Consider the following 55,858-nt stretch of genomic DNA (forward strand, 5'->3'; position numbering starts at 1 on the left):
GGGGGGGGAGGGGGGGGTGGGTGGCGGGCCGGGCGCCCGGGGGGGGGGGGCCCCCCCCGCCGGGGGGGGGGGGGGGGGGGGCCCCCCGGGGGGCGGGGGGGGGCCCCGGATCCGTGTTCGGCGGGGACGCGCCTCGTGGGATTACCCCCCGGGGGTACAGTGGAACGAGGGGGAGTTCGGTGCGGGGGGCGCCCTCGCGCCGGGCGGGAGGGGTCGGTGTGGTGGCCGAGGTTTGACAATCACATACCCCCTGGGGGTATATTGAGCCCTGTTGGAGCGGTTCGCCACGGAGACCGCCACACCACACACGCCACAGGAGGCGAAATGGCTGCCACCACCACCGCTGTTTACACGGTCGAGGGCATGACCTGCGGGCACTGCGTCAGCTCCGTCACCGAGGAGGTCGGCGGGGTCGGCGGGGTCACCGGCGTCAAGGTCGACCTCGACGACAAGAAGGTGACCGTCACCAGCGACGGTCCGGTCGACGACGCGGCGATCCGCGCCGCCATCGACGAGGCGGGTTACGAGGTGCGTGACTGACATGAACGTGACCGCGAAGCTCGGGCTCTACGCCCTGGGACTCGTGGCCGTGTTCGCCGCGGCGTTCGGGGTCGGCGGCCTGGCCGGCCCCGTTCTGCCGCAGGAGGCCCCCGGGCACGCGCCCAGCGCGGAGACCGGGGAGGAAGCCACCACGGGCGGACGGGACCACCCGGAGGACGCGTCGGACGGGCACGACGAGGAGCGCAGGGAGTCGGGGAGGGACCATGGGTAGCGGAGGAACCACGGCGGATCCGGTCGGCGCCGCGGCGGTCGAACTGGCCATCGGCGGCATGACCTGCGCCGCGTGCGCGAACCGGGTCGAGAAGCGGCTCAACCGGCTGGAGGGCGTCACCGCCACCGTCAACTTCGCCACCGAGAAGGCCCGGGTGTCCTTCGAGGGGGCGCCCACCCCCGTGGAGGACCTGGTCGCCCAGGTGGAGAAGGCGGGCTACACCGCCACCGTCCCCCGGCCCGACCCCGGACCCTCCGCGGCGGAGCCCGCCGACCCCGCCGCGGTCCTGTGGAACCGGGCCCTGGTCTCCCTCGTGCTCTCGGTGCCCGTCATCGCCATGGCGATGGTCCCCGCGCTCCAGTTCACGTACTGGCAGTGGGCCTCCCTCGCCCTGGCGGCGCCCGTCGTCGTCTGGGGGGCACTGCCCTTCCACGTGGCCGCGTGGAAGAACCTCAGGCTCGCCACCGCCACCATGGACACGCTGGTCTCCCTCGGCGTCTCCGCCGCGTTCCTGTGGTCGCTGTACGCGCTCTTCCTCGGCACCGCCGGGACACCGGGCATGACCCACCCGTTCGAGCTCACCATCGCGCGGACCGACGGCTCCGCCAACGTCTACCTGGAGGTCGCGGCCGGGGTCACGACCTTCATCCTCCTCGGCAAGTACTTCGAGGCGCGCTCCAAGCGGCGCGCCGGGGCCGCCCTGCGCTCCCTCCTCGAACTCGGGGCCAAGGAGGTCACCGTCCTGCGGGGCGAGGGGCCCTCCGCACGCGAGGAGCCGGTGCCCGTGGCGGAACTCGTCGTCGGCGACCGGTTCCTGGTCCGGCCCGGGGAGAAGATCGCCACCGACGGCACGGTCGAGGAGGGCACCTCCGCCGTCGACATGAGCATGCTCACCGGCGAGTCCGTCCCCGTGGAGGTCTCACCGGGCGCCGCCGTCGTCGGCGCGACCGTCAACGCCGGGGGCCGCCTCGTCGTGCGGGCCACCCGGGTCGGCTCCGACACCCAGCTCGCCCAGATGGCGCGGCTGGTGGAGGACGCCCAGAACGGCAAGGCGGCCGTCCAGCGCCTCGCCGACCGGGTCTCGGGGGTGTTCGTCCCGGTCGCCATCATGATCGCGGTCGCCGCGCTCGGCTTCTGGCTCGGCACGGGCGAACCCGCGAGCGCCGCCTTCACCGCGGCCGTCGCGGTCCTGATCATCGCCTGCCCCTGCGCCCTCGGCCTGGCCACGCCCATGGCCCTGATGGTGGGCACCGGACGCGGCGCCCAGCTCGGGATCCTCATCAAGGGCCCGGAGGTCCTGGAGAACACCCGCCGCGTGGACACCGTCGTCCTGGACAAGACCGGCACCGTCACCACGGGGCGGATGGCGCTGACCGGCGTGGCCGTCGCGGACGGCGAGGACGAGGAGGAGGTCCTGCGCCTGGCCGGGGCCCTGGAGAACGCCTCGGAGCACCCCGTCGCGAGGGCCGTCGCCGCCGGCGCGGCCTCCCGGGTGGGCGCGCTGCCCGCCCCCGAGGACTTCGCCAACGTCGAGGGGATGGGCGTGCAGGGGGTCGTGGACGGCCGCGCCGTCCTGGTCGGCCGCCCCGCGCTCCTGGAGGAGTGGTCCCAGGAGCTGCCCGCCGAGCTGACCCTGGCGCTGGAGGAGGCCAGGGGGGAGGGGCGCACGGCCGTCGCCGTCGGCTGGGACGGCCGCGCCCGCGGCGTGCTCGTGGTGGCCGACACCGTCAAGCCCACCAGCGCCGAGGCGGTCCGCCAGTTCCGCGAGCTCGGCCTCACGCCGATCCTGCTGACCGGGGACCACGAGGCGGTGGCCCGCTCGGTGGCCGCCGAGGTCGGCATCGAGGAGGTCTTCTCCGAGGTGATGCCGGAGGACAAGGTCGACGTCGTGACGCGCCTCCAGGCCGAGGGGCGCACCGTGGCCATGGTCGGCGACGGGGTCAACGACGCCGCCGCGCTCGCCCAGGCCGACCTGGGGCTGTCCATGGGCACCGGCACCGACGTGGCCATCGAGGCCAGCGACCTGACCCTGGTGCGCGGCGACCTGCGGGCGGCGGCGGACGCGGTCCGGCTCTCGCGCCGCACGCTCACCACCATCAAGGGCAACCTGTTCTGGGCCTTCGCCTACAACGCGGCGGCGCTGCCGCTGGCGGCGGCCGGGCTGCTCAACCCGATGCTCGCGGGGGCGGCGATGGCCGTGTCCAGCGTGTTCGTGGTGACCAACAGTCAGAGGCTGCGCAGGTTCCGGCCCCTGTCGGACCACATGGGGACCGCCGCCGACCGGTCCTGAGCAGGGGCGGCCGGGAGCCCCGTCCGGAGCAGCGGCTCCGGACGGGGCTCCGCCGTGTGCGCCGGGGCGACCCGCGCGGACCGTCCCTCCGCACGCGCGCGGAGGAGGGGTGACCTTCTCCATCTCCGCCCGCTCGACGACCCGTCCCTCCGCACGCGCGCGGAGGCGGGGGCCAAGCTGAGGATGAGAGGCAGGGGCTTATACGTCCCGGCGCACGCGCGCGGAGGCGGGGGAGGGAACGGCGTCGGCATCACGGCGGATGACCACCGCTGCCCGCCGTCGCACGGGGGATCCGCTCTCGCGTCCCCCGGGACGGGCCGCTAGGGTGTGCGCCCAGTGGCGCCGGCCGCGGGCCCCCGCACGCGCGGCCGCGGCGGTCCCGCCGTGCCCGACAGCTCCGAGGAGGCGCAGGACGGAACCCGGCCCCTAGCCGACCGACACCCCCGAGGTACCCGTGTCTTCTGGTTGTCCCCACGCCGCGCTGTACCGGAGCGAACCGCACCCCGACCCCTACGCCGTGTACGCCGGCATGCGGGCCGACCACGGTCCCGTGGTCCCGGTCGAACTCGAACCGGGTGTGCGCGGGTGGCTCGTGACGGACTACTCCACCCTCATCTCCTGGTCGCGGGACACCACCGCCTTCAGCCACGACCCCAGGCTGTGGCGGGACCTCGCCGAGGGCAGGGTCCGCCCGGACTCCCCGCTCCTGCCCGCGATGGCCCCGCGGTCCAACGCCCGGTTCGTGGACGGGACGGAGCACCAGCGCTACCGCGGGGCGATCACGGACGTCCTCGGGGGCGTCGGCGCGGAGCACCTCGGCCGGATCACCGCCGGGCACGCCGACCGGCTCGTCGACGGGTTCTGCGGGCGTGGCGCCGCGGACGTCCTCGACGAGTACGCCCGCCCGCTGCCCCTCCTCGTCCTGAACGACCTCTTCGGGTTCGACGGGGAGCAGGGCCTGCGCTTCGCCACCGCCATGCGCGACCTGCGGCTGGGCGCGGACGCCGAGGGGGCCGGCGCCGAGGCCGTCCGCGTCCTGTCCGAGGCGGTGTCCGACAAGCACCGCGCACCCGGCGACGACCTCACCTCCGGGCTGATCCGGCACCGTGCCGGGCTCAGCGACGAGGAGGTGGCCATGCAGCTCCTCCTCGTCGCCGCCGCGGCCGGCGAGCCGACCTCCGACCTCATCGGCGCGGCGGTCCGCGCGGTCCTGGCCGACCCCGCGGTCAGCGGGGACGACGCCGTCTCCCTCTCGGACGCCGCCCTCGGCGACCTCGTCGACCGCGTCCTGTGGGCGGACCCCCCGATCACCGCCCACCCGGCCGTCTACCCCCGCGTCGACATCCCCCTCGACGGGGGGCGGGTCATCGAGGCGGGGTCGCCGGTCCTCCTGGGCTTCGCCGCGGCGAACCACTTCTTCCTGCGGGAGAACGCCGAGCTGATGGAGGAGACCCCCAACCGCGCCCACCTCGCCTGGGGCGCCGGCCCGCACCGCTGCCCCGCCCGCGACGAGGCCGCGAGCATCGCGATCATCGCCACGCGCACCCTCCTGACCCGGCTCCCCGGGCTCCGGGCGGCGGTCCCGGCCGAGGACCTGCGCTGGCGCCTGGCCGGGCCGTCGTGGACCCCCGTCGAACTCCCCGTCCTCTTCACCCCGCAGCAGCCCTCGGCACCCGCGCCCGTGGAGGGAGACCCCGGGGGCCCGTCGCACCCGCCCCCGGAAACCTCCGCGCACGAGCGGCCCGCCTCCGGCGGATCGCCCCTGTCGTCCCTGTCGAGCTTCCTGGAGAGGTTGCGGCGCGGGTCGTGACCACGCACGCCGGGGCCGCCGAGTCCCCGGCCGACCCGCGGGTCCGGAAGGACAGGAGGCACGGGAGGGCGTTCAACGCCGGCGAGGTCCCGGCGGACCGGCCCCGGATCCCCTGGACCGCCGCCGAGGACAGGCCGGCCAGCGACGGCGAACAGCGCACCCGCCTGCGCGGGCCGGTCTCCCAGGGGTTCGCCCCGAGCCGGGTCGACCGCATGCGGGGGAGGGCGGTCGCGGTCACCGGCTCCCTGCCGGACGGGGTGGAGGCCCTCCCCGTGCGCCCCCGCTGAACGGTTTCCGGGTGTGACACTCCCGGTGATTCGGTCCCGCCGGATGGACGCCCCCAGGTGTTCCCGGCGGGATCGTCGCATTTCAGAGAGGTTCCACGGGCACTCGGCCGACACGGGACACAGACATGCCGCCCCGGGGAAGAGCGGCAGGAGTCGCCCCGGGCTCCTAGAATCGTGGCGTCCCCGGACCTTCCCCTCCGCGTCCCGGAACCCTCACACACCGCCTTCCCCCCACAGAGGAATCGCGCCTTGACGAACAGCTCGGAAGCCGACCCCGGCCGTGTCCTGGCCAACCGGTACCGCCTGGACGAGGTCATCGGAGCAGGCGGCATGGGGCGCGTCTGGCGGGGCACCGACACCCTCCTCGACCGCCCCGTCGCGGTCAAGGAACTGACCACTCCCCCCAACCTCCCCGCGCACGAGGTCGACGTGCTGCGCACCCGGATGCTCCGCGAGGCGCGCAGCGCGGCGCAGCTCAGCCACCCCTCGATCATCACCGTGTTCGACGTGGCGGAGGAGGACGGCCGCCCGTGGATCGTGATGGAACTCGTCCTGGGCCCCTCCCTGGGCGACCTCATCCGCTCCGACGGGGCACTGTCGGCGAAGAGGGTCGCCGACATCGGCGAGCAGATGGCGGCCGGGCTGGCCGAGGCGCACGCGCGGGGCATCGTGCACCGCGACATCAAGCCGGGCAACGTGCTCATCGCCGGCAACGACCGCGCGGTCCTGACCGACTTCGGCATCGCCCACCTGGACGGTTCCACCCACCTCACCAGCACCGGCCTGCTGATCGGGTCGCCGAGCTACCTGGCGCCGGAGATCGCGCACGGGCACTCCGCCACCCCGGCCTCGGACATGTGGGCCCTGGGCATCACCCTCTACCAGGCGTCCGAGGGCACGCTCCCGTTCGACCGGCCGACCCCCATGGCGACGCTGACCGCCATCGTCACCCAGGACCTGCCCGAGCCGGTCAACGCCGGGCCGCTGCGCCCGGTCCTGGAGGCGCTGTGCGAGAAGCGGCCCGAGGACCGGCCGTCCGTGAGCGAGGTCCGGACGTGGCTCCGCGAGATCCGCGACGCCTCCGACACCCCCGTCACGGCGGTGGCGCCGGCGCCGACCATGACGGGGCCCGCGGAGGCGCCGGCCGGGGCCGGGGCGCGGGCCGAGTCCGCCGCGCCGGCCCCCGCGCCGCCCGCGCCCCGTCCCTCCGGCGGCGGCTCCGGCCGTCGGCGGGGGCCCCTCCTGCTTCTCACCCTCGTGCTCGTCCTGCTGGTCGCGGGCGCGACCACCGGAGTCCTGGTGGCCGTGAACCGGGCCGGCGACCCCGGCGCCGGACTCGTCGGCGACTCCGATCAGGCCGCCGTCGAGCCGTCCGCGGAGGCCGGGGACGGAGCGTCGGAGGAGGAGGCCGAGCCCTCCGCGGACCCCGGTTCCGAACCGGAGTCCGGGTCGGAGGAGGCGGACACGGAGGAGGAGCAGGAGGACGAGGAGGACGACAGGTGGGACCACCTCGTCCGCCACGAGGACGAGAACGGTTTCGCCGTGGACGTCCCCGAGGACTGGGAGATCGAACGGTCGGGGGTCCAGGTCTACTTCCGCAACCCCGACGGCGGGTACCTGCTCGTGGAGTACACGGACAGCCCCAACCCCGACGCCGGTGACGACTGGCGCGCCGCCGAGCCCGGCGTGCGCGGCAACTTCTCCGGCTACGAACTCGTCGGCATCGAGGACGTCGACGCCGACTGGGCGGACGACTACGTCAGCGCGGCCGACTGGGAGTTCACCTTCGACGGCAGGAGCGGCCGGATGCACGCCGTCAACCGGGGCTTCCACACCGAGGACAGGGGCTACGCCCTGTTCCTCGTGGCCAGCAACGAGCACCCCGACCTCAACCGGGAGATGCTGGACCACATGGCGCAGACCTTCGACCCGGACGCCTGACCCGGCCGGGTCAGGCGCGCGGCGCGGGCCGGTAGACGAGTTCCTGGACGCGGCCGTCCAGCGTCCGGTGGTCGACCAGGTCGAGGTCGAAGTCGGCCGCGCCCCGGAAGAGCGGGGCCGTCCCGGTGCGGCCGGTGATCACGGGGAAGATCGTCACCTGGACGAAATCGACCAGGTCGGCGGCCATCAGGGAGCGGTTCACCGACAGGCTGCCGTGCGAGCGCAGCGGGACCGCGGACTCCTCCTTGAGCCGGGCGACGGCGTCGACGGCGCCGCCGCGGGCGACGGTCGCGTCGCCCGGCCAGTCGAGGGGTTCCTCCAGGGTGGTCGAGACCACGCTCAGGGGCAGGGCCCTCATCCGGGCGACCCAGGGGTCGCCCGCGCCGGGGTCCGGCCCCAGCATCCGCGCGAACTCCCGGTAGGTGGTCGCTCCGAGGACCATCCGCTGCTCCGCGCCGTACAGGGCGAGGCGGTGGCCGAGGAGCTCCGGGCCCTGCTTGCCCCAGTAGCCTCCCCAGTCGCCGTCCCCGCCGTAGGAGCCGAAGCCGTCGAGGCTGGAGAAGACGTCGAAGGTGTAGGTGGCGGTCATGGCGTTCTCCTCGGAAGGCGCGTGGTCGGGTGTTCACCGGTACGGACCCGGCGGCGCGGCGGAACTCATCGCCTCCGGGCTCCCCGGACCGGGCGCTCCGGCGCGCCCCCCGCGCGCCGCTCAGAACACCGAGCAGCCGGTGACGTCGGTGAAGGCCTCCAGCGCCAGGGCCGCCGTCACCGAGTTGCCCTTGGCGTCCAGCCCGGGCCCCCAGGCCGCCACCGTGCACCGCCCCGGGACGACCGCGAGGATGCCGCCCCCCACACCGCTCTTGCAGGGGATCCCGACGCGGTAGGCGAACTCCCCGGCGGCGTCGTACGTGCCGCAGGTCAGCATCACCGCCAGGATCCGGCGTGTGTCCGAGACGCTGAGCAGCTCCGAGCCGTCCGCCCGCCGGCCGCGCCGGGCCAGGAACAGGCCGGCCCTGGCCAGCTCCTCGCAGCTGACGGTGATGGAGCACTGCCGGAAGTAGTGGTCCAGCACCTCAGGAACCGGGTTCCGGATGTTGCCGAAGCTCGCCATGAGGTAGGCCAGCGCGCGGTTGCGGTCGCCGCTCCTGGACTCGGACTCCGCGACCAGGTTGTCCGTGTGCAGGTCGGGGTCGCCGGTCTCCTCGCACAGCAGCCTCCGCAGCTCCCCGACCGCGTCCCCGGTGTCGGACAGGAGCTGGTCGGTGACGATGAGCGCCCCCGGGTTGATCATGGGGTTGCGCGGGACGCCGTTCTCGAACTCCAGCTGGTGGAGGGAGTTGAAGGCGTTGCCGGACGGCTCCCGGTGCACCCGCTTCCACACGTCGGACCCCGCGTGGCCCCGCATGACCAGGGCCAGGGTGAACACCTTGGTGATGCTCTGCATGGAGAAGCGGGTGCGAGCCTGGTCGCCGGTGCTGTACATGCCGCCGTCCACGGTGGCGATCGAGAACCCGAACTCGTCCGGGTCCACGTCGGCCAGCTCGGGGATGTAGTCGGCGACCCGCCCCTCGCCGATGTGGCTCCGGACCCGTTCCATGACGGCGTCGAGCACGCCGGGGTAGTAGTCGCTGTCGTCCACCTGGTCCTCCCTTCCCGTGGAGCGGTCCTCGCGGGGGGTCCCCGTGACGGCCCTGCCCGACGGGGGACGGCGTAATCCGCTCCGGGACCGTTGGGAACGCCGCGCCGACGCCGACGGCCGTGGTGGACCCCGGCGCCGCCGCGGCCGGGCGCCCGACGGCGCCGTTCACCGGCTCCCCCGCCCGCCGGTGCCCGGGTCGCCGGACCTGGCGCCGTGGTTGAAGCCCCCCGCCTCGTCCTGGGTGAGCGGCGGGGCGGGAGGGTGGGAGCGCAGGTGGTCGATGCTGCGTTCCAGGTCGTCCAGGAGCAGGTCGGACATGTCGTGGCTGAAGCCGTGCCGGACCAGGGCGCGCTGGACGACCTCCTCCTGGCGTTCGGCCGGCAGCGGGTAGGCGGGCACGAGCCACCCCCGGGTGCGGAGCCGGTCGGCCAGGTCGTAGAGGGTGAAGGGCTCGTCGCCGACCATCCGCCAGGCCACGGCGCTGATGCCCCGGTCCGGATCGCCGCCGTGGACGATCTCGAACGGGCCCATCGAGGCGATGCGTCCGGCCAGGTGCCGGGCGGTCTCGTACTTCGCGGCGTGGATCCGCCGGTAGCCCTCGCGGCCGAGGCGGACGAAGTCGTAGTACTGGGCGATGACCTGACCGCCGGGCCGGGAGAAGTTCAGGTTGAAGGTGGCTTCGTCCCCGCCCAGGTAGTTGACCTGGAAGACGAGGTCCCGGGGGAGGTCCGCGGCCGAGCGCCACACCACCCAGCCGGAGCCGAGCGGGGCCAGGCCGCCCTTGTGGCCGGAGGCGTTGATCGAGCGGACCCGCGGCAGGCGGAAATCCCAGAGCAGGTCGGGGCTGACGAAGGGGGCGAGGAAACCGCCGCTGGCCCCGTCGACGTGGAGCCGGATGTCGTGGCCGGTGCGCTGCTCGAAGCGGTCCAGCGCCTCGGAGATCCCATGGACGTCCTCGAACAGCCCCGTGAAGGTCTGCCCGAAGTTGCAGACCACCATGATGGTGTTCTCGTCGCAGTACCGGTCGACGTCGTCCGGCGTCATGACGTACTCGTCCCCGTGCAGCGGGACCCGGCGGATCTCCACGTCGAAGTACCGGGCGAACTTCTCCCAGCACACCTGGACGGGGCCGCAGACGAAGTTGGGGCGGTCGGTGCTCCTGCCCCCGGCCCTCCTGCGCTCGCGCCAGGCGAACTTGGCGGCGAGCCCGCCGAGCATGGCGGCCTCGCTGGAGCCGGTGGTGGAGGTCCCGACGGTCGCCGCGGGGTCGGGTGAGTGCCACAGGTCCGCGAGCATGCGCACGCAGCGCCTCTCCAGCTCCGCGGTCTGCGGGTACTCGTCCTTGTCGATCATGTTCTTGTCGAGCGCCTCGTCCATGAGCCGGTGCACCTCGGGCTCGGACCAGGTGGTGCAGAAGGTGGCGAGGTTCATCCGCGAGACCCCGTCGAGCATCAGTTCGTCGTGGACCAGCTGGTAGGCCGCACGCGCCTCGGTCCCCCGGGCGGGAAAGCCCGACTTGGGCGCGCCGTGGCGCATCAGGCGCTCGGCGTAGACGTCGTCGGTGGTCGCGTCCCCGTGCCCGCTCATCGGAAGCCCCCGCGCTCAGAGTGGATGAACCGTCACGGAGAGTATCCGCGCTGGAGCGTGTCCGGACCGGAAGGCCGCGCCCGGGGGAGGCGTGTCCCCGGGCTCAGCCGCCGTCGAGGAGCTGCGCGTCGTGGACCAGGAGCGCGACCTGTACCCGGTTGTTCAGCCCCAGCTTGGTCAGGATGCTCGACACGTGCGTCTTGACCGTCGGCACGCTGAGGAAGAGGCGCGAGGCGATGTCGGCGTTGGACCGGCCCTCGCCGACCGCCACCGCCACCTCCAGCTCACGGCCGTTCAGCGCCGCCAGCCGCTCGCGCGCCCGGCCCGCCCGTGCCCCGTGGTCGCCCGCGCCCACCCGGTCGACCAGGCGCCGCGTCACGGCGGGGGAGAGCACCGACATGCCCCGCGAGACCTGCCGCACCGACTCCACGATCTCCGCCGGAGGGGTGTCCTTGAGCAGGAACCCGGCCGCGCCCGCCCGCAGCGCGCGCAGCACGTGCTCGTCGGCGTCGAACGTGGTCAGCACCAGCACCTCGGGCGGGTCCTCCAGGGAGCGCAGCCGCTCCGTCGCGGTCAGGCCGTCCACCGTCGGCATGCGGATGTCCATCAGGACCACGTCGGGGGAGTACCGCTCGACCAGTCCGACGACCGACCCGCCGTCCTCGGCCTCGGCCAGCACCCGGATGTCGGGCGCGCCGCCCATCATCATCACCAGGCCGACCCGGACCAGCGCGTCGTCGTCGACGATCACCACCCCGATCTCCCTGGCTCCCCGCTCTGTTCGACTCATACGGGCCACGGTAGCCAGGCGGACAGGCGCCAGCCACCACCGGCGGCCGGCCCGTGCTCCAGGCGCCCCGACGCGAGGGAGACCCGCTCCGCCAGGCCGACCAGGCCCTGGCCCGAGCCCCCGCCGGGGTTCGGGGGAGGCGGCTCGGGGGAGGGGCCGTTGAGCACCTCCACCACGAGGCCCTCGCCGGGGGCGCCCCTCACCCGTACCCGGGTGTCGGCGCCGGGGGAGTGCTTGCGCACGTTCGTCAGGCCCTCCTGGACGATCCTGTAGGCGGTGCGGCCGGTCCGCTCCGGGACCGTCCCCGTGTACTCCTCCGCGAACTCCACGCGGGCGCCGACCTCGTCGGCCTCCTCCACGAGCTGCTGGAGGTCGGCCATGGTCGGCTGGGGGAGCTCCCCGACGGGCGCGCGCAGGACGCCGATCACCTCCCGCAGGTCCTGGAGGGCCTGGTGGGCGCTCTCCCGGATCACCTTCGCCGAGCGCGCGACCTCCTCGGACGGGGCGTCGGGCCGGTACTCCAGGGCTCCTGCGTGCACGCTGAGCAGCGACAGCCGGTGTCCGAGCACGTCGTGGATCTCCCGGGCCATCGCCTCCCTGACCTGGTGCTGGGCGTGCTCGGCCCGCAGCTGGGCCTCGGTCTCCGCGTGCACGGCCCGGTCGCGCAGAGACTCGACGAGCTCGCGCCGGTGGTGGACGGTCAGCCCCCAGCCGATGACGGCGCCCTGGATGGCCACGCTCAGCAGCACGGTGACCAGCATCGGCAGGTGCGGGTCCGGCCACAGGACCGCGTGCAGGTAGGCGGTGGCCGCGCCCACCCCGAACACGACCAGGCTCGTGCGCGGCGACCGGTGCACGGCCAGGGAGAACAGCGCGATGAGCATCGCGCCCATGGCCAGGGGGAAGACCACGGCGACCAGCACCAGGGCGACGGCGAGCTGGACCGGCCAGCGGCGGCGCCACCAGAGGGACAGGCAGGCCAGGAAGGCGGCCAGGCGCCCCGCGCCCTCGAACCAGGCGGACGGCGGCCCCGGGGGCACCAGCTCCGGGCCGAACTCGACGCCGGGGGGAGAGGTCCCGGGCAGTTCGAGGGAGGTCATCACCGCGTAGGCGAGGGCGAGCAGGAACATGGACAGGTCCACGATCCAGTCACGCGCACTGCACCGCTGCGCACCGGTCACCGTGGAAGCGTTCATCGCTGCGAAGTCTACGTTCGGCGCCCGGCCCCGGGCAGGCGCCCGGCGGGACGCCCTACCGATGGCGGCCAGGTCCATACTTTGGTCGTCGGGGCAGGTGGCGGGGCGCGGCCGGCCGGTCCGGGCAGGTCCGGCGCAGGGGCGCCCACGGCCCGGGGCCGACCCCGGGCGGGGCCGGCCGGGCCCGCCCGCGTGTCCCTCCCCGCCCCTGGGCGCGCCCGAAATCGCGGCCCCGTTGGCGGTTCGTGTCCGGTCGGCCGCGCGCCCTCGGTACGGTGGTTCCAATGAGCACACTGGTCACCGGAGCCACCGGAATGGTGGGCCGTCGCGTCCTCACCGAGCTGACGCGGCGCGGGCTGCCCGCGACGGGGGCGTCCCGTTCCTCTCAGACGCGCCTGGACTGGACCGACACCTCCAACTGGGACGACGTCCTCAAGGGCGTGAGCAGCATCTTCGTGGTGACGCCGGTCGGCAGCGCCTTGGGGAACCGGGTCGCCGGGTTCCTGGAGAAGGCGGCCGACGCCGGGGTCGGGAGGGCGGTGGTCATGTCCGCCATGGGCACCGAGCACGCCCCCTCCGACTCGGACCAGCGCGCCGCCGAACTGCGGGCCAAGGACCTGTTCCACACGTGGACCGTCCTGCGGCCCAACTGGCTGTTCCAGGACTTCACGGAGGGCACGTTCGCGAGCCTGGCGCGCTCCCGCAACGGCCGCCTCGAACTCCCCGTCAAGCGCCGGACCGCGGTCAGCTTCGTGGACGCCCGCGACGTCGCGGACACCGCCGTCGCCGCCCTGCTGGGCGACCACCGGGGTCGGGAGTACACGCTGACGGGCCCGCAGGCCCTCACCTTCCGCGAGGTGGTCAAGCGGACGAAGGGCACCGAGAGCCCCGTGTGGCGGTTCAAGACCGTGGACGAGGCGGGCTTCTACTTCCGCGCCACCAACCGCGGCTGGGGCGAGAGGTACATCGACACGCTCAACGAGCGCTTCGCCGCCGCCGTCTCGGGCCGGGCCGCCGAGGTCACCGAGGGGGTGCGCGCGGCCCTGAACCGCGACCCCATCCCGCTGGCCCGCTTCATGCGGGAGTCCGTGCTCTGACCCCGGCCGGGGCGCCGTGGGGGGACGTCCGCGCCGGGCGCGGACGTCCCTTCCCGAGGGGCGGTCGCCCGCGCGAGAGGCCCCGTAGAGGTGGGCCGGTCGATAGGATTCCGGCGTGTCCGGGACAGATCATGCGCAGGAGTTCGCGGGGGCCGCGGGGCGTCACTTCGACGACGCGGAACTGCTCCGATCCAACGGTCGGCTTCCCAACGCCGACTACCACTACGGTTTCGCGGTGGAGTGTGCTCTCAAGAGCCTCCTGCTCAGATACCTCGGAGCGACGATGAACAACAACAAGCCCGTCCACGGTTCGGACAAGCTGGGTCACCTGCCCGGTGTCTGGAAGGATGCCGCCGTGCACGCCCGTGGTCGTTCCGCGACCAGACTCGTCTCGGCGATGGGCGCGACCAATCCCTTCGCCGGATACCGCGTGGAGCATCGCTATCGTGGCAATCCACAGGTGGATGCTGAGGTCCTCACCGAGCGCAGGAATGCTGCGCATAGGTTGCTCACACTCCACCAACAGGCTCTCGTGGTCGGAGGACTGCGGTGAATCCCCATGTCGTCCGTTTCGACGAAGCCGCTCCGCGTGCTCGTGCGACAGCCCAGGCAATCGCTGAAACCGCTGTCACGGTCGTGGTGGTCCGTGACTTCGTGGGCCGGTTCACGCTGCTGCTCGACGATCGCGGTGCGGCGCAGGACCCCGAACAGGTGGAGGGGTGGCGAACACGGCTCCGGCAGGATCTCGGCAACTACGCCTCCGAGGACCCGCTGCTTCTGGCGTCGGACCTTTTCGCGCCGGAGTCCCTTCTGGAGTCCCCGCGCCGGATCCTCTCGTCGGCCTCCTCCGACAGCGCGGGGGACGTGTATCTCCTGGACAACACGGTCGTGGGTGAGGAATGGTCCAAGGTCACGACCCCTTCGGCCGATACGGGGTCGGATGGCGGGCGTACCGCGCGCACGACCCTGTACGGCTTCAAGGGAGGTGTGGGACGGTCCACCGCGACCTATCTGCTCGGCAGGCACCTCGCGGGCCAGGGGCGCTGTGTGCTCATCGTCGACCTGGACCTCGAATCCCCCGGGGCCGGACCGCTGCTGTTGGACGAGGACCACCTCCCGGCCTTCGGCGTGGTGGACCATCTCGTGGAGGCTGCGGTCGGTAACGCCGACGACCTGGATCTCGTGGTCCGGGCCTCACACCTGTCCGTGGAGGGCAACGGGGAACTCTGGGTCGCCCCCGCACGAGGAGGTGGATTCAGGGGTCCTCAAGCCGCCCCTTACTCCTACGTGGACAAACTCAACCGGGTCTACGCGGACGTCCCCGGAGCGGGGGAGGAACCCCTGAGCTTCGCCGACCGCCTCGAGGGGGCGGTGGCCGCCTGCGAACGACGGGTGGCGGGACTCAGCAGGCGGCCGGACGTCGTCCTGCTCGACAGCAGGGCGGGCATCCACGACATCGCCGCCGTGGCGATCTCCCGGCTGTGTGACTACGCCCTGCTCTTCGGAGCGGACAACGGACAGACCTGGCGGGGTTACAAGGACCTGTTCCAGGAATGGCAGGACTCGGGCCAGGCACAGAAGATCAGGGAGAAACTCAGGGTCGTCGCCTCCATGGTCCCGGCCAACAGGCGCGGCGAGTACCTGGAGTCCTTCAGGGACCATGCGATGGATACCTTCTCCCTGCTTTACGACGACGTGCCTGCTAGACGCGAGGGCGAAGCGTTCGATGCGGACTTGGAGGCTTTCAACCCTGTTCTGGAGGACGAGACCGCCCCCCACGCCCCGATCCCCATCCTTTTCACCGCTGACCTGGTCGGGCTCGACAGCGCACGGACGCCCGGCTGGTGCGACCAGCCCTTCGTTCAAGCGGCCTACGGAGAGTTCCTGCGGTTTGCCGGTCGACTCGTAGTGAACGAGGACACACCATGAGCCGAGGAATGAGCCCCATCGACCTGCGCGCGCTGTTGGACGAGTCGCTGCCCCTCGCGACAGACGCCGATACGGAGACGCCGAGCCCCCATTCTCTCTTCACACCGACCAACCACCGCCTTGCCCTGGACCCCGAGGTGACCGTGGTCCGGGGCGGACGCGGGGTCGGCAAGACCTTCTGGTTCCGCTCCTTGCTCGACGACGATCTTCGCCGAATAGCGGCGGAGGAGTACGAGATCGGTCGCTTGACGAGGATCTCCGCCACCGCGGGATACGGAGCTGCGCTGAAGCCGAAGCTCTATCCCGGACCTTCTGCCATGCACCAGCTCCTGGAATCGGGTGCTCATCCGGCCGACCTGTGGAACAGCGTGCTGCTCGTGGCCCTCGACGTGCCCGAACTTCGCGAGCTCCCGACGTGGGAGGAGCGCGTCCAATGGACCCGCGAGAACCCCGACGCCCGCGACGCCGCGGTCGCACATGCGGACGAGGCGGCGAGGAAAGACGGCGTGACCCGCCTTGTGCTCTTCGACGCGCTGGACCACCTGCACCGGGAACGCGCGCAGGCGGACCGGCTCGTGAGCGGTCTGTTGCGGCTGGCGTTGGAGATGCGGCTGAGCACAAGAAACCTGCGCTTCAAGGTGTTCATCCGTCCGGACATGTTCGAGAGCGGCGGCAGACATTTCCCCGACGCCTCGAAGCTCAGCACCAACGCGGCCGACCTGACCTGGTCGACGACCAATCTCTACGGTCTGTTCTTCCACTACTTGGGGAACCGGGGATCGGCGGATCGGTCAGCCGACTTCCGGGCCCAGCGTGCCGGCTGGCGCAACGAGACGGCAGACCGGTACCTGCCTCCTGCTGGACTCCTGGTGGACGCGGAGATCCAGAAGGGGGAGTTCACCAGGATCGCCGGGCCCTACATGGGAGCGAACTTCCGCAAGGGGCACACCTACACCTGGCTTCCGAACCATCTGATGGACGGCACTGAACAGGTGAGTCCGCGGAGTTTCCTCAGCGCGCTGCGCAGAGCCGTGAACGTCACCAACGACGAGTACGCGAACCACGACCACGCCGTGCACTACGAGGGCATCCGGCAAGGGGTACAGGCGGCCTCGCAGACACGGGTCCTGGAGATCAGGGAGGACCTCCCCTGGGTGCGGACCGCTGTTGCGCCTCTGGAAGGGCAGCAGGTCCCCATCGAGCAGTCCGACGTGATCGCGCACTGGGAGGCCGGGGAGCTCTCGCAGAAGCTGGAACGGGAGGCCCGGCGCGGCGATGTCGATGACAAGAGGGTCCGTACGGGTCCGCGCAACCCCGACGACTATCCGGACCTGATCGGTGAGCTCATCGAACTCGGTGTCATGCGCAGGCGCAAGGACGGTCGGCTGGACCTTCCGGACGTGTACCGGATCGCCTTCTCCATCGGCCGCAAGGGTGGGGTGCCCAAGGTCAAGGCGCCGTAGGGCCCTTTGCCGGCGGGACGGCGCGCCCCCGGCCACGCGCGTTCGACGACCGGTTCCGCTGCGGGCGGCCGAACGGGGCACGGACGGAGCGGACCCCCGGGAACGCGGTGACCGGGGGTCCGCCGCCGTCACCCCACGGCCGGGCCGTGAAGGCGCGAACCGAGGCCTGCGGCCTACTTCTTGAGGAGCTGGCGGGCCATGACCATGCGCTGGATCTGGTTGGTGCCCTCGTAGATCTGGGTGATCTTGGCGTCGCGCATCATGCGCTCCAGCGGGAAGTCCTTGACGTAGCCCGCGCCGCCGAGCAGCTGCACCGCGTCGGTGGTGATCTCCATGGCGGCGTCGGAGGCGTAGCACTTGGCGGCGGCGCCGTAGAAGGCCAGGTCGTCGTCGCCGCGCTCGGACTTGGCGGCGGCCACGTAGACCATCTGTCGGGCGGTCTCCAGCTTCATCGCCATGTCGGCGAGCATGAACTGGATCCCCTGGAAGTCCGCGATCGCCTTGCCGAACTGCTTGCGCTCCTTGACGTAGGCCACGGCGTGGTCCAGGGCGCCCTGGGCGATGCCGACGGCCTGCGCGCCGATGGTGACGCGGGTGTGGTCCAGGGTGCGCAGGGCGATCTTGAGGCCCTCGCCCGGGGCGCCGACGATGCGGTCGCCGGGGATGCGCACGCTGTCGAAGAACAGCTCGCGGGTGGGGGAGCCCTTGATGCCGAGCTTGCGCTCGGGCTCGCCCAGGGTGAAGCCCTCGTCGTCGGCGTGGAGCACGAACGCCGAGATGTTGCGGCCGCGGGCGCCCTCGGGGTCGGTCACGGCGAGGACCGTGTAGTACTCGCTGACGCCGGCGTTGGTGATCCAGGACTTCTGTCCGTTGAGGATCCAGTCGTCGCCGTCGGCCACGGCCTGGCTGCGCATGCTCGCGGTGTCGGAGCCGGCCTCGCGCTCGGACAGGCCGTAGGAGAACATCGCCTCGCCGCGGGCCACCTCGGGCAGGTACCGCTGCTTGACGTCCTCGGAGGCGCCCAGGATCAGCGGCATGGTGCCGAGCTTGTTGACGGCGGGGATGAGGGAGGAGGAGGCGCATACGCGGGCGACCTCCTCGATGACGATGCAGGTGGCCAGGGCGTCGGCGCCGACGCCGTCGTACCGCTCGGCGATGTGCGGTGCGTGGAAGTCGGTGGCCACCAGGGCCTCCAGGGCGTCCTGCGGGAAGGCGCTCCTCTCGTCGACCTCGGCCGCGTGGGGCGCGATCTTGTCCTCGGCGACGGCGCGCACGGCCGCGCGCAGCTCCTCGTGCTCCTCGGTGGTCTTGAACAGGTCGAAGTCACTCATCCGATTCCCTTCCCCGGCACCGCGTGCCTTTCTGTGGCATCCGGTGCCAGAATAGGGGGTGGAAAGGGCGAAGTACACAGTCGTATAGCTTCTTGGCAGCTTCCGTACGTCGAAGGGGTGCGCCATGGCGCGGGAACGGTCGGGTGGGCGCGTGGCCACCCGGGAGGTGGTGCTGGCCTCCGTGCGGTTGTTCACCGAGAACGGGTTCGACGCCACCACGATGGACGGGATCGCCGCCGCCACGGGGGTGAGCCGCCGCAGCCTGTTCCGGCGCTTCGGGTCGAAGGAGGACATCCTCTTCGCCGAGCACGACGAGCTGTTCTCGACCGTGGTCCGCTACCTGGAGGCCTCCCCCGACGACCCGCTGAGCTCGGTGTTCGCCGCCGCGCGCCTGGTGCTCCAGGGGTACCTGGGGGACCCGGAGATCACCGTGCCGCGCTATCGGCTGGTGCGCGCGCACCCGCGCCTGCGGGACCGCGAGGTCGCGATGACCGCCCGCTACCAGGCGGCGTTCAGCCGCTTCCTGGCCGATCGGGAGGGCGGGGACGGCGGCGGGGAGCGGTCCCTGGCCGCCGGGGTGGCCGCGGCCTCGCTCATCTCGGCGCACAACCACGTCCTCCGCTCGTGGCTGCGCAGCCCGGAGCAGGACCGGCGCGAGGTGTGGGCGAGCTTCGACGCCGCCATGGAGTTCGTCCGCCGGGCCGCCGAACCGATGCTGCGCGCGGAGGAGGGCTCCGCGCGGGAGCGCGTGCTGGTCGCCGTCTACCCCGGCGGCATCGGCCGGGACGAGCTGATCCGCCGTGTCACCGCCGCCGTGGAGGGGGCCGGGGACGCCTGAGGCCCCGTGTCCGGTGCCGCCGGCCTCCCGGACTGCGGGGCCCCGCCCTCCCCGTGCCGCGGGGCCCGGCCGCCCCTGGACCGCGGCGCGCGGCGGGGGGACACTGGCGGGGTGGCGCGGTACTTCAGGATCCACGCGGACTACGTCGGCCGCCTCGGCGCGGGGGTCGGCCTCTTCGTCGCGGTCGACCACCTGCGCCGGGCCGGGTGGCTGTCGGAGGACGAGGAGGAGCTCTACTTCGACGTCGACGACTGGTTCCGGGAGGCGCTGCCGACCCCTCCGTTCTACGCCGACGGGAACACGGTCGGCGCGGTGACCTGGTTCAGGACGGAGGCGTGCGCGCACTTCACCGGCCGTCTCGACGCCCTGCGGGGTCTGCTCCGCGCCCACGGCGTGGAGCACCGCAGGAGCGAGTCCGACGACCCCGGCCGGATCGTCTACGAGGACGCCTGCCAGGTCGGGGCCGTCCCCCGCACGCGGCGGACGCCCACGCCCCTCCCCCTCGGGACGGTCCTCGGACCCACCACCCCCGGGTCGAAGCGCCACCTCGGCAGGCGCGCAGCGCGCGGGCCCGGGGGCTGAACCCGGGTCGGGCACGGCGGAGGGGCCGGGCGCCGGCGCAGCGCGCGGGCCCGGGGACGGGGCCGCACCGGCGGCGGGGGCCCGGGGGCCGGGTTCCTGTCGCCCGCACGCCCCGGCGAGCGTAGGCTGGACAGGGCCCACGGGCCGGTCGGACGACAGCACACGAGGCGGGGCGGACAGCGGGAATGAGTGTGGACACGGCGGGCGTGACCAAGCAGGAGTCAGAGGTCGCCCACGAGGCGGGGCGCCGGAGGACCTTCGCGGTCATCTCCCACCCCGACGCCGGAAAGTCGACCCTCACCGAGGCCCTGGCCCTGCACGCCGCGGCCATCTCCTCCGCCGGCGCCGTCCACGGCAAGGGCGACCGCAAGGGCGTCACCTCCGACTGGATGGACATGGAGCAGGACCGGGGGATCTCCATCACCTCGGCGGCGCTGCGCATCGACTACGACGGCCGCGTCCTGAACCTGCTCGACACCCCGGGCCACGCCGACTTCTCCGAGGACACCTACCGCGTCCTGTCCGCCGTGGACTGCGCGATCATGCTGCTGGACTCGGCCAAGGGCCTGGAGCCGCAGACCCTCAAGCTCTTCGACGTGTGCCGGGCGCGCAAGATGCCCGTGATCACGTTCGTCAACAAGTGGGACCGCCCCGGCCGCGAGCCGCTGGAGCTGCTGGACGAGATCGAGCAGCGCATCGGGCTGCGCCCCACCCCGATGAACTGGCCGGTGGGCATCGCGGGGGACTTCCGCGGCCTCGTCGACCGGACCAGCGGCGTCTACACGAAGATGACCCGCACGCCCGGCGGCGCCACCAAGGCCGTCGAGGAGGTCCTGGAGCCCGAGCGGGCGGCCGAGGTCGAGCTGGACGCCTGGGTGCAGGCGCAGGAGGAGATCGAGCTCCTGGAGGCGCTCGGCGCCGACTTCGACCCCGAGTCGTTCATGGCGGGGGAGTCCTCCCCGGTGCTGTTCGGCGCGGCCCTGTCCAACTTCGGCGTCGGCCAGCTGCTGGACACGGTGGTCGAGCTGGCCCCGGCCCCCTCGGCCAAGCTCGACGTGAAGGACCGGCCGCGCAGGGTGGAGCAGCCCTTCTCCGGCCAGGTCTTCAAGATGCAGGCCAACATGGACAAGAACCACCGGGACCGCATGGCGTTCCTGCGGGTGAGCTCGGGCCGGTTCGACCGCGGCATGGTCCTCACCCACGCCTCCACCGGCCGCCCCTTCGCGACCAAGTACACGCAGGCGGTGTTCGGCTCGGACCGCTCCACCATCGACACCGCCTACCCCGGCGACGTGATCGCCCTGGTCAACGCCCAGGCGCTGGCGGTCGGCGACACCCTTTACGACGGGCCCAAGGTCGACTTCCCGCCGATCCCGAGCTTCGCCCCCGAGCACTTCGTGGTGGCGCGCGCGGTCGACGCGGGCAAGTACAAGCAGTTCCAGCGGGGTATCGCCCAGCTCGACGCCGAGGGCGTGGTGCAGGTCCTGACCTCCGACGTGCGCGGCGAGCAGGCGCCCGTGCTGGCGGCGGTCGGCCCGCTCCAGTTCGACGTGGTCAAGCACCGTATGGACCAGGAGTTCCGCAGCCCCGTGGAGGCGTCGCCGCTGGACTACTCGGTGGCGCGCCGCACCGACGAGGAGTCGGCCCCCGTCCTGCACGCCCTGTCGGGGGCGGAGGTGCTCAGGCGCCGCTCCGACGGAGAACTCCTGGTGCTGGTGCACAACAAGTGGCGCCTGAGGGTCATCGAGCGGGACCACCCCTCGCTGCTCATGGAACCCCTGCTGGCGGGCGGCGTCGACGAGGGCGAGTGACGTCCTCCGCCGGCCCCCCGGGCCGGCGGCGCCCGCTGCCGGGAACGGGACCCGCCGTTTTCCGCGTGCCGCGCGTCCGTCCCCCGTGTGCGCCGGGAGGGGCGCACGGGACCGCTCCGGGGAGGGGCGCGAACCGTGGGCGGCGCCACACGGGGAGAGCGCTCCGCCGCTCCCGGGGCCCGTGTGAACTCTCGTGCCGCACGCACACCACGAGCCCATCCAGGCTCCGCTCCGCCGTGTCCCGAGGTGCCCGTGGGACCGCTGATGCGCAGGCAGAGGTCAAGATCACCAAGCAGGGGGTACCCCGTGTCAACCCCCTTGATCAGGGCGAAGGTACCCTGAGACAAGGCCGCTAGGGCGCGTTCGAACACCTGGCCGCACTGAGCTTCGTTGGGGTATGTCCACTTCTGTGAAGAGGGCGCCGAGGGGCCGGTCCGGACGGGTGGCGGGGTGCTCAGGGGACCACCACACAGGAGACGGTGACGACGCCGGGAGAACCCCCGGTGCCGTCTGCGACGTCTCAGGGCGATCACGGACTAATCGACAATCGGCAAAGTTTGTAAATCTTCACCGTGCGGTAATTCTTCTCACGTCTGGGTATGTGTTGCATGTCACCTGTTCGTGAATCGGTGAAACTTATATGATTTTGCTTAACCGTCGTTTAACAAAACAGAACAATAACGAGTGAATCAAGAACGTGGCGGCAGACCGCCCCGCGTCTGACGCACCTCACGTATCCCCCGCTGGGAAAGGTTGACCTCGGGCATGAGCGAAGACGACAAAGACCGCACGGTGGAGCTCCACTACGAGGGCGGCGTGCTGAAGCTGCCGGTGTTCACCGGTACCGAGGGTGAACGCACCATCGAGCTGAAGACCCTGCTGGGGTCGACCGGAATGACGACCCTGGACCCCGGGTTCGGCAACACCGCTTCGTGTAGCTCGAAGATCACCTATATCGACGGGGCCGCCGGCATCCTGCGCTACCGCGGATACCCGATCGAGGACCTCGCCGTGGGCGCGACCTTCCTCGAGGTCGCCTACCTGGTGATCTACGGCGAGCTCCCCGAGCCCGGCCAGCTGAAGGAGTTCTCCGACAGCCTGCGCGACAACGCCGACATCCCGGCCGAGATGGGCGCGTTCATCGACGCGATGCCCCGCAACGGCCACCCGATGGCGCTCATGGCCAGTGCCGTCAACACCCTCGCCGCGTACTACGACGACAGCGTGGACCCGGGTGACGACGCCCAGGTGGAGCTCGCCACGATCCGCCTGCTGGCCAAGCTGCCGACGATCGCGGCCCGCATCTACCGCAACTCCATCGGCGAGACGCCGATCTCCCCGGACGACTCGCTCGACTACGTCGACAACTTCATCCGGATGACCTTCGGGGACAAGGCCCCCAGCGGCGAGCTCGGCGACCTGTTCAACAAGGCCGTCGGCATGCTGCTCGTCCTGCACGCGGACCACGAGCTGAACTGCTCCACCGCCACCGTGCGCGTGGTCGGCTCCTCGCAGGCCGACATCTACGCCAGCGTCGCCTCCGGCATCAACGCCCTGTCCGGCCCGTCCCACGGCGGCGCCAACCAGGCCGTGCTGGAGATGCTGGAGGAGATCCGCGACTCGGGCATCTCCATCGAGGACTTCCTGGAGAAGGTCAAGGCGCGCGAGATGCGCCTCATGGGCTTCGGCCACCGGGTCTACAAGAACTTCGACCCGCGCAGCAAGGAGATCAAGGTTCTGGCCAGCCAGATCCTCGACCGGGACGAGAACCCGGACGAGCTGTTCTCCCTGGCCCTCAAGCTGGAGGCCGCGGCGCTCGCCGACTCCTACTTCACGGAGCGCAAGCTCTACCCGAACGTCGACTTCTACACCGGCGTCATCTACCGCACCATGGGTTTCCCCACCAACATGTTCACCGTGTTGTTCGCGATCGGCCGTCTGCCCGGCTGGGTCGCCCACTACCGCGAGCAGCTGCACGACCCGGCCTTCCGGATCGCGCGCCCGCGCCAGCACTACGTCGGCTCCGCCGAGCGGCGCCTCCCGGGCCAGGGGTAGACCCCGCCCGAGGCACACGACCACGCCCGCCCACGCCACCGGCGAGGGCGGGCGCCGTCGTTCCCGCCCACCCGCGTGCCGGTCGCGGCGGGGCGGTTCGTCCCCCTGGCGAGTCCTTGCGCCCCTCGTACCGGTCCTCCCGGGGACCGCGACACGGTCCCTACCGGTACATAGTCCGCCCTTTCCCCGCATTTTGCGTACAGTCTGTCATCCATGTGCGACCTTGAGGGAAGTTGCAGGGTGTGGCCCGCACGGGCCGTGCTGGTGAAGGGGAGGCGACGATGGTCCGGTACGCGTTGACCGGTGACCTGCTCGGTGAGCTGAGCCGGCACTGGTGGGTTGTGGTCCTCCGCGGCGTGGCCGCGGTGCTCTTCGGACTGATCGCCCTCCTGTGGCCCGGGGTCACCCTGGTCGCCCTGGCGATCGTCTTCGGTGCCTACGCGCTGGTCGACGGCGCGGCCCTGGGCTACGCGGCGTACCGCGCCGCGCCGGGCAGCCGGGGCTCCCTGGCCGCCCAGGCGGCCGTCAGCGTCCTGCTGGGCCTCATCGCCCTGATCTGGCCGGTCGCCTTCGGCCTGGCGGTCGTGCTCGTGATCGGCGCGTGGGCCGTCATCACCGGTGTGGCCGAGATCGTCACCGCCATCCGCCTGCGCGCGCACATCAGCTCGGAGTGGCTGCTGATCTTCGTCGGCGCGCTCTCCGTCGTGTTCGGCCTCCTCCTGTGGTTCTGGCCGCTGGAGGGCGCGCAGGCCATCGTGTTCGTGGTCGGCGTCTACGCCGTCATCTTCGGCGTCGTGATGGCGGTCGCCGGGTTCCGGCTCCGCGGGGCGCACGCGGTCGTCCGGGACGGGGACGGGGACGGCGCCCCCCTCGCCCGGGACGAGCCCCGCCCCGCCGAGGAGGGGTCCGGGCTGACCGCGTTCGACGACGGCTACGCGGGCGGCTACGCCGACGGCTACCGCGGGGACGAGAGGGCCGGGCCGGAGGACGAAGGCCCGGAGGGGACGGACGGCGAGGGCGCCTCCAGGCGCTCCGGCGGAGGACGCCACCGCGCGCCCCGGGAGCGGCCGGAGGACCCGCAGTGAGGCGCCTCAGCCCTCGCTGACCGCGAGCGATCCGAGGTGGTCGACCTGGCTTCCGGGGACGACCACCTCGGCCTTTCTCCTCTGCCAGGCCAGGAAGTGCGCGGTCCCGCGATGCGCGAGCAGGGCCTCCCGGTCGGCGAACACCTCGTACACCCGGAAGACGTCCGGGTCGGCGCCGTCCTGCACCACGTCGAAGCGCAGGCAGCCGGGCTCCTCGCGCACCGCCGCCGACGCGTTGAGGGAGATCCCGGCGAGGAAGTCCTCCCGGCGGCCGGGGAGGACCCGCAGGGAGACGACGAGTGCGACCGGCGCGGGGCCGGGGACCGAGGCGGGCACGGGACCTCCGGAAGGGGAGCGGGAGCGGTGCTGAGGACCCGACCCTACGGCCGGAGGGACCCCGGGAAAACGGCTTGTCGCCGCCAGGACGCCACGGATAGCATCACGCCGTGCACATGCTTCAGATGTACGGCTAGGGGCCCGCGTCGAGGACGCCGCCGCGCACCGCCCCGCTCCCGGGTCCCGGTGCCCCACAGCCCTGCCCGACACCTGCATCCGGAGACACTGCGATGACCCGTCGCGCCCACATCGCCATGGTCGGCGTTCCCGCCGTCAGCCACGTCCTGCCCAGCCTGGAGATCATCCGGGAGCTGGCGGCCCGCGGCCACCGCGTCACCTACGCCAACGACCCCCTGACGGCCGACCTGATCACCGGCGCCGGCGCCGAACTCGTCCCCTGCGCCACGACCCTGCCCGTCGCCGACGCCGACTGGCCGGAGGACCCGATCCGGGCGATGGACGTCTTCCTGGAGGACGGGATGGCCCAGCTCCCCGTCGTCCGGGCCGCCTACGAGGACGACCGCCCCGACCTCTTCCTGTACGACATCGCCGGGTACCCCGCCCGCGTGCTCGGCGTGAACTGGGGCATCCCCAGCGTGCAGCTCTCGCCCACCTACGTGGCGTGGGCCGACCACGGGGCCACCGTCATGGAGGCGCTGCGCGCCCTGCCCGGGGCGGCGGAGCACTTCGCCAGGTTCGACGCCTGGCTGGCGGAGAACGGCGTCACCGGGCTGGACCACGCCTCGTTCGCCGGGCGCCCGGACCGCGCGCTGGCGCTGATCCCGAGCGAGATGCAGCCCTACGCGGACACCGTCGCCGACACGGTCACGTTCGTCGGCCCCTGCCTGGGCGCGCGGGCGGACCAGGGCGGGTGGACGCGCCCGGCGGGCCCGGAGAAGGTGCTGCTGGTGTCCCTGGGGTCGGCGTTCACCCACCTGCCCGGGTTCTACCGCGAGTGCCTGAAGGCCTTCGGCGACCTGCCGGGCTGGCACGTCGTCCTCCAGATCGGCGAGTCCGTGGACCCCGCGGAGCTGGGGGAGATCCCGGCCAACGTGGAGACGCACCCCTGGGTGCCGCAGCTGGACATCCTGCGCCGGGCCGACGCGTTCGTCACCCACGCGGGTATGGGAGGCTCCAACGAGGGCCTGTACTGCGGGGTGCCGATGATCGCCGTCCCGCAGGCCACCGACCAGTTCGACAACGCCGACCGGCTGGTGGAGCTCGGCGTCGCCCGCAGGATCGACACGGCGGACGCCGACGCGGCCGCGCTCCGTTCGGCCCTGCTGGAACTGGACGCCGACCCGGAGGTCGCCCGGAGGCTGGCCGGCATCAGCGCCCGGCTCCGGGAGAGCGGCACCGCGTACGCGGCCGACCTGGTCGAGGCGGAGCTCCCGGCCCGGTAGGCCGTGGTCCGCGGGTCCTTCCGGCCCCGTGCCGACCGCCCCGCACGCCGCCAACCCCGCACGCCGCCGACCCCGTATACCGCTCCGCCCTGTGCCCCGACCGCCCGCCGACGGCCCCGTACCCCGCCCGTACCGCGGTCCGCCGCGCCGTCCCGTCCCCGGGCCTCCCGGAGGGGTGGAGGCCGCTCCTCCGGGAGGCTCGGGGACCGGAAGGGGCGCGAGCCGCATCCGGCCCCTCCGGGGCCGCCCGACAACCCAGGGAGAACCATGGACCACCTCGTCGTCGTCACCGGAGGCCCCGGCTCCGGGAAGACCGCGCTGATCGAGCACCTGGCCGCGCTCGGCCACGCGCGCACGACCGAGGCCGGACGGGCGATCATCCGCGACCAGCGGGAGATCGACGGTCCCGGGCTGGCCTGGCGCGACGACGACCTGTTCGCCGAGCTGATGCTGTCCTGGGAGATCCGGTCGCACCGCGAGGCCTCCGCGTGGGAGGGCCCGGTCTTCTGCGACCGGGGCGTCCCCGACCTGGTCGGCTACTTCCTGCTGCGCGGACTCCCGGTGCCCGCGCACGTCGACCGGGCGGCCCGGCGGTTCCGCTACCACCGCCGGGTGTTCGTCGCCCCGCCGTGGCCGGAGATCTTCACCGGCGACGCCGAGCGCCACCAGTCCCCGGAGGAGGCCGGGCGCACCCATCGGGCGATGGTCGAGGCCTACCCCGCGCACGGCTACGAGCTGGTGGAGCTGCCGCGCGTCCCGGTCGCGGAGCGGGCGCGGTTCGTGCTGGACGTCCTGGGCACGGCGCCCCGCGACCCGGGGGCGCGGGCCGGGCGCCGCTGAGGGCTCGGCTCCCGGGACCGGTGGGCCGACCGGCCGGACGCGGCCGGTCGGCCCGCGAGGGCCGCCGTGACCCCGTGCCCGCTTCCGTCCGCGCCGCCCGACGGCCGTGGCCCCGCCGCACGTCCTGTCCGCCCGGCCGCGGGCGCCGGGGCGCGCGGGCCCGGGGGCGCTGCCCACGACGGCCGTGGCGCCGCCGGCGGCGACAGCGGTGGCGCCGGCGTGGGAAGGTGTCTGTCACGTCACGGTGGTCTGGTTCACAAATGGTGAGGAAGTGGCCGTTCATGGCCGTAAAGCGGGCACTCTCTTGTGGTTCGCGGACCTCCCCGCCAGACTCGTGTCAGGTAAAGGAACATCGACCGTTCCCGCTCGGGCACACGCGGGCGGGGGCGTGCTGACGGGAGTGGTACGGAAGGTGGCGAGTGCGTCGGGGGCCGGTATACCGCCCATGAGCTGGGAGGGCATCGACCACGAGCTCAACCGCGTGCGCGGGGAGGCCGACCGGATCACCCTCAACCTCGCGGACCTGGACGCCCACGTCGGACACCAGCTCCTGAAGGGCGCCGCCCTCGAGGGGCGGACCCGGCGGCGCTGGGAGCACGCCGACGCGCATGTCCACACCCTGTGGACGGTCTACGACGCCTTCCGCCTCGTGGTGGACGAGGCCACCCGGTTGCGCGCGGCCGGCGCGGGCCCCGGGGCGCAGGCCGCGCTGACCGCCCTGCTCAACGGGCCCTCGGTGGTCCTTCCCGTACGGCACACGCCCCTCGGCGAACGGGGACTGCTCGACGCCGACGAGGAGTCGGTGACCCTCGCCGACGCCGTCGCCCGCATGACCGCCGCCTACGAGGAGGCCACCGGGGTCATCTCGGCGGTCGAGGCCGCCTGGGACGTGCTCAACCCGAGGCTCGGCGAACTCGACGCGATGTGGCAGGAGACCGGCACCCTCTCCGACATGGTCGGGCTCGGCGAGGACGAGGAGGACGGGTACGAGGCACTCCGGTCCGACCTCGCCGCCGTGGGCGCGACGGTCCGCACCGACCCCCTCTCGCTGGTCGAGGACGGGCGGGTCGACACCTCCGACCTCGACCGCCTGCGCCAGTCCCTGGAGCGCGTGCGCGGCGAACTCCGCGACGCCCTGCGCATGCGCGACTCCTACACCGAGAGCGTCGAGCGGCTCGGCTCCGCCATCGACGACGTCGAGGAGGCCGTCGCACGCGCCCGCGGGCTCCGCGCCCGGGTCGTCGCCAAGGTCTCCTCGCCCGCCGCGGTCGAGGTCCCGGACCCGGTGCAGGGGCTGCGGGCGGGCCTCGGCGAGATGGACTCCCTGCGGGCCCGGGGACGCTGGCGCGAACTCGGCACGCGGCTGGGAGAACTCCAGCGCGCCGTCCACGAGGCCGCCGACGACGCGCGCGACCGCGAGGACGACCTCGCCGGGCTCATGGAGCGCCGCGCCGAACTGCGCGGGCGCCTGCAGGCCTTCCGCGCCCGCGCGGTGCGGCTGGGGCTCGCGGAGGACGAGCGCCTGGCCGGACTCCACGACCGGGCCCACACGGAGCTGTGGACGGCCCCCTGCGACCTGCGTGCCGCCACGGTCTTCCTGTCGTCCTACCTCCGGGCGCTCCGCGAACTCGGCGGAACCGAAACGCCCGGGGACAGAACCACACCGGGCACGGGCGCGTCAGACGGCGAGAGCGATGGTGGTGTGAGCAGATGACCAAGTGCACGGCCCCCGGCTGCCACGGCCGGATCGAGGACGGCTTCTGCGGTGTGTGCGGCCTGGCCCCGGTGGACGCACGGCCCCCGGGGGCGACCGCGACGCCGGCGTCCGGCGCACCTTCCCCGGGAGGCGGCCCGCGGCCGTCGGACGCCTCCCGGGCGTTCGGCGCGCCCCCCGACGGGACCGGGCCCGGGGCCGGCGGACCGCCGCCGGACCCGGGTCCGCAGCGGTCCTTCGCACCCCCCGGCGGAACCGGGCCGCGGGCCGCGGCCGGCACCGGGGACCAGGGGCTCGGAAAGGGTCGGCGGCAGGGCTCCGGCCGCCGGCCGTCGCCCGCGGGGACCCCGCCGGGCGAGGCCCCCGACCAGTGGTCCTCCTCGTCCCCCTCCTCCGGCGGCGACCCCGTCCACTCCCACCCGATCTCCGGCAACGTCAAGCTCTCCGGGCGGTCCGGCCCCGGCAGCATCTCCGGCAGGGTCGGCACGGGGCCCGACGGTCCGGGCACCGGGCGCTCCGGCCGCCGGGGCTCGTCCCGGGGCATGCTCGGCATGGGCATGGTCATGGTGCCCCCGGTGCCCTACCGGGACCCCTCCGAGGCCGTCATGCGCAACCCGGTCGTCTCGGAGAAGAACCGCTTCTGCGGCAACTGCGGCGAGAAGGTCGGCCGCAGCAGGGGCGAGCAGCCGGGCCGCACCGAGGGCTTCTGCCGCAAGTGCGGCACCCAGTTCTCGTTCACCCCCAAGCTCTCCCCCGGGGACAGGGTCGGCGGGCAGTACGAGGTGCTCGGCTGCCTCGCCCACGGCGGCCTCGGCTGGATCTACCTGGCCCGCGACCGCAACGTCAACGACCGGTGGGTCGTCCTCAAGGGCCTGCTCAACGCCGGTGACGCCGAGGCGCACAAGGCGGCCGCCGCGGAACGGGCGTTCCTGTCCGAGGTCGAGCACCCCAACATCGTCAAGATCATCAACTTCTCGCAGCACCCCGACCCGCGTACCGGGATCCCCGGCGGGCACATCGTCATGGAGTACGTCGGGGGCAAGTCCCTGCGCGAACTGCTCGTGGAGCGCCGCGAGGACGACCCCGACGCCGTGCTCCCCGTCGACCAGGTCATCGCCTACGGCCTGGAGGCCCTGCGGGCCCTCGGGTACCTGCACTCCAGGGGCCTGCTGTACTGCGACTTCAAGCCCGACAACGTCATCCAGAGCGAGGAGCAGATCAAGCTCATCGACCTCGGCGGCGTGCGGCGCATGGACGACGCCGTCAGCCCCGTGTACACGACCCCCGGCTACCGCGTGACCGAGGACGAGCTGCGCGGACCGGGACCCACCGTCAGCGCCGACCTGTACTCGGTGGGCCGCGCGCTGGCCGTGCTCAGCTTCCGCTTCAGCTTCATGCGCGAACACCCGCACAGCATCCCCCCGCGCGAGACCGTGCCGCTGCTCCAGCGCTTCGAGTCCTACGACCGGCTCCTGCGCCGCTCCGTCCACAGCGAGCTCGAACTCCGCTTCCACGACGCGGGCGACATGGCCGACCAGCTCACCGGGGTCCTGCGCGAGGTCCTGTCCGAACTGGAGGGGGCCCCGCACCCGGCGCCCTCCACCCTGTTCGGCGGCGAGAACTTCAGCGCCGTCAGCGGCGTCGGCGCGCACGACGCCGACCGCATGCTCGCGCCGCCCACCCCCACCGACGCGGCGGCCCTGCTGCCCACGCCCCTCGTCGACCGCGGCGACGCGGCGTCCCAGCACCTGCGGGGGTTCCGGGCGCTTCCCCCGGACGAGCTCGTCCCCGCCCTGCGCGCGATGCCCGCGCCCACCCCCGAGACCCTGCTGATGCTGGCCCGCGCGCTCATCACGCTCGGCCGGCACGGCGAGGCGATGGACGTCCTCCAGAAGTTCAGCGAGGCCGTCCCCGGGGACTGGCGCACCATGTGGTACCTGGCGGTCGCCGAACTGAGCACCGCCCGTTTCCGCGATGCCCGCGACCACTTCGACGAGCTGTACGACCACCTCCCGGGGGAGGCCGCGCCCAAGCTCGGCCTGGCGCTCGCCTGCGAGCGGACCGGTGAGCTCGACACCGCGGCCCACCAGTACCGGACGGTCTGGGAGACCGACCACTCCTTCGTCAGCGCCGCGTTCGGCCTGGCCCGCGTCCGCCTCGCCCAGGGCGACCGGGACGCCGCCGTCGCCGTCCTGGACAGGGTGCCGGAGATGTCCAGCCTCCACGTCCACGCCCAGACCGCGCTGATCGCCGTGCTCTCCGCACGGCACCCCGGGGCGGGCGCCGCCGACTTCGTCGAGGCCGGACGGCGCCTGGAGCGCATCGGTCTGGACAGCGAGTCCGCCGACCGGTTGGCCGCGCGCGTCCTGGAGTCCGCCCTCGGGTGGCTCGACGGAGGGGGCGCCGCACCCGGCGGCGGGAGGCTGCTCGACGGCCCGTTCACCGAGGAGGGGGTGCGGACCAACCTGGAGCGGCGCTACCGTGCGCTCGCCCAGCGGTCCACCGCCTCCGCGGGGCGGTACGAGCTGATCGACAAGGCCAACTCCCTGCGTCCCGTGACGCTGCTGTGAGGATCGAGGGAACGGCGATGACAACGGTGCGGACCTGCCCTGCCTGCTCTGACAGGGCGGCGGCGGGAGACGTCTTCTGCGAGGGGTGCGGTCGCCCCCTCCCGGAGCAGGAGGGGGGCGCCCCCGTGGAGCGCGCCGACGACGTGCCCACGGCTCCCCAGCAGAGCATGTCCGGCGCCACGCGGGGGCCGGTCGGCGGCGGCGACGCGGGGGGCGGCCCCCGCCCCGGACTCGTCCCGGCCGACGGGGGGCCGACGGCGCCCCAGGTGAGCCTGAACGGCGCTGTCCGCGACCCCGGGGCCGCGTCCCAGGCCGCGCCCCCCGCGGAGGGAGGCCGTCCGAGGGGCGGCGGACCCGCGGCGGGGCCGGGAGGGCGCGGGGCCGACTCGTTCACCACCCAGCCGATACGGCGGGACTCCCTGAGACCCCTGTCCGCCGCCGCGCCGTCCGCCGCCGCGCCGTCCGCTGCCGCGTCCTCCGTTCCGGCGCCGTCGGCCACGGTGTCCGACTGGCCGCCGCCCGCCGTGGGCAGCAGCCCCGTGCAGCCCACCAACCCCGAGATGTGCGCGTGGTGCCCCGGACGGGTCGGCGACGGCTACTGCGAGAAGTGCGGGTTCCTCCAGCCGACCGGGCGCGACCACGTCGAGGTGCGCACGGACGAGGCCGCGGGCGTCAGCGACCGCGGGCTCCGCCACCGGCGCAACGAGGACGCCATGGCCATCCGCGTCGTCGCCGCTGACGACCCCCGCGCACCGGGCACGGTCTGCGCCGTGGTCTGCGACGGCGTGTCCAGCTCGCCCCGCTCCGACGAGGCGTCCAGGGTCACCGCGGAGACGGGGGCGACGGTCCTCGCCGAGCAGATCCGCCGCGGCGCCGACCCCCGCGAGGCCACCGCCACGGCGATGACCAGGGCGGCCGAGGCCGTCGCGGGGATCGCCGAGTCGCTGGACTCCGCGCCCGCGTGCACGTTCGTGTCCGCGGTCGTCGACCCCGCCGCCGGGACGGTCACCGTCGGCTGGGTCGGGGACAGCCGCGCCTACTGGCTCTCCGGAGGGCCCAGGTCCAGCGCTTCGGCGCTGCTCACCCGGGACGACTCCTGGAGCGAGGCCATGGTGCAGATGGGGGCGCTCTCCCGGGAGGAGGCCATGAGGTCGTCCAACGCGCACGCCCTCATCGCGTGGATGGGCGCCGACTCCGGCGAGATCGACGCGCACATCTCCACCGTCACCCCGATCGGGCCCGGCACCGTCCTCCTGTGCAGCGACGGCCTGTGGAACTACTACCCCGAGGCGCAGTCGCTGACCGACGCGGTGCCGGGAGCGGGGGCCAGACCCCACGAGGCCGCCCGCACCTACATCAGCCTCGCGCTGAGGGCCGGCGGCAAGGACAACATCACCGCGGTCCTCATCCCCGTACCCGCCGAACGAGGGGGTCCCCGTGCCGAACAGGACTGACCGGTCCGCCGAACCGGAGTTCCGGATCGACGTCGACCAGAACAGGTTCCTGCCCATCGGGGGGCGCGAGGTGCACGCCGTCGTCAGCGTCACCTCCCGCAGCCCCGTCCTGGTGGGGTCCTCGGTGCGCGCCTCCGAGGTGATCATCGTCGACACCTCCGGTTCGATGTACGGGGAGAAGCTGGAGGAGGCCAAGCGCGCCGCCCGCGCCGCCGTGGAGACGCTGCGCGAGGGGGTCAGGTTCGCCCTGATCAGCGGCGGCAGCACGGCACGCATGGCCTTCCCCGAGGGTGGGCGGCGGCTCGTCGAGGTGGACGGCGTCACCAGGGCCGAGGCGCTGGAGGCCATCGGCGGGATGCGCGCCGAGGGCGGCACCAGGATGGGCGCCTGGCTGTCCCTCGCCGCGGAGCTGTTCGCCACCGTGGACGAGGGCATCAAGCACGCCATCCTGCTCACCGACGGTCAGAACAACGAGGTCGCCGAGGAGTTCGAGCGGGTCCTGCGGCAGGTTTCCGGCCGTTTCGTGTGCGACTGCCGGGGCGTGGGCACCGACTGGAGGGTCGACGACCTGCGCCGTATCGACTCCGCGCTGCTCGGCGGCGGCCCCGGCCTCGTCGCCGACCCCGCCGACCTGGCCGCCGACTTCCGCGCCATGGCCCAGGCGTCCATGGGCAAGTCCGTCGCGGACGTCGTCCTGCGGCTGTGGACCCCGCAGAACTCCGTGGTGCGCCACGTCAAGCAGGTGTCGCCCACGGTGCAGGACCTCACCCACCGGGCGGTGGCGCGGGCGCCCCAGGCGGGCGACTACCCCACGGGGTCGTGGGGCACGGAGAACCGCGACTACCACGTGTGCGTGGAGGTGCCCGCGGGCGATCCCGGACGGCAGCTGCGCGCCGGGTGGGTGCGCGTGGTCCTCCCCGGGACCGGGGGCGCGGAGGACCAGGTCCTCGCCTCCGGCAACATCCTCGCGGAGTGGACGGCGGACGAGGCCACGGCCACCCGGATCAACCCGCGGGTGGCGCACTACACCGGCCAGGTCGAACTGGCCCAGGCCATTCAGGACGGGCTCGCGGCCCGTCGCGACGGGGACGAGGAGACCGCCACCACGCGGTTGGGCCGTGCCGTCGCACTCGCGGAGGAGACGGGTGACGCGGAGACCGCGAGGCTCCTCGGAAAGGTGGTCGACGTCCTCGACCCGGCCACCGGCACCGTCCGTCTCAAACCCGGCGTCGACAAGGTCGACGAGATGACCCTGGACGCCAACTCGACCCGGACCGTGCGGACCCGGCCCGGGGACGGGACCGGAACCCACGGCTCCCCCGGCCCCGGGTAGGAGGGACCCATGCCGAGTTGCCCCTCCGGGCACGACTCGACGGCGACTGACTTCTGCGACACCTGCGGGCTGCGCCTCCAGGCGTACTCCCCCTCGCCGCCGCCCCAGCACTACCGGCCCCCGCCGCAGGACGCCCCCGCGGTCCGGCCGGCGCCGCCGCGCGCCCCCGCGCCGCGGCGGCCCGTCGCGCCCAGGGGCGGCCCCTGCCCCGAGTGCTCGACCTCCCGTACCGGGCGCTTCTGCGAGGAGTGCGGTTACGACTTCGCCTCGCAGTCCGGCAGCCACACGCGCGGGGGCCCCGAACAGGACGGCGTCCCGCCCGCCCCGCGCTGGCGGGCCATCGTCGTGGCCGACCCCGCCTACTACCAGTACATGGTCGACCGGGGCATGCTCGACCCCGCCCAGATCGCCTTCCCCTCCGTGAACAAGCAGCGCCGGGTGAGCCTGAAGGGCGACCGGGTCCACATCGGCCGCCGCAGCGCGTCCAGGGGCTTCACGCCCGAGATCGACCTGGGCGGGCCCAAGGGCGACCCGGCGATCTCCCACATCCACGCGATCCTGGTCGCCCAGCCCGACGGGACCTGGTCGATCGTCGACCCCGGGTCCACGAACGGGACCATGATCAACGGGACCGCCAACACGATCCCCCGCAAGGTGGAGGTGCCCCTGCATGACAGTGACCGGATCTACCTCGGAGCATGGACCGTCATCATCGTCCAGAAGGGGTGAAACCCGTTGATGTCCCCCGACTCGGACCAGGAGCTGGGCCGGGCCCGTCCCGCCTCTCCGCCGACCCCCTCCGGGGAGCCCCCCGTCCGCGGCGCCGGACCGGCGGTCGGCCCGCCCCCCTTCCCCCGAGGGGGTGAGGCCCGGACCGGCGGCCACGCCCGTGACCGCGTGGGCCGCGCACGCCGCTGGCTCCGCACCACACCGGCCCGGGTGTGGCTGCTGACAGTGGTGTGCCTGGTGTCCCTGGCGGGGCTGTTCGGCTCGGCGACCCTCACCCTCAACCAGGCGCGCGGTGGTCTGGACGTGGTCGGCCACGCGGCCGGGCCGCAGGCCCTGGCCACCACCAACCTGTACCTCGCCCTCGCCGACATGGACGCCCGGACGGCGGACGTCCTGCTCATGGGCACCGGTCACGACCTGGGCTCGGGCCGCGCGGAGGCGTTGGAGCGGTACGAGGCCAGCCGGGGCCGGGCCAACGAGGCGCTGCTCCAGGCCGCCTCCCTCATCGAGGACAACGCCGAGGAGGGCGGAACCGGGGCGGACGGTTCCGGGGAGGAGGGCGCCGAGGAGGCCACTGCCGGAGAGGTCGCCACCGGGGAGGACGGAGCCGGAGAGGGCGACGCCGGGGAGGGCAGGGCCGAGGAGCGCAGCGTCCAGGAGCTCAACCTCCAGGCCGTCCTCGACGGGATGGGCGCCTACGAGCGGTTGGCCACCGAGGCGCGGCTCCTCAACGACGAGGCGCAGGCGCCTCCGGGGAACGTGGACGAGGCGGCGCTGGAGTCGTACCGCGAGGCCACGCACCTGATGCACACCGAGCTCCTGCCCAAGGCGTTCAACGTGGGCCTGGACTCCTCGGCGATCGTCCGGGCCAACCACGAGGAGGGGCAGTCGGCCGTCGCGCTCGGCCTGGTGTGGGTGGGCGCCGCCGGAGCGGTGACGCTCGTCGCGATGGTCGTCCTCCAGCTCTACCTGCGGGTGCGCTTCCGCCGCCGGGTCAACGCCCCCGTGCTCGCCGCGACCGCCGGGACGGCCCTGCTCACCGCCGGCGTGGTCCTCGCGCTCGTCGCCAGCGGAGGCCACCAGCGCGATGCCAAGGACGGGCTGGACGCGGCCATGGCGCTGTCCCGCGCCGGGGCGATCTCCACCGTCATGCAGGCCGACCAGAGCCGCTTCCTGGCCGAGCCGGAGCAGGCCGGCGCCGACAACTACCAGCAGGTGTACCTGGAACGGGCACAGCAGGTGCTGTTCCGCCCGGCCGACAACCTGGACGACTACTACGAGGCCATCGGAGAGGTGGTCGCCGAGTACCCGGACCTTCCCGGACCCGACGGGGCCGACCGGGGCGGGGCGGACGGCAGGGACGGCGAGGAGGACGAGGACCCCGGCACGCTGGGCTACCTGGGACGGAGCGCCCAGGAAGCACTGGCCTCCTCGGGCCGGGAGGAGCCGCTGCCGAGCCAGGAGCAGGCGCTCGCCGACGTGCTGGCGTCCTACGACGCCCTCCAGGCCGAGGACCGCGAACTGCGCGCCGCGGCGGACAGGGGCGACACCGACTCCGCCGTCGCCATCAGGATGGGGATCGCCCACGCGGAGGACGGCGCGTTCCGCGCCTACGAGGACGCGCTCGGAGAGCTGACCGGCCAGCACACGGCCGAGTTCGACGGAGGCATCGGCCGCGGGGATTCCGTCCTGGCCCCGTGGTCGTGGCTGCTGCCCGCCGGAACGGTCGTCCTGCTCGCCCTCGTCGTGGCCGGGGTGCGCCCCCGGCTGGCCGAGTACCGCTGACCGACGAGAGACGAGGAACAGGCCGATGATGTTTCGACACCGCCGCACCGTCGCCGCGGCGGCCCTGGCCGCCGCGGCGGTGTCCGGGATGTCCGCCTGCTCGGCGGTGCTGGGCGAGGAGGGGTCCCTCGTGGACGCCACGTCCCTGACCGTGGGGGTCAAGGCGGACCAGCCCGGTCTCGGGCTGGAGGTCGGGGAGGACGAATTCGAGGGCTTCGACGTCGACGTGGCGCGGTACATCGCCGAGGAGCTGGGCATCCCCAGGGGCAACGTCGATTTCGTGGGCGTCACGTCCGATGAGCGGGAGGCCGTGCTGGACGCCGAGGACCCGCTGCTGGTCTCGGGCCGCCGTGTGGACATGGTCGTGGCGACCTACTCCATCACCCCGGCCCGCAAGACCGAGGTCACGTTCGCCGGCCCCTACTACGTGGCCAAGCAGGACGTGCTCGTGCGCTCCGACGCCACGGAGATCGAAGGCGTCCGCGACCTGGCGGGGCTCGACGTCTGCCAGGGCAGGGGGTCCAACTCCACCACCCGCATCACCGAGGGTCTCGGCATCGCCGTGACCCCGACGGAGGAGCCGACCTACACGGACTGCATCGACCTGCTGCGGGAGGGCGCTGTGGACGCCGTGTCCACGGACAACCTGATCCTCGCCGGGTTCCTGGCCCAGAGCCCCGGCGAGTTCCGGCTCGTCGGCAACCCCTTCACCGACGAGAAGTACGGTGTCGGCCTGCGGTACGGGGACGTGGCGGCGTGCGAGGCCGTGAACAGGGCCATCAGCAGGATGTACCAGGACGGGGCGGCCGACGACATGCTGCGCAGGTGGTTCGACGGAACCGGTCTGGAGACGCTGGACAGCGTCCCCCAGTTCGAGGGCTGTGCCTGACGGCCCGCCGGGGCCCGCGGTCCCGTGCACGGGGAGCCCCGCCTTCCCCGGGGCACGACCCGTCGGACGGCCACGCCGGAGGGGCCCGGGGGCGTGTCCGCGAGCATCCGGACGAAGTGGCCCGGACCGTATTTATGGCAGATACTGACCCCTGTGCCGGGCAAGGGGGACAGAAGGGGAGTTGTCCGTTGACCATCGTCGAGTTCCTGAACGCGCGTCTGGACGAGGACGAACGCGCGTCGAAGGCCGTTCCGGTGGGAGCGCGCGGCCGGGACCGGGCCCTGGCGGAGGTCGCGGCCAAGCGCAACATCGTGCGCGGATACGCCGACGCGCACCACGCGAGCATGCGCAGCCTCACCCCCGGCCCCCAGGCGGACACGGGCGGCGGCGACCCCTGGTCCGAGCTGCTGGCCTGGCGGCTGGCGGTCAAGTACCTCGCCGCCGTCTACCGGACCCACCCCGAGTACGACCGGTCCTGGGAGGGCTGACCCTCTGACCGCCCGGCCCCCGGACCGCGGCGCGCGGGCTGTGCCGGTGCCGCGGCCCCCGGCCCCGGCGTTCCCGTGCCCGTGGCGGGTCCGTGCGCGGGAACCGTCCCGGGGGACGAGGACACGGCGGAGGGGCGGAGCACGTCAGGCCACGGGAACCGCGGGCAGGGCGAGGAGCCGGTCGACCGTCTCGGCCAGGTCGCGTCCGGAGGCGTCCGGCGGGGCGAACAGCGAGGGGAAACGACCCTCCAGGTGCCCGGACCAGCCCGTCACCAGCCCCGCCCGGCGGGCGCCGGCCACGTCCCAGCCGTGGCCGCTGACCAGGCCCACCCGCTCCGGGGGGAGGCCCAGGGCCCGTGCGGCGGCCAGGTAGGCGCCGGGGGCGGGCTTCCAGTCGCCCGTCGGGTGCGCGGCGACGACGTGGTCCACCAGGTCCAGCAGGTCCGCCCGCTCCAGCAGGGCGCGGTGCAGCGCGGCGTCGCCGTTGCCCAGGGTGGCCACCCCGAGGCCGGCGCCGCGCGCGGCGGCGAGGGCCGCGGCGGCCTCGGGGCGGGGGTCCAGCCAGGCCAGCCCCTCGATGATCGCGTCCTCCGCCGCCGGTGCGATCTGGTGGCCGGTGATGTCCCGGAGCGCGCCCCGGACGACGTCCTCGAAGGAGCGGCCGTCCCCGGACCCGGGCCCGCCGGCCGTCAGGGCCAGGGCGAACGAGTCGCGCAGCAGGTGGTCCGACCAGCGGGTCATGAGCACCCGGGGGATCCCGGCCTCACGGAAGCGCCATTCGAGGGGGCCGAGGGGGAAGAGGGTGTCGAGGACGTCGACGACGAGGGCGGCGGGGCGGAGCGACCGCCCCGCAGGGCTTGTGGCCATGGGTCTCAGCTCCAGGGGAAGAGGGGGCACCCATCCGGGTCCTACCCAGGGAGCGCCGCCTTCAGCACCTCCGGCCGGGGACCTGGTTCTCCCAGAACCCGGGCGCGCCGGGTCGCCGCGCCGGGGCCCGGCCCGTCCGGTGGTCCCGGGTCCGGCGCCCAGGCCGGTCCGGCGCGCCGTCCGGGCCGAGCCCCGTGTCTGAGCCCGGCCCGTCCGTCAGGTGAGCCCGGGACCGGGGTCCCGGCCGCTCCGGCGCTCCCTCCGCGCCGAGCCCCGTGCCTGAGCCCGGCCCGCCCGTCCGATGGTCCCGGGACGGGCGGGCCGGGCGCTCAGAGGGCGTCGAGCCGGGGGATCTGCTCCACGGCCCACGGGCTCAGCAGCCACGGCGTGCGCCCGGCGACCGCCACCAGGTCCGCCCACTCCACCCACGCGTACTCGGCGACCTCCTCCGGGTTGGGGGAGGGCTCTCCCTCGGCCCGGGCCCAGAACACCGGGCAGAACTCGTTCTCGACGATCCCCTCGGCGGACACGGCCCGGTAGCGGAAGTCCGGCAGCGCGGACCGCACCCCGCCCACCGTCAGCCCCAGCTCCTGCCCCGCGCGGCGGCGCACGGCCTCCTCGAACCCCTCCTCCGGCGCGGGATGGCCGCAGCAGCTGTTGGTCCACACACCGGGCCACGTGGTCTTGCCGAGGGCCCGCCGCGTGAGCAGCACCCTGTCGTCCGCGTCCAGGACGTAGCACGAGAACGCCAGGTGCAGCGGGGTGTCCCCGGTGTGCACGGTGGCCTTGTCGGCCACCCCTACCCGCTGGTACTCCTCGTCGAGCAGCACCACGAGCTCGCGGTCGGTGCGAGCCGCGTCCGAGGCGGCTCTCGGCTGGATCACGGATCTCCCCTTACCCATGGGCCTCGTATATCCCATGCGTCGTCTGTGTCCACTCCATGGTCACCTGTCCCTTCGACTGGATTGTGCCCCGCGTGGTGTGCGAGTGCGCATAAGGTTCCTGATGGCCCCGAGTCGGGCGCCACCGGGTCCGCGAGCGCGGGCCCCAGGACGGCAGCGGAGCGGTGACGGAGACGATGACGGAGACGAGGACGGGACCGGCGAACGGGGTCGGACGGGCGGACGGGCCCGGAACCGGTTCCGCCGACGGGGCGGCGCCGGCCCCCGGGGACGCGGGCGCCGCGGGGGCGCAGCAGGGGATCTCCCCCGAGCGGATGGCCGTGTGCCTGGACGTCCTCGCCCGCGCGGGCGAGCTGCCCGACGACCACCCGGACTCGGCCCTCCTGCAACGGGCCACCGCCAAGCTGTTCAAGGCCGTCAAGGAGCGCCGCCGCAAGGAGCGGCAGACCGCCCAGAAGGCCCACGACGAGGCCGTGTTCGCGGCCACCGCCACCGCCGCCCCGGACCGGATCGACGACGAGACCAACGGCCGGGCCCTCACCAGCGGAGCCGGGGGCGCGCTCGCCGGTGTGCTGCGCAAGGCCCGGCCCTGTTACATCTGCAAGCAGAAGTACCGTGAGGTCGACGCCTTCTACCACCAGCTGTGCCCGGCGTGCGCGGCGTTCAACAGGGAGCGGCGTGCGGCCCGCACCGACCTGTCCGGCCGGCGCGCGCTGCTCACCGGCGGGCGCGCGAAGATCGGCATGTACATCGCCCTCCGGCTGCTGAGGGACGGCGCGCACACCACCATCACGACGAGGTTCCCCAACGACGCGGTGCGCCGTTTCGCGGCCATGCCGGACAGCGGCGAGTGGCTGCACCGGCTCCGGGTGGTGGGCATCGACCTGCGCGACCCCGCCCAGGTGGTGCGCCTGGCCGACTCGGTCGCGGAGCAGGGGCCGCTGGACGTCCTCATCAACAACGCCGCCCAGACGGTGCGGCGCTCGCCGGGCTCGTACGGGCCGCTGATCGAGGCGGAGGCGCAGCCGCTCACGGGTGCGGGCCTGCCCGAGCCGCTGGTGCTGGGCGGCGTCCGGCCGCGCGCGCTGGAGGCGGTGGAGGGAGCGGACGACGGGGGAGCCGCGGTGGCGCCGCACGCTCTCACGCCGCAGATGCTCACGTCGCTCGCGCTGACCACGGGGTCGGCCTCGTTGGAGCGGGTGCGCGCCGGCACGGCGATCGACGCGGGCGGCCTGGTCCCGGACCTCGCGGCGGAGAACAGCTGGACGCGGCGGGTCGGCGCGATCGACCCCGTGGAGATGCTCGAAGTGCAGCTGTGCAACGTGAGCGCGCCGTTCATGCTGGTGGACCGGTTGCGGCCCGCCCTGGCGGCGACCTCCGCCCGACGCTCCTACATCGTCAACGTGTCCGCGATGGAGGGGGTGTTCGGCCGCGGCTACAAGGGCCCGGGCCACCCCCACACGAACATGGCCAAGGCCGCGCTCAACATGCTCACCCGGACCAGCGCCGAGGAGATGCTGGAGTCCGACGGCATCCTCATGACCAGCGTGGACACCGGCTGGATCACCGACGAGCGGCCGCACCCGGACAAGGAGCGGATGGCCGAGGCGGGGTTCCACGCGCCGCTCGACCTGGAGGACGGGGCCGCGCGCGTGTACGACCCCATCGTCCGGGGCGAGCTGGGCGAGGACCTGCACGGGTGCTTCCTCAAGGACTACGCGCCCGGGAACTGGTAGGCCGGGACCGGCCGCGCGTCGGGCGGCCGACCCCGGCGGTCCCGGACGCCGTTCGGCCCCCGCGCCGGGCGGCCCCGGACCCCGTCCGGCCGTCCACAGGTGCGCCGTTGCCCCTACCGGGGCGGGTCTTCCTGCGGTTGGCTTGATACAGGGGGCCCTGAGGGCCCGCCCGCACCGTGCTGCCCGGGCACCGGAGCGGCGCACCGGAGCGGCGCACCGGAGCGGCGCACCGGCACGGGCCGCGGGCCGCCCGTCCCGGCGCCGCTCCGGGACCGCGGGGCGCCGGGCCGGACGCGCGGGCCCGGCCCCGGTACGCCTAGGGCTCCAGGACGAGCCGGACCGGGGAGCCGATCCGCTTCTCCAGGCGTTCCACCGCCTCCGGCGCCTCCTCCAGACCCAGGGTCCCGCTGATCGAGCCGGCGAAGTCCAGGCGGCCCGCGCCCACCAGTTCCACCAGTTCGACGACGTGCTCCGGCTCGGAGCCGTAGTGGCCGAGGACCTGCTGCCTGAGGTAGCTGAACCGGGTGCCGTCCTTGATCTCCAGCGGTTTGTCGGTCAGGCCGACCAGGACCAGGCGGCCGTGCTCGCCGAGCAGCCGGAGCGCCTGTTCGCGCACGATCGGGACGCCCGCGAAGTCGAAGGCGGCGTCGAGGCCCCGCCCGCCGGTCAGCTCGCGGACCTTCGCCGCGAAGTCGGGCGCGGCCGAGTCCAGGGCCGCGTCGGCCCCGAACGCCAGGGCGCGCTCCCGGGCCCGGGGATCGGGGTCGGCGGCGATGACCGGGGCGGCGCCCACCAGCCTCAGCAGTTTCACGGCGTGCGCGCCCAGCCCGCCCGCTCCCCACACGCCGACCGACTCCGCCGGGCCGACGCCGGCCGTGGCGGTGACCGCCGCCCACGGCGTGGACACCGCGTCGGGGATGATCGCCGCCTGGTCGAAGGGGAGGGTGTCGGGGATCGGGACGAGGGTCGCCTCGTCGGCGAGCGCGTACTCGGCCCAGCCGCCGTCGTAGTCCACACCGCGTGTGAGGGTCCGGCCGGCGATGTCGCGCTGGCCCGCCTGGAGCGCCACACGGTCCCCGGCCTCGGCGGTCCGGACGTCGGGGCCCAGTTCCTCGACCTCGCCGGACACCTCGTGCCCCAGGGTGACCTCGTCGCCCTCCAGGTACTGCGGTCGGAGGACGCCCTCGACCAGGTGGACGTCGGACAGGCACACGCCCGCCGCCCTCACCCGGACCAGGACCTGGCCCCGGCCGGGGACGGGCCGCGGAACGTCCTTGACCTCCAGGGTCCGGGTCCTCACGTTGAGCCGGGCGGCTCGCATCGTGGCCATGGGCAAACCTCGCAGTCAGTGCGGTCGGGTGCTTCCCCCGATCATCATCGGGGTCCGCCGCGCCGGGGCGGGGACGACACCGGGGGACGGGTCAGAATCGGGTCAAAACACCGATGGACCCACCGATGGACCCACCGATGGTGCGTGACGGTGCGTCGCCGCCGGGGTGCGGAGGGCGCGTGTCCGCCCGCCGCGGTGCCCGGGGCCCGCCCGACGGAGGCGGGCGGCGGCCCGCCCGCCTCCGCGCCGCCGTCGGGGCACGCCGGTACCGCGACGCCCGGCCCCGGCGCCCCCCGTCCCACGGCGCGGGGTCCCGGAGCGGCCGGAGCGGTCCCGGCGCGCCCGTCAGGTGACGTGCCCGCCGCGGTACGCCCAGGCGGCGATCTCCACCCGGTTCCGCGCCCCGAGCTTGCCCTGGACGCTGGCCAGGTGCGTCTTCACGGTGCTCACCGTGACGTACAGCTCCGCGGCGACCTCGGTGTTGGTCAGTCCCCGCGCCACCGAGCGCACGATGTCCAGTTCCCGGGGGGTCAGCCCGCCGTCGTCGGGGGAGGAGCGGGGGGCCGCCGCGGAGAAGTGGCGCAGCAGGCGCACCGTGATCCGCGGGGAGACCAGGGCGTCGCCCCGGGCGGCGGCGCGCACCGCCTCGATCAGCAGGGCCGGGCCCGCGTCCTTCAGCAGGAACCCGACCGCCCCTCCGCCCAGCGCCGCGTGCACGTACTCGTCCAGGTCGAACGTGGTCACCACGACCACCCGGAGCGGGTCCTCCACCCCCGGGCCCGCCAGCCGCCGGGTCGCCTCCAGCCCGTCCACGCCCGGCATCCGGATGTCCATGAGCGTCACGTCCGGGCGCAGCTCCCGCGCCATCCGGACCGCCTCCAGGCCGTCCCCGGCCTCGCCCACCACCGTGATGTCGTCCTCGGCGTCCAGCATGTACCGGAACCCCGTCCGCACCATGCTCTGGTCGTCCGCGAGCAGCACACGGATCGTCATGAGTCCCCTTCCAGCGGCAGCCACGCCCGTACCCGCCATCCGTGCCCCCCGCCTCGCGGCCCCGCGGACAGCTCCCCGCCGAGGATCCGGGCGCGTTCGGCCATCCCGACCAGGCCGAACCCGCCGCCGACGCCGCTCCCCGCTTCGCGGCCGTCGTCGAGCACCTCCACCCCGACCCCGTCCGGACCGGCGCGGACCACCGCGTCCACCGCGTCCGCCCCGCGGGCGTACCGCAGCGCGTTGGTGACGGACTCCTGGACGATCCGCAGGACCGCGGTGCCGACGGTCGGTGGAAGGCCGTCCACGTCGCCCTCGCACCGCACCGACACGCGGGGGAGGCCGTCGGAGGCCGCGGCCTCCAGGCGGGCGAGGCCGCCGGAGAGGTCGGGTGAGAGGGGGACGTCGTCCGGTTCGCGCAGGCGGATCACCATCCCCCGCATGGACTCCAGGGCGCGGGCCCCCGCGGCCTCGATCTCGGGCAGCCCGTCCCGCACCGCCCCGGGGTCGCGTTCGGCGATGTACCGCAGCGCCTGCGCCTGCACGACGATGCCGGTCACCTCGTGGGCGACCACGTCGTGCAGGTCGCGGGCGACGGCCAGGCGCTCCTGGGCGCGCGCCCGCTCGGCGTGGGACCGCCGCTGGAACGCCCTCCAGCGCAGGTACAGGCCGGGGGCCAGCCCGGCCGCCACCATCATCAGGGACGGCGAGACGACCTCGTAGCCGTTGGGCTCGCGCAGCTGGTCGGTGAGGCCCGCCGCGAACGCGCACAGCACGACCGCGGCGACCTGCCAGGGGCGGCAGCGCAGCGCCGCCAGCGACAGCAGGACCAGGAGGGGCAGGACCTCCGAGAGCGCGAAGGCGTACCCGAACACGCCCTTCGGCAGGGGGGCCAGCACGGCCGAGGCGGCGACCACCGCGAGCGCGGCGGCGGCCCCGCAGGCGGTGGTCAGGGCGCGGCCCGCGCGGGGGTGCAGGGCGACCAGCGCCACCGCGCACGCGATCGCGCCCGCGGCCGTCGGCACGTAGTCCATGGGTGAGCGCGGCGGTCCCGGCCAGTCCGGAAGGGTCTGCTGCTGGACGGTGCCGACCAGGCCGTACCCCCAGGCCACGGCCAGCACGCCGGCCACGGCCCACGGCACGAGCCGGACGGCCGCGCCCTCCAGTCCCGGCATGAGGCCGTGCGGAGGGGAGGGGATGTTGTTCGACGCCATGCGCCCAGGCTAGACGCCTCGGCTCCCGGAGCCCTCGGCCGAAAGGACGGTGTTCGCCCGCAGCGCGGCGGCCGTGGCGGGGTCGGCCGGGAGGAACGCCTCGATGGTGAGTTCGGACAGTGTCACGTCCACGGCGGTGCCGAAGGTCGCGACCGTGCTGAGGAAGGCCAGCTCGCCGCCGCCGTGGCGCAGGCGCAGCGGCACCGCGAGGTCGTACGGGCCCGGCACGCGCCCGCCCGGCGGCACGCCTCCCCCGGGGTAGCCGCGCAGTTCCTCGTGGAGCTCGGCCAGGTCGGGGCGGTCGTTCCACGCGGACTGGCGTTCCAGCCGGTCCAGCAGGTGGGCCCGCCACTCGCCCAGGTTGGCGACACGCGGCGCCATGCCCCCGGGGTGGAGGCTCACCCGGAGCACGTTCACGGGGGGCTCCAGCAGCTCGGCCGACACCCCCTCCAGGAGGAGGCCGACGGCGGCGTTGGCCTCCAGGAGGTTCCAGCGGGAGTCCACGACGACCGCCGGGTAGGGGTCGTGCCCGGCGAGGACCGCCCTCAGGGCGCCGCGCAGGGGCTCCAGCCCGGGGCCGTCGGGGGCGGCCTCGGGGAAGACGGGCGCGAACCCGGCCGCCAGCAGGAGCCGGTTGCGTTCGCGCAGCGGAACCTCCAGGGCCTCGCTCAGGAGGAGCACCATGTCCCGGCTGGGCCGGGAGCGGCCGGTCTCCACGAAGCTCAGGTGCCGGGTGGAGACGTCGGCCTCGATGGACAGGTCCAGCTGGCTGATCCGGCGCCGCTGCCGCCACCCGCGGAGCAGGGCTCCGATCGGCTGGGCCCCCGGTACGGCCGTGTCGGCGGTCACGCGTCCCCCTTCGCGTCACGGCGCAGGAGGACCGCTTCGGCGACGGTGATGCCCGCCACCGCCGCCGCCTGGGCCAGCACGAAGGCTACCCCGACGGCGGTGGGACCGGCCAGGGCGACGACGGCGGCGCTTCCGGCCACCCAGGCGGCGTTCACGGCGATGACCGCGTGTACCCGGGACGGAACGATCGGGGTGGTCGCGGCTCCGAACCACAGGAGGGCGGCGAAGACCAGCAGGAACAGGCCCGAACCGAGCAGGAGGGGGACGGGCAGGCCGAGCGGCGCGGCCAGGAGGGCGGCCCCGGCCGTCAGGAGCAGGCCGGCGCCCGCGCAGGTCGCCGCGTCCAACCGCACGGCGAGGGCGACGCGGTGTCCGGGCCGGGCGGCCGTCCCGTCGGCCGGGCCGGAGGTTCCGGGGGTGCGGGTGCCGGGGAGGTGGGCGGTCATGGGATCTCCTTCGTCGGTGTCGCTGCCGGTCGTCCGGCACGCCCCAAGGGTCCCGCCGGACGGTGCGCGCTGTCGATGACGTCGGAGGTAACGGCCGGAGCCCTCGGCCGAAAGGAGGAGGGGGCCGGGGAGGCCGTTCGTCTGTTCGGTCGATGTGCGGGGGAGGGCCCCGGAGCGAGTCTGGGGACACGCACACGAGGGGAGCAGACGTGACCGACGTACAGCCGGGGCCGTATCCGCAGAGGGACCGGTATCCGGGGGACGCGCCGCGGCCGGCGCGGGCCCCCGCGCCCGGGGACGCGCCCGCGTCGGCCGCCGCGCCGGGCCCGGGGACCGGGGGGCGGCGCGGCCCGGACGGTCGGGTGGACGACACGCCGCCGGAGGCGTCCCGGCGCGTGGCCTTCCTGGACGTCGCCCGCGCGCTCGCGATGATCGGCGTGGTGCTGATGAACGCGCCCTTCGTCGTGTTCTCGGCGGAGATGGCGGGGGAGCTCGACCGCTCGACCCTGACCTCTCTCGTGGACACCGGGCTGAGCCTGCTGCTGAGCGGCAAGGCGCGGGCGGTGCTCATGGTCCTGATCGGGGTCGGGGCGGTGCTGGCCTGGCGTTCGGCGGTCCGGCGCGGCGGGCGTCCGGCGGCCGTGATGGCGCGCCGCTACGCCGTGCTGGGGCTGCTGTTCGGGGTGCCGCACCTGCTGGTGTTCGACGGCGACATCCTCACCCACTACGCCCTGACGGCGCTCCTGCTGGTCCCCCTCATGCCGCTGCTGACCGGCGGCTCCCGCGTGCGCCCCCTCGCGGCGGCCCTCGTGCTGTTCGCGGCGGCGCCGTTCGCGGAACTCCTCCTCCACTCCCTGCTGCCCCCGCACAGCTGGACGACGCTGGTCGTCCAGGTGCCGCAGACCCTGGGGTTCTTCTGCGTGGGCGCGTGGCTGGCCCGCCGCCCCGAACTCGCGCCGGGGGCCGGGGCCGCGCCCTCGCGCCTGCCGGTGGTCATGCTGTGGACGGGGCTGGCCCTCGAAGTGCTCGGGTACGGCGCCATGCTCGCCGCCGACGTGTTCTTCCCGATGGAGATGGGCGCCGACGGCGTCCCGGTGCTCGGGGACGACGGCATGCCCGTGGAGCCGGCGGGGTCGTCGCTGCTGGTGTCCCTCGCGTCCACGCTGATGGGCGGGGGCGGCGCGCTGTTCTACCTGGGCCTGGTGTGGTGGCTCGTGCGCCGGGACCGGACGGCGGCCCGGGTGCTGGGCGCCCTCGCCCCGCTCGGTCGGATGACCCTCACGGTGTACCTGGCCAGCACGGCGGTGTTCCTGGCGGTGATGGGGCCGCTGGAGGGCGAGATCCCGCTGCTGGCGCAGTACGGCGTGGCGTTGGCGTTCTTCGTGGCCGCTGCGGCCTTCGCGCGGGTGTGGAGCGGCTGGCTGCGGCTCGGCCCCCTGGAGTGGCTGTGGCGGAGCCTGACCTACCTGCGGCCGATGCCGATGCGGCGCTCCGGCGCCGTGCGGGTGCGGCGTCCCGACCCCCGTTCCGGTGCCGTGCCGGCCCCCGTGCCGGCCCCCGTGCCGGCCTCCGTGCCGACTCCGGGGCAGCACGGTGCGGGCGGGCCCTCGGGTCCCCCTGTGTCAAGTGAACCGCAGGGGGACGCGCCCCGGTAGGGGCGAGCGCGCACCTGTGGACGGCCGACCCGGCCCCCGCCCCGCCCGGGGCGGGGGCCGGACGGCGTCCGGGGCCGCGGGGCAAGGGCCCGGCGCGCGTCCGGGACCGCCGGGGTCAGCCGCCCGCCACGGACGGGAGCACCCGCACGTTCGCGCCGTCGGGGACCGGCGCCGCCAGCCCTCCCGCGCCGCGGCACTCGTCGCCGTCCACGAACACGTTGACGTACCGGCGCAGCTCCCCGCGCTCGTCGCGGATGCGCCGGTCCAGGCCCGGGTGCAGGGCGGTGAGCGCGTCCAGGACCCCGCCGAGCGGCGTGCCGTCCGCGGCCTCGACCTGGACGTGGGCGGCGCCGTCGGCGTCGGCCCGGAGCAGTCCCGGCAGGTGCACCGTCACACGCATGTCAGACCTCCGTCGCGCGGACGCACAGGACGTCGGGCAGGTGTGCCACCACCTGCTCCCAGCCGTCCCCGTCGTCGGTGGAGACGTAGACGTCGCCGGAGCGGGTGCCGAAGTAGAAGCCCGGCACGTCGGCGCCGTCGGTGCAGGCGCCGTCGCGCAGCACGATCCCGAAGTAGGGGTCCTGCGGCAGCCCCCGGACCGCCGGCCGCCAGCTCCCGCCCCCGTCGTCGGTCCGGTACACCGCCAGCCGGTCGCCCGGCGTCAGGTGCACCTCCTGGCTGACCACCGGGAAGTTGAACGCGCTGAGCGGGCGGTGCGGGTGGGCGACCAGGGCGAACCCGAAGTCGGTGGGCAGCCCCTCCTCCACCGCCGTCCACCCCTCGCCGGCGGGGTCGGCGCTGCGGTACACGCCGTGGTGGTTCTGGGCGTACATCGACCCGTCCGGGGCGACGGCCACCTTGTGCACGCACTGGCCGAACTCGGGCTCCTCCTCGGGAAGGAAGACCGCCGAGATGCCCCGGTTGGCCGGGTTCCAGCTCGCACCCCCGTCGCGTGTCTGGTAGACACCTCCGGTGGACATGGCCACCGTGATCGCGTCGGGTGAGCGGTCGCCCGCGCCGAGCACGCCGGGCAGGACCGTGTGGATGGCCGCGCCGCCCGCGCCCGGGAACCACTCGGCCCGGTGCGGGTGGTCCCACAGCGCCCGCACCAGCTCGAAGCTCAGGCCGCCGTCGGTGGAACGGAAGAGCGCGTGCGGCTCGACCCCCGCGTACACGGTGCCGGGGTCCTCGCCGAAGGCGAACTGCCAGGCGCGGACGAAGGACGCGTCGGTGTCCTCCGGGAAGGCGATGGGCGCGGACGCGGGCTCGTGCCAGGTGCGGCCGAGGTCGTCGCTGTACCAGACGCTGGGGCCGAAGTGCGAGCTCTCCGCCCCGGCGAGGATGCGGCCGGTGTGGGGGTCGACGCCGACCGCGTACACCGCGCTCATGCTGGCGTAGTCCGCGGCGTCGATCCGGTGGGGGCCCTCCACCTCCCAGCGCCGACGATCCTCGCTCCGGGCCGTGAAGAGGCCCTTGCGTGTGCCGATGAGCAGCAGATATGCCATGACCAACTCCAGGAAGCGATCGATGACTCCACTGTGGCACAAGGGTGTGACAATCCGTGAGGAGGCGTGGCCGTGGCGGGTTCCGGACAGGGCGGGGAGTCAATGGTTAGGAACCTGAACGATTTACCGCCGGTGTTTAATGAGTTCCGACCGGAAATGGTTCGCCCCTCGGCGGCATAACCGCCCTGAGAGGGGAACCACTTTCCTGGCGGTGGTTCCGTCCCCAGTGGAAGGCGGGTGTCAGACCGAGACTCCTCTGCAATAAAATTCCGGGCCAACCGGTGCACCCGTGCGGACCCGGCCTGTGCCCGCACGGTTGCGTTCCTCGTGAACAACAGGCCAGACGACTTCCCGCTCCCCGGTTCCCACTGTGCGTTTCAGGACTACCGTCCCAATGGTCCCGCGTACCAGGGAGAACCGGGTTCCCACTCGATAGGGTCGCCTCATGCACCACCCCCCGGACACGCTCCACGCCCGCAAACGGCGTAAGGCCCGAGCCATGATCGTGTCAGCCGCCTTCCAACTCTTCGCCGAACACGGATTCGACAACGTCACGGTCGCCTCGATCGCGGAACGCGCGGAGGTGGGTCGCACCACCTTCTTCCGGTACTTCGGCGACAAGCAGCAGGTGCTGTTCGCCGACGACGAGGCCGAGGTCGACCGCATGTGCGCCTACGTGCGGGAGAAGGCCGCGCAGCCGATCGGCGACGACCTGCACGCCGCGGTAGGACTGCTCCGGGAGGCCAACGCGGCCACCCGGCCGCACGCCGCACTGTCCCCCGCCCACTCCGCGGTCCTGGTGCGGCTGCTCGCGGAGAGCACCGAACTGCGCTCGCGCTACCTCCTCACCCAGCACCAGCGGGCCTCCCGGCTGGCCGGGGCCCTGGTGGAGGCGGGCACGCCCGAGAACATCGCCGTGCTCGCCGCCCACACCGCCATGGCCTGTGAGCTGACCGCCATGCGCCTCTCCGAGACCCCGGAGGCGTTCGTCCCCCGTCTGGACGAGGCCCACCTGCTGCTGCGCGCCATCGGAAGGCAGGCGGCCTCCTGAACAGGGGGCTGCCCCTCCGCAGAGCGGGCCCCGGGCCGAGGGTCGCCCGCCGTGCCCGTGCACGGGGCGGGTGAGTCTGCTTCCGGACACCACCGCCACGGCCGGGCCCACCGCTCCGGCCGGCGCGTAGGGGACGCGTAGCGCGTCCTCGTGCCCCCCACGAGGGGGTGAGCGCCGCCGTGAGCGGCCCGACCGCCGCCATGCCCACGGCCCCGGCCCTTCCGGCCGACCGTGCGCATGGCGGCGTCGTTCTTCCCGGGCCCCTGTCGCTCCGGTCCCGGCCGCCCCTGCCCCTGGCCCCCGGGCCCCGTCGCTCCGGATCCCGGTCGCCCCGGTCCCGGCTCCCCCCGGGCTCCTGCCGCCCGGGACCACGTGCCCTGGCCCCCGGGGCATGTGCCCCGGTGCTGCGCGGCCGTGCGCCACGGTCGGACGGCCCGCCGCCGGGCCGGGTCCACGGCAGCGGACCGCGCACCCCCGCTGTGCGGGGGTCGCCGTCGCCCCACCGGGTACGGCACCGGGAGGATCGTCCTCGACCTGCGGGTGCACCGAACCCTGGAAGGGACCGACGAGACCATGAGCCCGATCATCGAACCCGGACCGACGGGGGCCGCCTGATGTCCGCCACCGGAGCCGCCGGGGACACGGTCGTGTCGAGGGTGGAGGGCCGACTCGGCCGCCTCACGCTCAACCGCCCCCGCGCCATCAACGCCCTCGACCACGCCATGGTGGGCGCCCTCCGGGACGCCCTCACCGCCTGGGAGGACGACGACGCCGTCGCCGCCGTCCTGCTCGACGGGGCCGGGGAGCGCGGCCTGTGCGCGGGCGGCGACGTCCGCGCCATCCGCGCCAGCGCCCTCGACGGGGACCTGCGCGCCGCGGCCTTCTGGCGCGACGAGTACCTGCTCAACGCGCACATCGCCCGCTACGCCAAGCCCTACGCCGCGTTCATGGACGGCGTGGTGATGGGCGGCGGCGTGGGGGTGTCCGCGCACGGGTCCGTCCGGATCGTCACCGAGCGAACCGTCCTCGGGATGCCCGAGACCACGATCGGCTTCGTGCCCGACGTCGGCGGCACGTACCTGCTGTCCCGGACGCCGGGGGAGACGGGCACGCACCTGGCGCTCACCGCCGGGTCGGTCGGCGCGGGCGACGCCCTGTACCTGGGCCTGGCCGACCACTTCGTGCCCTCCGACCGGCTGCCGGACCTGGCCGCCGCGCTCGCGGACGCGGCCTCCGCCGAGGAGGTCGCCGAAGCGGTGGGCCGGTTCGCCGAGGCCGCCCCCGTCTCCGTCCTGGACGGCCAGAGGCACTGGATCGACTCCTGCTACGCGGCCGACACCGCCGAGGAGGTCGTGGAGCGGCTGCGCTCCCACGGCGACCCGGAGGCGGCGCGGGCCGCCGCGACCGTCCTCGCCAAGTCGCCCACCGCCGTGAAGGTCACTCTGGCGGCGCTGCGCCGCGCCCGGGAGCTGCCGGGGCTGGGGGCGGTCCTGGAACAGGAGTACCGGGTCTCCTGCGCGGCCCTGGCCTCGCCCGACGTGGCCGAGGGCGTCCGCGCGCAGGTGGTCGACAAGGACCGCTCGCCCAAGTGGGTGCCGGACACCCTGGAGGCGGTCACCGACGAGGACGTCGCCCGGCACTTCGTCCCCGCGCCGGACGGCCCGCTCGGGCTGGCCTAGCCCGGGGGCGAACCCGGGCCGTCCCGCTCCCCCGGCCGGGGGAGCGGGACGGCCGCGTCCTGCGGGGTCAGAGGCGTCGGCCCTCGCACCGGCAGGACGGCCAGGGCTGGGAGCAGTCCTGGCAGAACTCCTTCGGCGGGTCCGACGTGTCCACCCGGCCGAAGGGCTCCAGCAGTGTCCCTCCGAGCTGCTGGGACAGGACCGGGTGCGGCCAGGGGCACCAGGACACGGTGACGGCGGTGTCCTGTCCGAGGGGGACCACGCACACGCAGTCGGGCCAGGGTTGCAGGCAGTTCGGGCAGATCTTGTCCATGGCGCTTTCCAGGGCTGGTGGAACCGGAGACGTGGAGCGGCTCGTCCGGGCGGGCGTCACCCGTTCCCGTGGAGTGTGCCGATCAGGTCGGCGATGCGCCCGGCCTCGGCCGTCGCGCCGGTTTCGAGGGCGAGGGCGTGGACCTTCTCCAGGGCGCGGACGACCTCGCCGCCGGCAGGTTCGGCGTTGAGCACCTCGGTGATCTGGCTCCTGGGGTAGCGGCGGTGGCCGCCCAGGGTGCGGAGGGAGGTGAGGCGGCCGTCCTTCTCCCAGCGTGTGACGGTCTTGGGGTCCACGCGGAACAGTCGGGCGACCTCGCCGGGCGTGAGGAGTTCCTCGGCGGTGTCCATGAGGGGCTGTACGGGGGTCATCGGTCGTTTCTCCAGCTCGAAGCGTATGCGTATGCGTAGGCGGATGTCGCGGTGAAGTCGAGGGTGGTCGCGGAAGCGGGGCGAGCGGGTGCGGACCGGGGCCGCCGGGCTGTCGCCCGGTGGCCCCGTGCCCTGCGTCCGGCTCGGGTTCCCGGGGCGCTACCCGTCCTCGCGGTCCCGGGTGCTCTCCTCGCGGCTGCTGTCGCCGTTGCCCCAGCGCACACCGTCCATGGTGGCGGGGACCCGGTGACCGGAGGCCCGGAGGGCGTTCTCCCAGCGCAGTTCCATGGCGATCAGCTCGCCCTGGCGGTCGTAGGCGGCCTGTTCCTCGGGGGTGAGCGGGGCGTCGTCGGCGCAGAGGCGGGCGGGGCCTCGTCGCGGCGGTCGCTGTCGGTTCACGGGGTGCCCCCGGTGTCGGTGGCGTCGAGGACCCGGTACGCGGAGTGTGTGGAAGGCGCGGAAGGCGCGGTAGGCGTCGGGGGCGCAGAGCGGGCGCGGGGCCGGTCGGGCGGCCGGGAGTGCTTCTGAAGGCTCGCCTCCAGCTGGGCCGGGGTGGGTTCGACCTCGGTGCGCCAGTGGACGTCGTCGCGGTGGGCGGTGGCGATCCACATGCGGCCGGTCCAGATGATGCGGTGGGTGCGACCCCAGGTTTCCCGCAGGCGGGCGAGGACGGTGCCCGGGGGTTCCCAGGTGCGGGCCTGGTGGTCCATGTGGTCGCCCTCGTGACCCGCCTCGATGACGCAGCAGCGCGGGATGCCGTTCCGGTCGAGGGAGGTCTCGGCGCAGTGCGGGGGCATCATGCCGCCCTCACCTCCAGGCGGTGGAGGCCGTCCAGGACTGCTTCGAGAACGTCGCGCGGCGTCGGGGCGCAGGGCACGAAGCGGGCGGGGGCGTAGGCCCGGACCCGGGCCGCCCGCCGTGGTCGTCGGCGGCGCATGGCCTCCGAGGCGATGAAGCGGGCGGCCACCAGGGCCGAGGGGTTCAGGTAGCGCACAGGATGCACACCTCCTGGTCGGAGCCGGGTGGGAGGCCCGGCGGGATTCATCAGGTAGGCCCATCGTTGCGCTATGTCTCAAAAAATGCAAGACCAACTTTTAAGTTAGTGAGAGTATTGCAGGTAGTTCCCCTAGAACCAGGTTGGTGATGAGCAAAATGTCCGAAAACCAAGGTCGCGCCCTACGATCGAAGGCCACGCATGCCACACCAGCAGGGAGCGACGTGGTGACAACCTCACCTCCGCTGAGCAAGCGGCGCCTTTCCAAGCGGCTACAGGAAGCTCGCAAGGCAACAGGCATGACTGCCGATCAAGTGGTGGATCGTGCACGTCAGCTCGGTGGGGGCAGGTGGTCAGCCTCGAAAATCACCCGGCTGGAGCGCAACGAGTGGGTGCGGCCAAAGCTGGAAGACGTGGAGTTGCTGCTCGACATCTACGATGTCGACCCTGTGATGCGTGCTGAATGTGTTCGCCTGGTGAAAGAAGCTCGCCAGAAGGAGTGGGCGGACTCTTACTCCGACGTACTGGGGCGCGGGTGGCTGACGGGGATGGAGCCAGGGGCGACGCGCATCCGTGACGTCGCGATCGCGGTAATCCCCGGACTGCTCCAGACTCAGGCATACGCGCGAGCGGTCATTGTGGGTGGCGGCATCGTCGACGCAAGCGAGATTGATCGGCGTGTCGAAGCTCGGATGCTCCGTCAGCGGATCCTGGGAGTTGGAGCGGAAGGCCCGAAGTACTGGGCGGTGATCGATGAAGCGGCGTTGCGCAAGGTTCCGGCCAGCCTGCGTGAACACCAGTTTCAACACCTCATCGACGTTCAGCGTCCGGATCTACGTATCCAGATCCTGCCTGACGCGGCTGGCCTCCATGCGGCGATCAGCGGCGGTTTCACCATCCTGGACTTCGAGGATGACTCAAGCGTGGGGTACAGCGAGGATGCGGCTACCCAGCGGGTACATGAAGAAATAGAGGATGTGGAAGCGTTCGACCTCGTGTATCAGTATGTGAGCGCATCCGCTCTGGGAGTACAGGAGTCTCTGGCGCTGTTGGAGAGCCTCCTGAGCAGCCCAACCAGTTGAAGGACACCTAATGCAATCCCACCTCGACCCGACCAGCTTGAAGTTCCGTAAGTCCAGCTACTCCGGCGCGCGCACAGAGAACTGTGTGGAGGTCGCGGAGCTGCCTGCCGGCGCGGCCGTGCGCGACACGCAGAACCGGGAGCTCGGTCACCTGGAGTTCGGTGGCACCGAGTGGTCCGCACTCCTCGCGGGCGTTCGCACCACCGGCCTGTAGAGAACGCAGCGGAGGCCCCCAGCGCTGCTGGGGGCCTCCGTCGTTGCATACCTGATGCAATCCCGCGCCAACTCTACTCGGCCGCTCGGATGCCGGGTAGGGGAGAAGGCCCGGCTCCTGGTGACCGCGCCGGTCGGTCCGTGACGATCTGCGATCGCTCTTTCGCCCAACGCGACAGAGGGGCTAAAGTCCGCCGTGGAGTCCCCGACCCGAGGATGCGCCATGGACGCACGGACGCTGCACGACATCGCCGCCATAACCGACCCACTTGAGAGAGCCCGCGCAGCGTCAGCGGCCATGACCAGCTTGCAGGGCCAAAGCGTGGAGCTGTCCCGGATACGGCGCGCGGCGATCATCGAGGCCCAACGGTCCGGCCTCCGTCAGGAAGACATCGCACGGCACCTCGGGGTGTCGCCCGGTCGTGTGAGCCAGATGAAGAAGGCCGCCGCAGAAGATTCCGAGCACAAAGCGCCGACCGGGCCCCTCGACCCGCGTCCGCGCGTGCTGGTCGAACGCGCACTGCCCACTCCGCCTGCCATCCGCGGATCCAAGTCCCTGTACCTGACCGAAGCTCAGCAGCAGGGTCTCAAGCCGGAGCGGAAGATGCTGTTCGTCG

General features: G+C 73.6%; 52 protein-coding genes and 1 pseudogene (1 of these 53 cut by a window edge). 32 read left to right on the forward strand and 21 right to left on the reverse strand.

What is annotated here, in order from left to right; genetic code table 11:
• Positions 1 to 324: 324 nt before the first annotated feature.
• The 6 genes from ACIRPH_RS20820 to ACIRPH_RS20845 all read left to right on the forward strand — a co-directional run bounded on the left by ACIRPH_RS20820 (position 325) and on the right by ACIRPH_RS20845 (position 7,100).
• Positions 325 to 540 (forward strand): heavy-metal-associated domain-containing protein, encoded by a 216-nt coding sequence (locus ACIRPH_RS20820; RefSeq protein WP_402916694.1) that lies wholly within the window; start codon positions 325 to 327, stop codon positions 538 to 540.
• Position 541: 1 nt separating this feature from the next.
• Positions 542 to 772: a hypothetical protein gene (locus ACIRPH_RS20825; protein WP_402916695.1), complete on the forward strand. Its 231-nt coding sequence runs from the start codon at positions 542 to 544 to the stop codon at positions 770 to 772.
• Positions 765 to 3,062 (forward strand): heavy metal translocating P-type ATPase, encoded by a 2,298-nt coding sequence (locus tag ACIRPH_RS20830; RefSeq protein ID WP_402916696.1) that lies wholly within the window; start codon positions 765 to 767, stop codon positions 3,060 to 3,062. The genes ACIRPH_RS20825 and ACIRPH_RS20830 overlap by 8 nt, the downstream gene beginning before the upstream one ends.
• Positions 3,063 to 3,579: 517 nt before the next feature.
• Positions 3,580 to 4,872, forward strand: coding sequence for a cytochrome P450 (locus ACIRPH_RS20835; RefSeq protein WP_402916927.1), 1,293 nt, complete (start codon positions 3,580 to 3,582; stop codon positions 4,870 to 4,872).
• On the forward strand, positions 4,869 to 5,159 hold the full coding sequence (locus ACIRPH_RS20840) for a hypothetical protein (RefSeq protein WP_402916697.1): 291 nt from the start codon (positions 4,869 to 4,871) through the stop codon (positions 5,157 to 5,159). The genes ACIRPH_RS20835 and ACIRPH_RS20840 overlap by 4 nt, the downstream gene beginning before the upstream one ends.
• A gap of 249 nt (positions 5,160 to 5,408) precedes the next feature.
• The gene (locus ACIRPH_RS20845; protein ID WP_402916698.1) at positions 5,409 to 7,100 is read left to right on the forward strand and encodes a serine/threonine-protein kinase; all 1,692 of its coding nucleotides are present in this window, start codon (positions 5,409 to 5,411) and stop codon (positions 7,098 to 7,100) included.
• A gap of 10 nt (positions 7,101 to 7,110) precedes the next feature.
• On the opposite strand, the gene ACIRPH_RS20850 is transcribed toward ACIRPH_RS20845, so the two are convergent.
• From ACIRPH_RS20850 to ACIRPH_RS20870, 5 genes are all read right to left on the reverse strand, one after another.
• Complete coding sequence (locus ACIRPH_RS20850) at positions 7,111 to 7,689, reverse strand: dihydrofolate reductase family protein (protein ID WP_402916699.1); 579 nt, start codon at positions 7,687 to 7,689, stop codon at positions 7,111 to 7,113.
• 120 nt (positions 7,690 to 7,809) lie between these two features.
• Positions 7,810 to 8,739, reverse strand: coding sequence for a glutaminase (locus tag ACIRPH_RS20855; protein WP_402916700.1), 930 nt, complete (start codon positions 8,737 to 8,739; stop codon positions 7,810 to 7,812).
• A 165-nt stretch (positions 8,740 to 8,904) separates the two neighbouring features.
• Positions 8,905 to 10,326, reverse strand: coding sequence for a glutamate decarboxylase (locus ACIRPH_RS20860; protein WP_402916702.1), 1,422 nt, complete (start codon positions 10,324 to 10,326; stop codon positions 8,905 to 8,907).
• A gap of 103 nt (positions 10,327 to 10,429) precedes the next feature.
• A complete protein-coding gene (locus ACIRPH_RS20865) occupies positions 10,430 to 11,116 on the reverse strand; it encodes a response regulator (RefSeq protein WP_402916703.1) in 687 nt (228 codons plus the stop codon).
• A complete protein-coding gene (locus ACIRPH_RS20870) occupies positions 11,113 to 12,312 on the reverse strand; it encodes a sensor histidine kinase (RefSeq protein ID WP_402916704.1) in 1,200 nt (399 codons plus the stop codon). The genes ACIRPH_RS20865 and ACIRPH_RS20870 overlap by 4 nt, the downstream gene beginning before the upstream one ends.
• Before the next feature lie 284 nt (positions 12,313 to 12,596).
• Between ACIRPH_RS20870 and ACIRPH_RS20875 the strand changes: the two genes are divergently transcribed.
• The 4 genes from ACIRPH_RS20875 to ACIRPH_RS20890 all read left to right on the forward strand — a co-directional run bounded on the left by ACIRPH_RS20875 (position 12,597) and on the right by ACIRPH_RS20890 (position 16,801).
• Positions 12,597 to 13,409, forward strand: a complete 813-nt coding sequence (locus ACIRPH_RS20875; RefSeq protein WP_402916705.1) for an NAD(P)H-binding protein — start codon at positions 12,597 to 12,599, stop codon at positions 13,407 to 13,409.
• 115 nt (positions 13,410 to 13,524) lie between these two features.
• Complete coding sequence (locus tag ACIRPH_RS20880; RefSeq protein WP_402916706.1) at positions 13,525 to 13,962, forward strand: hypothetical protein; 438 nt, start codon at positions 13,525 to 13,527, stop codon at positions 13,960 to 13,962.
• On the forward strand, positions 13,959 to 15,338 hold the full coding sequence (locus ACIRPH_RS20885) for a KGGVGR-motif variant AAA ATPase (RefSeq protein ID WP_402916707.1): 1,380 nt from the start codon (positions 13,959 to 13,961) through the stop codon (positions 15,336 to 15,338). The genes ACIRPH_RS20880 and ACIRPH_RS20885 overlap by 4 nt, the downstream gene beginning before the upstream one ends.
• Positions 15,335 to 16,801 (forward strand): hypothetical protein, encoded by a 1,467-nt coding sequence (locus tag ACIRPH_RS20890; RefSeq protein ID WP_402916709.1) that lies wholly within the window; start codon positions 15,335 to 15,337, stop codon positions 16,799 to 16,801. Before ACIRPH_RS20885 ends, ACIRPH_RS20890 begins: the two co-directional genes overlap by 4 nt.
• 173 nt (positions 16,802 to 16,974) lie before the next feature.
• Here ACIRPH_RS20890 and ACIRPH_RS20895 read toward each other — a convergent pair whose 3' ends face one another.
• On the reverse strand, positions 16,975 to 18,132 hold the full coding sequence (locus ACIRPH_RS20895; protein ID WP_402916711.1) for an acyl-CoA dehydrogenase family protein: 1,158 nt from the start codon (positions 18,130 to 18,132) through the stop codon (positions 16,975 to 16,977).
• 124 nt (positions 18,133 to 18,256) lie between these two features.
• Between ACIRPH_RS20895 and ACIRPH_RS20900 the strand changes: the two genes are divergently transcribed.
• From ACIRPH_RS20900 to ACIRPH_RS20920, 5 genes are all read left to right on the forward strand, one after another.
• Positions 18,257 to 18,970 (forward strand): TetR/AcrR family transcriptional regulator, encoded by a 714-nt coding sequence (locus ACIRPH_RS20900; protein ID WP_402916713.1) that lies wholly within the window; start codon positions 18,257 to 18,259, stop codon positions 18,968 to 18,970.
• Positions 18,971 to 19,081: 111 nt separating this feature from the next.
• Complete coding sequence (locus tag ACIRPH_RS20905; protein ID WP_402916715.1) at positions 19,082 to 19,552, forward strand: hypothetical protein; 471 nt, start codon at positions 19,082 to 19,084, stop codon at positions 19,550 to 19,552.
• A 185-nt stretch (positions 19,553 to 19,737) separates the two neighbouring features.
• Positions 19,738 to 21,363 (forward strand): peptide chain release factor 3, encoded by a 1,626-nt coding sequence (locus tag ACIRPH_RS20910; protein ID WP_402916717.1) that lies wholly within the window; start codon positions 19,738 to 19,740, stop codon positions 21,361 to 21,363.
• Between the two features lie 765 nt (positions 21,364 to 22,128).
• Entirely contained in the window at positions 22,129 to 23,418 is a 1,290-nt protein-coding gene (locus ACIRPH_RS20915) for a citrate synthase (protein WP_402916719.1), read from the forward strand.
• Between the two features lie 281 nt (positions 23,419 to 23,699).
• Positions 23,700 to 24,503: a DUF308 domain-containing protein gene (locus ACIRPH_RS20920; protein ID WP_402916721.1), complete on the forward strand. Its 804-nt coding sequence runs from the start codon at positions 23,700 to 23,702 to the stop codon at positions 24,501 to 24,503.
• A 6-nt stretch (positions 24,504 to 24,509) separates the two neighbouring features.
• Here the strand turns inward: ACIRPH_RS20920 and ACIRPH_RS20925 are convergent, their stop codons facing one another.
• Positions 24,510 to 24,839, reverse strand: a complete 330-nt coding sequence (locus tag ACIRPH_RS20925; RefSeq protein ID WP_402916723.1) for a putative quinol monooxygenase — start codon at positions 24,837 to 24,839, stop codon at positions 24,510 to 24,512.
• Positions 24,840 to 25,069: 230 nt separating this feature from the next.
• Here ACIRPH_RS20925 and ACIRPH_RS20930 point away from each other — a divergent pair, with 230 nt between their 5' ends.
• The 10 genes from ACIRPH_RS20930 to ACIRPH_RS20975 all read left to right on the forward strand — a co-directional run bounded on the left by ACIRPH_RS20930 (position 25,070) and on the right by ACIRPH_RS20975 (position 38,044).
• Positions 25,070 to 26,242, forward strand: coding sequence for a macrolide family glycosyltransferase (locus ACIRPH_RS20930; RefSeq protein ID WP_402916725.1), 1,173 nt, complete (start codon positions 25,070 to 25,072; stop codon positions 26,240 to 26,242).
• Between the two features lie 267 nt (positions 26,243 to 26,509).
• Positions 26,510 to 27,082 (forward strand): AAA family ATPase, encoded by a 573-nt coding sequence (locus ACIRPH_RS20935; protein ID WP_402916727.1) that lies wholly within the window; start codon positions 26,510 to 26,512, stop codon positions 27,080 to 27,082.
• A 445-nt stretch (positions 27,083 to 27,527) separates the two neighbouring features.
• A complete protein-coding gene (locus ACIRPH_RS20940) occupies positions 27,528 to 28,796 on the forward strand; it encodes a hypothetical protein (RefSeq protein WP_402916729.1) in 1,269 nt (422 codons plus the stop codon).
• Positions 28,793 to 31,366, forward strand: a complete 2,574-nt coding sequence (locus ACIRPH_RS20945) for a tetratricopeptide repeat protein (RefSeq protein WP_402916731.1) — start codon at positions 28,793 to 28,795, stop codon at positions 31,364 to 31,366. Before ACIRPH_RS20940 ends, ACIRPH_RS20945 begins: the two co-directional genes overlap by 4 nt.
• A gap of 17 nt (positions 31,367 to 31,383) precedes the next feature.
• Complete coding sequence (locus ACIRPH_RS20950) at positions 31,384 to 32,820, forward strand: PP2C family protein-serine/threonine phosphatase (protein ID WP_402916733.1); 1,437 nt, start codon at positions 31,384 to 31,386, stop codon at positions 32,818 to 32,820.
• Entirely contained in the window at positions 32,804 to 34,153 is a 1,350-nt protein-coding gene (locus ACIRPH_RS20955; RefSeq protein WP_402916735.1) for a VWA domain-containing protein, read from the forward strand. The genes ACIRPH_RS20950 and ACIRPH_RS20955 overlap by 17 nt, the downstream gene beginning before the upstream one ends.
• A gap of 9 nt (positions 34,154 to 34,162) precedes the next feature.
• Positions 34,163 to 34,882, forward strand: a complete 720-nt coding sequence (locus ACIRPH_RS20960; protein ID WP_402916737.1) for an FHA domain-containing protein — start codon at positions 34,163 to 34,165, stop codon at positions 34,880 to 34,882.
• 9 nt (positions 34,883 to 34,891) lie between these two features.
• Positions 34,892 to 36,667: a hypothetical protein gene (locus ACIRPH_RS20965; protein WP_402916739.1), complete on the forward strand. Its 1,776-nt coding sequence runs from the start codon at positions 34,892 to 34,894 to the stop codon at positions 36,665 to 36,667.
• 25 nt (positions 36,668 to 36,692) lie between these two features.
• On the forward strand, positions 36,693 to 37,556 hold the full coding sequence (locus ACIRPH_RS20970) for a glutamate ABC transporter substrate-binding protein (protein WP_402916741.1): 864 nt from the start codon (positions 36,693 to 36,695) through the stop codon (positions 37,554 to 37,556).
• A 188-nt stretch (positions 37,557 to 37,744) separates the two neighbouring features.
• A complete protein-coding gene (locus ACIRPH_RS20975) occupies positions 37,745 to 38,044 on the forward strand; it encodes a DUF6221 family protein (protein WP_267946961.1) in 300 nt (99 codons plus the stop codon).
• A gap of 144 nt (positions 38,045 to 38,188) precedes the next feature.
• On the opposite strand, the gene ACIRPH_RS20980 is transcribed toward ACIRPH_RS20975, so the two are convergent.
• Positions 38,189 to 38,911: an HAD family hydrolase gene (locus ACIRPH_RS20980; protein ID WP_402916744.1), complete on the reverse strand. Its 723-nt coding sequence runs from the start codon at positions 38,909 to 38,911 to the stop codon at positions 38,189 to 38,191.
• A gap of 329 nt (positions 38,912 to 39,240) precedes the next feature.
• Positions 39,241 to 39,795, reverse strand: a complete 555-nt coding sequence (gene idi, locus ACIRPH_RS20985) for an isopentenyl-diphosphate Delta-isomerase (RefSeq protein WP_402916746.1) — start codon at positions 39,793 to 39,795, stop codon at positions 39,241 to 39,243.
• A gap of 332 nt (positions 39,796 to 40,127) precedes the next feature.
• On the opposite strand from idi, the gene ACIRPH_RS20990 reads away from it, so the two are divergent.
• Entirely contained in the window at positions 40,128 to 41,549 is a 1,422-nt protein-coding gene (locus ACIRPH_RS20990; RefSeq protein ID WP_402916928.1) for an SDR family NAD(P)-dependent oxidoreductase, read from the forward strand.
• A gap of 316 nt (positions 41,550 to 41,865) precedes the next feature.
• On the opposite strand, the gene ACIRPH_RS20995 is transcribed toward ACIRPH_RS20990, so the two are convergent.
• The 5 genes from ACIRPH_RS20995 to ACIRPH_RS21015 form a co-directional block, all read right to left on the reverse strand.
• Positions 41,866 to 42,879 (reverse strand): zinc-binding dehydrogenase, encoded by a 1,014-nt coding sequence (locus ACIRPH_RS20995; protein WP_402916748.1) that lies wholly within the window; start codon positions 42,877 to 42,879, stop codon positions 41,866 to 41,868.
• A gap of 345 nt (positions 42,880 to 43,224) precedes the next feature.
• Positions 43,225 to 43,872 carry a response regulator gene (locus ACIRPH_RS21000; protein ID WP_402916750.1) on the reverse strand — a complete coding sequence of 216 codons (648 nt, stop codon included), beginning with the start codon at positions 43,870 to 43,872 and terminating at the stop codon, positions 43,225 to 43,227.
• Positions 43,869 to 45,083 carry a sensor histidine kinase gene (locus ACIRPH_RS21005; RefSeq protein ID WP_402916752.1) on the reverse strand — a complete coding sequence of 405 codons (1,215 nt, stop codon included), beginning with the start codon at positions 45,081 to 45,083 and terminating at the stop codon, positions 43,869 to 43,871. The genes ACIRPH_RS21000 and ACIRPH_RS21005 overlap by 4 nt, the downstream gene beginning before the upstream one ends.
• 9 nt (positions 45,084 to 45,092) lie before the next feature.
• Positions 45,093 to 45,932 carry a helix-turn-helix domain-containing protein gene (locus ACIRPH_RS21010; RefSeq protein ID WP_402916754.1) on the reverse strand — a complete coding sequence of 280 codons (840 nt, stop codon included), beginning with the start codon at positions 45,930 to 45,932 and terminating at the stop codon, positions 45,093 to 45,095.
• The gene (locus ACIRPH_RS21015) at positions 45,929 to 46,378 is read right to left on the reverse strand and encodes a hypothetical protein (RefSeq protein WP_402916756.1); all 450 of its coding nucleotides are present in this window, start codon (positions 46,376 to 46,378) and stop codon (positions 45,929 to 45,931) included. The genes ACIRPH_RS21010 and ACIRPH_RS21015 overlap by 4 nt, the downstream gene beginning before the upstream one ends.
• A gap of 362 nt (positions 46,379 to 46,740) precedes the next feature.
• Here ACIRPH_RS21015 and ACIRPH_RS21020 point away from each other — a divergent pair, with 362 nt between their 5' ends.
• The gene (locus ACIRPH_RS21020; protein ID WP_402916758.1) at positions 46,741 to 48,033 is read left to right on the forward strand and encodes a DUF418 domain-containing protein; all 1,293 of its coding nucleotides are present in this window, start codon (positions 46,741 to 46,743) and stop codon (positions 48,031 to 48,033) included.
• Positions 48,034 to 48,148: 115 nt separating this feature from the next.
• On the opposite strand, the gene ACIRPH_RS21025 is transcribed toward ACIRPH_RS21020, so the two are convergent.
• A complete protein-coding gene (locus tag ACIRPH_RS21025) occupies positions 48,149 to 48,433 on the reverse strand; it encodes a ubiquitin-like small modifier protein 1 (protein WP_402916760.1) in 285 nt (94 codons plus the stop codon).
• Position 48,434: 1 nt separating this feature from the next.
• Positions 48,435 to 49,538, reverse strand: a complete 1,104-nt coding sequence (locus ACIRPH_RS21030; RefSeq protein ID WP_402916930.1) for a WD40/YVTN/BNR-like repeat-containing protein — start codon at positions 49,536 to 49,538, stop codon at positions 48,435 to 48,437.
• Positions 49,539 to 49,983: 445 nt separating this feature from the next.
• Here ACIRPH_RS21030 and ACIRPH_RS21035 point away from each other — a divergent pair, with 445 nt between their 5' ends.
• Positions 49,984 to 50,589: a TetR family transcriptional regulator gene (locus ACIRPH_RS21035; protein WP_402916762.1), complete on the forward strand. Its 606-nt coding sequence runs from the start codon at positions 49,984 to 49,986 to the stop codon at positions 50,587 to 50,589.
• Between the two features lie 614 nt (positions 50,590 to 51,203).
• Complete coding sequence (locus ACIRPH_RS21040) at positions 51,204 to 52,268, forward strand: enoyl-CoA hydratase/isomerase family protein (protein WP_402916764.1); 1,065 nt, start codon at positions 51,204 to 51,206, stop codon at positions 52,266 to 52,268.
• A gap of 67 nt (positions 52,269 to 52,335) precedes the next feature.
• Here ACIRPH_RS21040 and ACIRPH_RS21045 read toward each other — a convergent pair whose 3' ends face one another.
• The 5 genes and pseudogenes from ACIRPH_RS21045 to ACIRPH_RS21065 all read right to left on the reverse strand — a co-directional run bounded on the left by ACIRPH_RS21045 (position 52,336) and on the right by ACIRPH_RS21065 (position 53,946).
• Positions 52,336 to 52,581 (reverse strand): hypothetical protein, encoded by a 246-nt coding sequence (locus tag ACIRPH_RS21045; protein ID WP_402916766.1) that lies wholly within the window; start codon positions 52,579 to 52,581, stop codon positions 52,336 to 52,338.
• A 176-nt stretch (positions 52,582 to 52,757) separates the two neighbouring features.
• Positions 52,758 to 52,931: pseudogene (locus tag ACIRPH_RS21050) on the reverse strand (BldC family transcriptional regulator); the annotation flags it as partial.
• Between the two features lie 180 nt (positions 52,932 to 53,111).
• Complete coding sequence (locus ACIRPH_RS21055) at positions 53,112 to 53,351, reverse strand: hypothetical protein (RefSeq protein WP_402916767.1); 240 nt, start codon at positions 53,349 to 53,351, stop codon at positions 53,112 to 53,114.
• Entirely contained in the window at positions 53,348 to 53,752 is a 405-nt protein-coding gene (locus ACIRPH_RS21060; protein ID WP_402916769.1) for a hypothetical protein, read from the reverse strand. The genes ACIRPH_RS21055 and ACIRPH_RS21060 overlap by 4 nt, the downstream gene beginning before the upstream one ends.
• Positions 53,749 to 53,946 (reverse strand): hypothetical protein, encoded by a 198-nt coding sequence (locus tag ACIRPH_RS21065; protein ID WP_402916771.1) that lies wholly within the window; start codon positions 53,944 to 53,946, stop codon positions 53,749 to 53,751. Before ACIRPH_RS21065 ends, ACIRPH_RS21060 begins: the two co-directional genes overlap by 4 nt.
• Before the next feature lie 149 nt (positions 53,947 to 54,095).
• On the opposite strand from ACIRPH_RS21065, the gene ACIRPH_RS21070 reads away from it, so the two are divergent.
• The 3 genes from ACIRPH_RS21070 to ACIRPH_RS21080 all read left to right on the forward strand — a co-directional run.
• A complete protein-coding gene (locus tag ACIRPH_RS21070) occupies positions 54,096 to 55,028 on the forward strand; it encodes a helix-turn-helix domain-containing protein (protein WP_402916932.1) in 933 nt (310 codons plus the stop codon).
• Between the two features lie 10 nt (positions 55,029 to 55,038).
• Positions 55,039 to 55,242, forward strand: coding sequence for a DUF397 domain-containing protein (locus ACIRPH_RS21075; protein ID WP_402916773.1), 204 nt, complete (start codon positions 55,039 to 55,041; stop codon positions 55,240 to 55,242).
• A 297-nt stretch (positions 55,243 to 55,539) separates the two neighbouring features.
• Positions 55,540 to 55,858: the start of a UTRA domain-containing protein gene (locus ACIRPH_RS21080; RefSeq protein ID WP_402916775.1), read on the forward strand. Its footprint extends 422 nt past the window's final position; only the first 319 of its 741 coding nucleotides appear in the window; it begins with the start codon at positions 55,540 to 55,542; its stop codon lies off the right edge, out of view.

Source organism: Nocardiopsis sp. NPDC101807 (assembly GCF_044766605.1).
In the GTDB taxonomy this organism is placed as follows: Bacteria; Actinomycetota; Actinomycetes; order Streptosporangiales; family Streptosporangiaceae; genus Nocardiopsis; species Nocardiopsis tropica.

Coding starts and splice junctions, on each gene's coding strand:
- ACIRPH_RS20950 (WP_402916733.1), top strand. CDS start 31,384: ATGACAACGGTGCGGACCTGCCCTGCCTGCTCTGACAGGGCGGCGGCG.
- ACIRPH_RS20895 (WP_402916711.1), bottom strand. CDS start 18,132: ATGAGTGACTTCGACCTGTTCAAGACCACCGAGGAGCACGAGGAGCTG.
- ACIRPH_RS20860 (WP_402916702.1), bottom strand. CDS start 10,326: ATGAGCGGGCACGGGGACGCGACCACCGACGACGTCTACGCCGAGCGC.
- ACIRPH_RS21060 (WP_402916769.1), bottom strand. CDS start 53,752: ATGATGCCCCCGCACTGCGCCGAGACCTCCCTCGACCGGAACGGCATC.
- ACIRPH_RS20830 (WP_402916696.1), top strand. CDS start 765: ATGGGTAGCGGAGGAACCACGGCGGATCCGGTCGGCGCCGCGGCGGTC.
- ACIRPH_RS20990 (WP_402916928.1), top strand. CDS start 40,128: ATGGCCGTGTGCCTGGACGTCCTCGCCCGCGCGGGCGAGCTGCCCGAC.
- ACIRPH_RS20910 (WP_402916717.1), top strand. CDS start 19,738: ATGAGTGTGGACACGGCGGGCGTGACCAAGCAGGAGTCAGAGGTCGCC.
- ACIRPH_RS20875 (WP_402916705.1), top strand. CDS start 12,597: ATGAGCACACTGGTCACCGGAGCCACCGGAATGGTGGGCCGTCGCGTC.
- ACIRPH_RS21030 (WP_402916930.1), bottom strand. CDS start 49,538: ATGGCATATCTGCTGCTCATCGGCACACGCAAGGGCCTCTTCACGGCC.
- ACIRPH_RS21025 (WP_402916760.1), bottom strand. CDS start 48,433: ATGCGTGTGACGGTGCACCTGCCGGGACTGCTCCGGGCCGACGCCGAC.
- ACIRPH_RS20960 (WP_402916737.1), top strand. CDS start 34,163: ATGCCGAGTTGCCCCTCCGGGCACGACTCGACGGCGACTGACTTCTGC.
- ACIRPH_RS21040 (WP_402916764.1), top strand. CDS start 51,204: ATGTCCGCCACCGGAGCCGCCGGGGACACGGTCGTGTCGAGGGTGGAG.
- ACIRPH_RS21000 (WP_402916750.1), bottom strand. CDS start 43,872: ATGACGATCCGTGTGCTGCTCGCGGACGACCAGAGCATGGTGCGGACG.
- ACIRPH_RS20930 (WP_402916725.1), top strand. CDS start 25,070: ATGACCCGTCGCGCCCACATCGCCATGGTCGGCGTTCCCGCCGTCAGC.
- ACIRPH_RS20940 (WP_402916729.1), top strand. CDS start 27,528: ATGAGCTGGGAGGGCATCGACCACGAGCTCAACCGCGTGCGCGGGGAG.
- ACIRPH_RS20935 (WP_402916727.1), top strand. CDS start 26,510: ATGGACCACCTCGTCGTCGTCACCGGAGGCCCCGGCTCCGGGAAGACC.
- ACIRPH_RS21005 (WP_402916752.1), bottom strand. CDS start 45,083: ATGGCGTCGAACAACATCCCCTCCCCTCCGCACGGCCTCATGCCGGGA.
- ACIRPH_RS20890 (WP_402916709.1), top strand. CDS start 15,335: ATGAGCCGAGGAATGAGCCCCATCGACCTGCGCGCGCTGTTGGACGAG.
- ACIRPH_RS20915 (WP_402916719.1), top strand. CDS start 22,129: ATGAGCGAAGACGACAAAGACCGCACGGTGGAGCTCCACTACGAGGGC.
- ACIRPH_RS20825 (WP_402916695.1), top strand. CDS start 542: ATGAACGTGACCGCGAAGCTCGGGCTCTACGCCCTGGGACTCGTGGCC.
- ACIRPH_RS20980 (WP_402916744.1), bottom strand. CDS start 38,911: ATGGCCACAAGCCCTGCGGGGCGGTCGCTCCGCCCCGCCGCCCTCGTC.
- ACIRPH_RS20870 (WP_402916704.1), bottom strand. CDS start 12,312: ATGAACGCTTCCACGGTGACCGGTGCGCAGCGGTGCAGTGCGCGTGAC.
- ACIRPH_RS21035 (WP_402916762.1), top strand. CDS start 49,984: ATGCACCACCCCCCGGACACGCTCCACGCCCGCAAACGGCGTAAGGCC.
- ACIRPH_RS20900 (WP_402916713.1), top strand. CDS start 18,257: ATGGCGCGGGAACGGTCGGGTGGGCGCGTGGCCACCCGGGAGGTGGTG.
- ACIRPH_RS20995 (WP_402916748.1), bottom strand. CDS start 42,879: ATGGCCACGATGCGAGCCGCCCGGCTCAACGTGAGGACCCGGACCCTG.
- ACIRPH_RS20945 (WP_402916731.1), top strand. CDS start 28,793: ATGACCAAGTGCACGGCCCCCGGCTGCCACGGCCGGATCGAGGACGGC.
- ACIRPH_RS20820 (WP_402916694.1), top strand. CDS start 325: ATGGCTGCCACCACCACCGCTGTTTACACGGTCGAGGGCATGACCTGC.
- ACIRPH_RS20920 (WP_402916721.1), top strand. CDS start 23,700: ATGGTCCGGTACGCGTTGACCGGTGACCTGCTCGGTGAGCTGAGCCGG.
- ACIRPH_RS21070 (WP_402916932.1), top strand. CDS start 54,096: ATGAGCAAAATGTCCGAAAACCAAGGTCGCGCCCTACGATCGAAGGCC.
- ACIRPH_RS20850 (WP_402916699.1), bottom strand. CDS start 7,689: ATGACCGCCACCTACACCTTCGACGTCTTCTCCAGCCTCGACGGCTTC.
- ACIRPH_RS21045 (WP_402916766.1), bottom strand. CDS start 52,581: ATGGACAAGATCTGCCCGAACTGCCTGCAACCCTGGCCCGACTGCGTG.
- ACIRPH_RS20965 (WP_402916739.1), top strand. CDS start 34,892: ATGTCCCCCGACTCGGACCAGGAGCTGGGCCGGGCCCGTCCCGCCTCT.
- ACIRPH_RS20970 (WP_402916741.1), top strand. CDS start 36,693: ATGATGTTTCGACACCGCCGCACCGTCGCCGCGGCGGCCCTGGCCGCC.
- ACIRPH_RS21015 (WP_402916756.1), bottom strand. CDS start 46,378: ATGACCGCCCACCTCCCCGGCACCCGCACCCCCGGAACCTCCGGCCCG.
- ACIRPH_RS21075 (WP_402916773.1), top strand. CDS start 55,039: ATGCAATCCCACCTCGACCCGACCAGCTTGAAGTTCCGTAAGTCCAGC.
- ACIRPH_RS20865 (WP_402916703.1), bottom strand. CDS start 11,116: ATGAGTCGAACAGAGCGGGGAGCCAGGGAGATCGGGGTGGTGATCGTC.